Annotated in this window: 46 protein-coding genes (2 of these 46 running past the window's edge); 30 read left to right on the top strand and 16 right to left on the bottom strand. The window is 43.4% G+C overall.

From position 1 onward, the window contains the following. A protein-coding gene (locus ACYUCY_RS12915) for a hypothetical protein (RefSeq protein ID WP_460226920.1) crosses the window boundary here: on the top strand, positions 1–516 show its 3' portion. It extends 450 nt beyond the left edge of the window; only the last 516 of its 966 coding nucleotides appear in the window; its start codon lies beyond the left edge, outside the window; the stop codon is at positions 514–516. 213 nt (positions 517–729) lie between these two features. On the opposite strand, the gene ACYUCY_RS12910 is transcribed toward ACYUCY_RS12915, so the two are convergent. Together ACYUCY_RS12910 and dctP are read right to left on the bottom strand one after the other, a co-directional pair. Further along, positions 730–3,402, bottom strand: a complete 2,673-nt coding sequence (locus ACYUCY_RS12910) for a TonB-dependent receptor plug domain-containing protein (RefSeq protein ID WP_460226919.1) — start codon at positions 3,400–3,402, stop codon at positions 730–732. A gap of 655 nt (positions 3,403–4,057) precedes the next feature. Further along, the gene (gene dctP / locus ACYUCY_RS12905; protein WP_460226918.1) at positions 4,058–5,176 is read right to left on the bottom strand and encodes a TRAP transporter substrate-binding protein DctP; all 1,119 of its coding nucleotides are present in this window, start codon (positions 5,174–5,176) and stop codon (positions 4,058–4,060) included. A 209-nt stretch (positions 5,177–5,385) separates the two neighbouring features. On the opposite strand from dctP, the gene ACYUCY_RS12900 reads away from it, so the two are divergent. Next, a complete protein-coding gene (locus ACYUCY_RS12900) occupies positions 5,386–6,606 on the top strand; it encodes a CaiB/BaiF CoA transferase family protein (RefSeq protein ID WP_460226917.1) in 1,221 nt (406 codons plus the stop codon). A 41-nt stretch (positions 6,607–6,647) separates the two neighbouring features. On the opposite strand, the gene ACYUCY_RS12895 is transcribed toward ACYUCY_RS12900, so the two are convergent. Beyond that, entirely contained in the window at positions 6,648–7,850 is a 1,203-nt protein-coding gene (locus tag ACYUCY_RS12895) for a CaiB/BaiF CoA transferase family protein (protein WP_460226916.1), read from the bottom strand. Between the two features lie 281 nt (positions 7,851–8,131). On the opposite strand from ACYUCY_RS12895, the gene ACYUCY_RS12890 reads away from it, so the two are divergent. The 7 genes from ACYUCY_RS12890 (at position 8,132) to ACYUCY_RS12860 (ending at position 18,261) form a co-directional block, all read left to right on the top strand. Then, the gene (locus ACYUCY_RS12890; RefSeq protein ID WP_460226915.1) at positions 8,132–8,575 is read left to right on the top strand and encodes a TRAP transporter small permease; all 444 of its coding nucleotides are present in this window, start codon (positions 8,132–8,134) and stop codon (positions 8,573–8,575) included. A gap of 5 nt (positions 8,576–8,580) precedes the next feature. Further along, positions 8,581–9,888, top strand: a complete 1,308-nt coding sequence (locus ACYUCY_RS12885; RefSeq protein WP_460226914.1) for a TRAP transporter large permease — start codon at positions 8,581–8,583, stop codon at positions 9,886–9,888. Between the two features lie 96 nt (positions 9,889–9,984). Next, positions 9,985–11,133 carry a 2-hydroxyacyl-CoA dehydratase subunit D gene (locus tag ACYUCY_RS12880; protein WP_460226913.1) on the top strand — a complete coding sequence of 383 codons (1,149 nt, stop codon included), beginning with the start codon at positions 9,985–9,987 and terminating at the stop codon, positions 11,131–11,133. Beyond that, positions 11,130–12,365: a CaiB/BaiF CoA transferase family protein gene (locus ACYUCY_RS12875; RefSeq protein ID WP_460226912.1), complete on the top strand. Its 1,236-nt coding sequence runs from the start codon at positions 11,130–11,132 to the stop codon at positions 12,363–12,365. The genes ACYUCY_RS12880 and ACYUCY_RS12875 overlap by 4 nt, the downstream gene beginning before the upstream one ends. Further along, on the top strand, positions 12,365–13,615 hold the full coding sequence (locus tag ACYUCY_RS12870) for a CaiB/BaiF CoA transferase family protein (protein ID WP_460226911.1): 1,251 nt from the start codon (positions 12,365–12,367) through the stop codon (positions 13,613–13,615). Before ACYUCY_RS12875 ends, ACYUCY_RS12870 begins: the two co-directional genes overlap by 1 nt. A 124-nt stretch (positions 13,616–13,739) precedes the next feature. Further along, complete coding sequence (locus ACYUCY_RS12865) at positions 13,740–15,044, top strand: 2-hydroxyacyl-CoA dehydratase subunit D (protein WP_460226910.1); 1,305 nt, start codon at positions 13,740–13,742, stop codon at positions 15,042–15,044. 349 nt (positions 15,045–15,393) lie between these two features. Then, positions 15,394–18,261: a PAS domain S-box protein gene (locus ACYUCY_RS12860; RefSeq protein WP_460226909.1), complete on the top strand. Its 2,868-nt coding sequence runs from the start codon at positions 15,394–15,396 to the stop codon at positions 18,259–18,261. Positions 18,262–18,280: 19 nt separating this feature from the next. Here the strand turns inward: ACYUCY_RS12860 and selB are convergent, their stop codons facing one another. From selB to mnmH, 6 genes are all read right to left on the bottom strand, one after another. Next, positions 18,281–20,317 (bottom strand): selenocysteine-specific translation elongation factor, encoded by a 2,037-nt coding sequence (selB, locus tag ACYUCY_RS12855; protein WP_460226908.1) that lies wholly within the window; start codon positions 20,315–20,317, stop codon positions 18,281–18,283. 68 nt (positions 20,318–20,385) lie between these two features. Continuing rightward, on the bottom strand, positions 20,386–21,798 hold the full coding sequence (gene selA / locus ACYUCY_RS12850; RefSeq protein ID WP_460226907.1) for an L-seryl-tRNA(Sec) selenium transferase: 1,413 nt from the start codon (positions 21,796–21,798) through the stop codon (positions 20,386–20,388). 22 nt (positions 21,799–21,820) lie between these two features. Continuing rightward, positions 21,821–23,257: a PhnE/PtxC family ABC transporter permease gene (locus tag ACYUCY_RS12845; RefSeq protein WP_460226906.1), complete on the bottom strand. Its 1,437-nt coding sequence runs from the start codon at positions 23,255–23,257 to the stop codon at positions 21,821–21,823. 62 nt (positions 23,258–23,319) lie between these two features. After that, the gene (locus ACYUCY_RS12840; RefSeq protein WP_460226905.1) at positions 23,320–24,027 is read right to left on the bottom strand and encodes an ATP-binding cassette domain-containing protein; all 708 of its coding nucleotides are present in this window, start codon (positions 24,025–24,027) and stop codon (positions 23,320–23,322) included. After that, entirely contained in the window at positions 24,027–24,917 is an 891-nt protein-coding gene (locus ACYUCY_RS12835) for a putative selenate ABC transporter substrate-binding protein (protein WP_460226904.1), read from the bottom strand. The genes ACYUCY_RS12840 and ACYUCY_RS12835 overlap by 1 nt, the downstream gene beginning before the upstream one ends. A gap of 57 nt (positions 24,918–24,974) precedes the next feature. Next, positions 24,975–26,111 carry a tRNA 2-selenouridine(34) synthase MnmH gene (mnmH, locus tag ACYUCY_RS12830; RefSeq protein WP_460226903.1) on the bottom strand — a complete coding sequence of 379 codons (1,137 nt, stop codon included), beginning with the start codon at positions 26,109–26,111 and terminating at the stop codon, positions 24,975–24,977. Positions 26,112–26,600: 489 nt separating this feature from the next. On the opposite strand from mnmH, the gene ACYUCY_RS12825 reads away from it, so the two are divergent. Continuing rightward, positions 26,601–27,707 carry a redoxin domain-containing protein gene (locus ACYUCY_RS12825; RefSeq protein ID WP_460227081.1) on the top strand — a complete coding sequence of 369 codons (1,107 nt, stop codon included), beginning with the start codon at positions 26,601–26,603 and terminating at the stop codon, positions 27,705–27,707. A 68-nt stretch (positions 27,708–27,775) separates the two neighbouring features. On the opposite strand, the gene ACYUCY_RS12820 is transcribed toward ACYUCY_RS12825, so the two are convergent. The 4 genes from ACYUCY_RS12820 to nirB all read right to left on the bottom strand — a co-directional run bounded on the left by ACYUCY_RS12820 (position 27,776) and on the right by nirB (position 34,213). Further along, positions 27,776–29,512 (bottom strand): protein kinase domain-containing protein, encoded by a 1,737-nt coding sequence (locus ACYUCY_RS12820; RefSeq protein ID WP_460226902.1) that lies wholly within the window; start codon positions 29,510–29,512, stop codon positions 27,776–27,778. Positions 29,513–29,743: 231 nt separating this feature from the next. Then, positions 29,744–31,210 (bottom strand): NarK family nitrate/nitrite MFS transporter, encoded by a 1,467-nt coding sequence (locus ACYUCY_RS12815; RefSeq protein ID WP_460226901.1) that lies wholly within the window; start codon positions 31,208–31,210, stop codon positions 29,744–29,746. A gap of 133 nt (positions 31,211–31,343) precedes the next feature. After that, entirely contained in the window at positions 31,344–31,679 is a 336-nt protein-coding gene (gene nirD, locus ACYUCY_RS12810) for a nitrite reductase small subunit NirD (RefSeq protein WP_460226900.1), read from the bottom strand. 2 nt (positions 31,680–31,681) lie between these two features. After that, positions 31,682–34,213 carry a nitrite reductase large subunit NirB gene (gene nirB / locus ACYUCY_RS12805; protein WP_460226899.1) on the bottom strand — a complete coding sequence of 844 codons (2,532 nt, stop codon included), beginning with the start codon at positions 34,211–34,213 and terminating at the stop codon, positions 31,682–31,684. A gap of 535 nt (positions 34,214–34,748) precedes the next feature. Between nirB and moaA the strand changes: the two genes are divergently transcribed. The 5 genes from moaA (at position 34,749) to ACYUCY_RS12780 (ending at position 38,451) form a co-directional block, all read left to right on the top strand. Next, on the top strand, positions 34,749–35,735 hold the full coding sequence (gene moaA / locus ACYUCY_RS12800; RefSeq protein ID WP_460226898.1) for a GTP 3',8-cyclase MoaA: 987 nt from the start codon (positions 34,749–34,751) through the stop codon (positions 35,733–35,735). A gap of 39 nt (positions 35,736–35,774) precedes the next feature. Continuing rightward, positions 35,775–36,287 (top strand): molybdopterin-guanine dinucleotide biosynthesis protein B, encoded by a 513-nt coding sequence (gene mobB / locus ACYUCY_RS12795; RefSeq protein WP_460226897.1) that lies wholly within the window; start codon positions 35,775–35,777, stop codon positions 36,285–36,287. Between the two features lie 96 nt (positions 36,288–36,383). Beyond that, complete coding sequence (gene moaB / locus ACYUCY_RS12790) at positions 36,384–36,881, top strand: molybdenum cofactor biosynthesis protein B (RefSeq protein WP_460226896.1); 498 nt, start codon at positions 36,384–36,386, stop codon at positions 36,879–36,881. A 14-nt stretch (positions 36,882–36,895) separates the two neighbouring features. After that, the gene (locus tag ACYUCY_RS12785) at positions 36,896–38,101 is read left to right on the top strand and encodes a molybdopterin molybdotransferase MoeA (protein WP_460226895.1); all 1,206 of its coding nucleotides are present in this window, start codon (positions 36,896–36,898) and stop codon (positions 38,099–38,101) included. 38 nt (positions 38,102–38,139) lie between these two features. Further along, positions 38,140–38,451, top strand: a complete 312-nt coding sequence (locus tag ACYUCY_RS12780) for a DUF1244 domain-containing protein (RefSeq protein WP_460226894.1) — start codon at positions 38,140–38,142, stop codon at positions 38,449–38,451. Between the two features lie 26 nt (positions 38,452–38,477). On the opposite strand, the gene ACYUCY_RS12775 is transcribed toward ACYUCY_RS12780, so the two are convergent. Beyond that, positions 38,478–38,921 (bottom strand): VOC family protein, encoded by a 444-nt coding sequence (locus ACYUCY_RS12775; protein WP_460226893.1) that lies wholly within the window; start codon positions 38,919–38,921, stop codon positions 38,478–38,480. A gap of 263 nt (positions 38,922–39,184) precedes the next feature. On the opposite strand from ACYUCY_RS12775, the gene ACYUCY_RS12770 reads away from it, so the two are divergent. The 6 genes from ACYUCY_RS12770 (at position 39,185) to ACYUCY_RS12745 (ending at position 46,486) form a co-directional block, all read left to right on the top strand. Further along, entirely contained in the window at positions 39,185–41,551 is a 2,367-nt protein-coding gene (locus tag ACYUCY_RS12770) for a membrane-bound PQQ-dependent dehydrogenase, glucose/quinate/shikimate family (RefSeq protein WP_460226892.1), read from the top strand. A 727-nt stretch (positions 41,552–42,278) separates the two neighbouring features. Next, complete coding sequence (locus ACYUCY_RS12765; protein ID WP_460226891.1) at positions 42,279–42,602, top strand: hypothetical protein; 324 nt, start codon at positions 42,279–42,281, stop codon at positions 42,600–42,602. A gap of 334 nt (positions 42,603–42,936) precedes the next feature. Then, on the top strand, positions 42,937–43,449 hold the full coding sequence (locus ACYUCY_RS12760; protein WP_460226890.1) for a hypothetical protein: 513 nt from the start codon (positions 42,937–42,939) through the stop codon (positions 43,447–43,449). 450 nt (positions 43,450–43,899) lie between these two features. Further along, positions 43,900–45,327 carry a hypothetical protein gene (locus ACYUCY_RS12755; RefSeq protein ID WP_460226889.1) on the top strand — a complete coding sequence of 476 codons (1,428 nt, stop codon included), beginning with the start codon at positions 43,900–43,902 and terminating at the stop codon, positions 45,325–45,327. A gap of 70 nt (positions 45,328–45,397) precedes the next feature. Beyond that, positions 45,398–46,015, top strand: coding sequence for a glutathione S-transferase family protein (locus ACYUCY_RS12750; RefSeq protein ID WP_460226888.1), 618 nt, complete (start codon positions 45,398–45,400; stop codon positions 46,013–46,015). 30 nt (positions 46,016–46,045) lie between these two features. After that, complete coding sequence (locus ACYUCY_RS12745; RefSeq protein ID WP_460226887.1) at positions 46,046–46,486, top strand: VOC family protein; 441 nt, start codon at positions 46,046–46,048, stop codon at positions 46,484–46,486. Positions 46,487–46,510: 24 nt separating this feature from the next. Here the strand turns inward: ACYUCY_RS12745 and ACYUCY_RS12740 are convergent, their stop codons facing one another. Next, on the bottom strand, positions 46,511–47,170 hold the full coding sequence (locus ACYUCY_RS12740) for a pyridoxamine 5'-phosphate oxidase family protein (RefSeq protein WP_460226886.1): 660 nt from the start codon (positions 47,168–47,170) through the stop codon (positions 46,511–46,513). 136 nt (positions 47,171–47,306) lie between these two features. On the opposite strand from ACYUCY_RS12740, the gene pdxR reads away from it, so the two are divergent. Next, complete coding sequence (pdxR, locus tag ACYUCY_RS12735; RefSeq protein WP_460226885.1) at positions 47,307–48,770, top strand: MocR-like pyridoxine biosynthesis transcription factor PdxR; 1,464 nt, start codon at positions 47,307–47,309, stop codon at positions 48,768–48,770. A gap of 19 nt (positions 48,771–48,789) precedes the next feature. Here the strand turns inward: pdxR and rimO are convergent, their stop codons facing one another. Next, positions 48,790–50,124, bottom strand: coding sequence for a 30S ribosomal protein S12 methylthiotransferase RimO (gene rimO / locus ACYUCY_RS12730; protein WP_460226884.1), 1,335 nt, complete (start codon positions 50,122–50,124; stop codon positions 48,790–48,792). A 345-nt stretch (positions 50,125–50,469) separates the two neighbouring features. On the opposite strand from rimO, the gene ACYUCY_RS12725 reads away from it, so the two are divergent. The 8 genes from ACYUCY_RS12725 to ACYUCY_RS12690 all read left to right on the top strand — a co-directional run. Beyond that, positions 50,470–51,360: an FAD binding domain-containing protein gene (locus ACYUCY_RS12725; protein WP_460226883.1), complete on the top strand. Its 891-nt coding sequence runs from the start codon at positions 50,470–50,472 to the stop codon at positions 51,358–51,360. Further along, positions 51,353–51,898, top strand: a complete 546-nt coding sequence (locus ACYUCY_RS12720; protein ID WP_460226882.1) for a (2Fe-2S)-binding protein — start codon at positions 51,353–51,355, stop codon at positions 51,896–51,898. The genes ACYUCY_RS12725 and ACYUCY_RS12720 overlap by 8 nt, the downstream gene beginning before the upstream one ends. Next, entirely contained in the window at positions 51,888–54,164 is a 2,277-nt protein-coding gene (locus ACYUCY_RS12715) for a xanthine dehydrogenase family protein molybdopterin-binding subunit (protein ID WP_460226881.1), read from the top strand. Before ACYUCY_RS12720 ends, ACYUCY_RS12715 begins: the two co-directional genes overlap by 11 nt. Positions 54,165–54,197: 33 nt before the next feature. Further along, on the top strand, positions 54,198–54,464 hold the full coding sequence (locus ACYUCY_RS12710) for a MoaD/ThiS family protein (RefSeq protein ID WP_460226880.1): 267 nt from the start codon (positions 54,198–54,200) through the stop codon (positions 54,462–54,464). A 493-nt stretch (positions 54,465–54,957) separates the two neighbouring features. Continuing rightward, a complete protein-coding gene (locus ACYUCY_RS12705; RefSeq protein WP_460226879.1) occupies positions 54,958–56,604 on the top strand; it encodes a hypothetical protein in 1,647 nt (548 codons plus the stop codon). Then, entirely contained in the window at positions 56,604–56,840 is a 237-nt protein-coding gene (locus tag ACYUCY_RS12700) for a hypothetical protein (RefSeq protein ID WP_460226878.1), read from the top strand. Before ACYUCY_RS12705 ends, ACYUCY_RS12700 begins: the two co-directional genes overlap by 1 nt. Continuing rightward, positions 56,833–57,219 (top strand): SseB family protein, encoded by a 387-nt coding sequence (locus ACYUCY_RS12695; RefSeq protein ID WP_460226877.1) that lies wholly within the window; start codon positions 56,833–56,835, stop codon positions 57,217–57,219. The genes ACYUCY_RS12700 and ACYUCY_RS12695 overlap by 8 nt, the downstream gene beginning before the upstream one ends. Before the next feature lie 180 nt (positions 57,220–57,399). Next, a protein-coding gene (locus ACYUCY_RS12690; protein ID WP_460226876.1) for a hypothetical protein crosses the window boundary here: on the top strand, positions 57,400–57,671 show its 5' portion. Its footprint extends 154 nt past the window's final position; the window shows 272 of its 426 coding nt (coding positions 1–272); it begins with the start codon at positions 57,400–57,402; its stop codon lies off the right edge, out of view.

Below are 57,671 nucleotides of genomic sequence, written 5' to 3'. Positions count from 1 at the left end.
GATGAGCCTCATCCGCTTCGCGACACGTCAGCAAACTCCGCCACTTTTATTTCAGTACGCTATCCAGATCAACTCAAATTTCCCGCGACGGAATGGCATTTTGATAACGAAGCATTTTTTATCGACGACGGCAGCCTGTATTTTCTCAGCAAACATCGCAAAGGCCCTTACTCATTCACAATGGCCGCGGGTACGAAACTTTACCGGCTAGACAGCCTACATACTGACAAACAAAACACGCTGACATTAGTTGGCACACACTCGGAAATAACTGCCGCAACTGGTGCGGATATTTCTCCGAACGGCCGCAAACTCGCCATACTTACCTACACCAAAGTTTGGATATTCGAGAAACCCACAGATAATAAAAACTGGTTAGAAGGAAAAATGGGAGCAGTGGCTACATCTCTCAATCAAGCGGAAGCAATTACTTGGATTGACGACGACACGCTTTTGATTACCAATGAGCAACGACAAGTATTTGAATTAAATATCAGCGAATTGATTTTGAAATGAGAAATTTGAACATAGCAAGATACTAAATTATAGATAATATTCTTCATCATCCGCTATAAAATTGCCGTCCTTGGCATCGAACATCCACTCTAACTGGCAAAGAACACTATTAAAAAAACCACGCATCAAGATATAAATTTCGGTACGAAGATTTTTAAAACGAACCAATAAATTTAAAAAAATAAATTTAAAAATTTGATAGTAACTTACTTATTAAAAATGTTTGCGCAATGACAAGGAATAAACTCTACCCACCGGACTCGCTGCGGTTGGATCATACCCCCCACCTCCGTTGACTCCCGGTGCGATGTTGACATAAGGAGGTTCCTCATCCAATAAATTACTAATATCGAAACCAATCAGCATTCCATCTAAGATGCCATCGCCCTCCCCAAGAGTCATTGAGGTGCTTAAATCAAAGGTATTAAACGCGCTAACGGTTTCTGGGTTGGTGATGCGATCATTTTCGTAACTGTTAACGTGGTTCCAAATCAGACGACTATTAAATTGATTGTATTGCCAAGCGATACTCGATCTGGCTTTAAAGGTAAGCGGATTAAAAATAGTATTTTTCCTATCTTCGGCAGCACCCGTTGGGGATAACGCAACATCGTAGGTATCGATATACATTCCACTAGTATTAAGTGTTAGATCACCCATATCACCCAAAGGCAAAACATAATTAACCGTGAAATCAAAACCGCTTGTTTGCGACACACCGAGATTATTGGTACGTCCGTCAACAAATAATCCGACAGGTACCGGCGGCACACCACGTGCGTAACCAAAACCTTGGCTCAACAAATCTTGCACACGAGCATCGGCGGCGGCATCACGCAATATTATTCCAGTGCCGATAAATTCTTGCTCCAAACTCAACACAGACAAGTCAGCTAAATACGTTTCAATCTGGCCTTCATATTCAACATCAAAATAAGTCAGGTTAATGGCCAAACCGGGAACAGCGCTAGGAGTAAAATCGAAACCCACTGACCAGGTTGTCGCTTCTTCTGGAGTGAGGGCCAAGTTGCCACCCGACAAAGCGACACCTTGTATTACTGCGCCTCCTTGGGTGGGATCCGAATATGGCTGAACAAATAAAGCCGAAGAATTTCCATAGAGCTGAGAAAACAATGGAGCCCGGAACGATGTTCCGTAACTTGCACGAACTCGCCAATCTTCAGTAGGAGACCAGTTCACTCCATATTTTGGGTTGTTGGTTGAACCAACGTCACTGTAATCATCCGTACGCGCAGCGATAGTTAATTCCAAACTCGAAATTCCTGTTACTGCATTGTCATTGCCAACAACTGGAATCAACACTTCTGCGTAATAAGAATTAATATCTCTCTCAAATACTCTCACCGTATTGGGAGCGGTTGGACCACCTCGACGCAAGCCCGGTTCATTCGTTTGCTCTTGCCGCTCATAACCAACCGCGAGTTTTACGGCACCACCCGGTAATTCAAACAAATCTCCATCGGCGCGCAACTCATATGCCAGCAATTCGTTACTGGTATCCGCAATAAAAATGGAATCACTAATCGCACTTAATACCGCAGGATTAGTTCGATCCAATCCAAATGGATCAAATGCGGTATTGGGATCATTACTTGCTAATGCGACAGACAAACCGCTCGCTGGACCGCGCGAATCCAGTCCCCGTGAAGAGTCAGATATTTCTCGCAGATCCCCGTAAGTCACTAAACCTTCCAAGCGCCAATCAGCAGGCAGGCTATATTTAAATCCCGTGGTTAATTCCCAATTACGTTGGTAACCCACTTGATCATCACTAGGAATGTCATTCATGAAATTATAATGAACAGTTACATTCGACGGCGCGGTACCCGATGGATCAACAAAGAATGCATTGGTGTTTGGAACGACTAAACTTCCTGTCGCATCGGCGGCTTGTCGAACGAAATCACGATTGGAATAAAATCCGTCGACATAAAATTCCAAATTTTCCGTTGCATCAAAGGTTGTTGTAAACGCAAGATTGTCATATTCCTGCTGCGGTAATAGATCTTGATTTTTTAAGGTATCGCAGCGATTTTCTGTACCCGCGACCAAAGTACCTGCGTTTGCGGCAGTAACACCGCCAGCAGGGATTGCATAAGTCTGGCCGGCCACTTCGATAGTTCCCGGAGCACAGCGATTCACTCGGTAATCAGCATTTGATTGCAAAGCAGTAAAAAAATCTCTATCACTGCCGTTCAGGTTATCCCTCTGGCCTTTTTCCAAAGCGACAAAAACTGATGCGCTGTCCCAAGTTTTTCCAAACGAAGCGCCAACTTTATATTCACCATAATCGCTACCCGCACCTGCTCTTGCAATGACATCAACACCATCGACTTTTCGTCGAGTGATCATATTGACCACTCCAGCAATTGCATCAGAACCATAAATTGCAGACGCGCCATCGGCAACAACTTCGACTCGCTCTAGAGCTAAGGACGGTATGATGGATGGATCGATAGAGCGCGCATTACTATTTACTCGATGCCCATCAACCATCACTAAGGTTGCATAGGGCCCGATGCCACGCAGATTGACCGAGTTCGCCCAAACAATATTTCCGTTACCACCAGACTGCCCTCGCGAACCTTCAGAGATACCTAAATCAAAAACTTGCGGAAGCTCTTTCAGCATTTCGTCAACAGAAATTGCTGTCGAGTTATTTATATGTTCTCGATCAAGGCTAATAACGGGAGAACCGACCGGTGCGACAGCACCACGCATACGTGAACCAGTCACTAATATTTCTTCAAGACCGAGGGATTCATTCGTTTGTGCAAAAACTGGAGTAGGCACCAGAATAGCCCCACCGCTCATTGCGGCCGCTATCGCTAATCCAAGCGTTGAAGTAATTTGACGTTTTTTCATAAATCCCTCTTTAGTTATTTTTGTTTTACAAGGCCAGTGTCTGTAGATGCAAATCATTAACTCATTAGAAATCGTTCATAGCGATGAAGTTGCATTGAAGCCCGATAACGGTTGCGATGTATTTATTTGACGATCAGTTTTTGTTATTAAATTAAAAGCTCATTGGCTTTTCTTAGTGCTTTTGACTAGCAAACCTCTTGAACCTTGGTAAGGCCAAACTTCAGAAGCTGCTCGGCTTTGGACAAAGTGAAAGCACTCATTAGCAAAATAATGTGCAAGCTTAATTATTGTTTGTGTTACAAACTATTTGCTTTGCGAATTATTACTCCGAAAAGACATCGAAATCAAGCTAATTAACTAAAGTTTTAATAAATAGTTGGTATCAAGGTATGTAATCTTTATTCCCAGTTGTAAATCATTCGGATAATAGAGGACAAAGACTAAAGCTACGTGGGACTTATAGTGAAAGTAGAAAACTTAATTTATGTAATAGTGGTATTTTTAAGAATAAAACCCGTCTCGCACCATTACAAAAACATAACACTCATAACCTGGCGGCTATGAGTGCGGGACGAGGGATACATGAACGGATATTGAATGTGTGTAAAAAACAAGAAAACCAAAAAACATTTATCAATTACCATACATAACAACTCTATCGGCAACCGGTGGTTTCACCAGAATTAATCTGACCAATGAGTGTATTAACATAATTGTAAATAGCGGGACCATCAATGCCATACCTTTCCAAGCGTTTCGAATCTCGCAGTGCAATATCCGCATACACTTTTTCAAACTCAGCTTGCTGCTCAGGTGCTATCTCGATAAATTCCACGCCCTCTTCTTCACCATATTTAATCGCTGCATCGTTTCCAAGAACAATATAGTGAGCAATTCTATCTTCCCAATAGCGGGCACTTTCTAACATCAATAGTTTTAGATCGTCAGGCAATTGCTCATAGCTTTTATTGGAAATTGCCCGTGAAGGATAACCACCCCGGTGCATTGCTAAGCGATTCAGGTATTGTCCGATCTCAGCGAAATGCATTGATCGTAAAGTATCTTCCGGAGTCAGCACGCCATCGATAATACCTTTCGCAAACGCCGGATAAACATCACCCATCGGCATTAATACGGGATCACCACCCAAGGCGTAAACCACAGGAACCAACGCGGTAGGAGCACGCAAACGTAAACCGGCAATGTCTTCTAAGGTGTTTATCGGCCGATCTTTGGTCAGGATAAAAGACGGGGTTCCGCCCTGCACGACCAGCACTTTTAAACCTTTTAATTCTTTTTCAAAAATGGGAAATTCTTTTAACAAACAATGGAACACTTCAATTTGTGTTTCAATCGAATCACTACCTGCATAAAAGCCAGTTTGGGTACGAGTCGCATGCATGCCCGCTCGCATATAGATTGGCGTGATCATCGCTAAGTCAGTGACACCATGGCGTAATTCAACGACGTTTTGCTCGCTAGAGATTAAGGTCCCAGACCAAAATGATTTTATTCTAATTCGCCCATTACTTTTCTCTTCGATATAAGTCATCCAATCTTTGTCGGCCTGACTAAACGTGTGATTGGGACTCAAAGCTGAGCCATAACTCAAGAGGTAAACTTTTTTGTCGCCATCCTGAATAATCTCAAGCGCCGATATCGAACTCGACAAAAAATAAAGCAAGCAGATCATAAAGAATTTTATATTTATTAAGACCCGGCTTCGCGCGACCAAAAAATTTAGCGTAATTTGAATAGCAGTAGAGTTGTTCATAGATTTTTATTCAGACTAATTATTGTTTTAGTTTATATGGGTCTAGCGTATTTATAGGGGCCCTAGGCCGAGCCGACCAAGGAAGCAAAGACTACCACGCTTGATAAAGAGATAATAGTTTGCCTAGCAAACTATTTTTCCCTACACTAGACTCCACTGTAAATCTGAGAATCTAAGTATTCCACGTTATTAATCAATAAGTTATCGCTATGTATTCACCTTTGTCCGGTTTTACTGTCATCGATTTTAGCCATGTTATGGCTGGGCCTTTTTGCACCCATACTCTGCACACCCTCGGCGCAAGGGTGATAAAAATCGAGCGCATCGGCGAAGGCGATGTGATGCGTCACTATGATGTACGACCTGAGTACACTTCAAAAGCCCCGCCATTTATTGCCGTCAACGCAGGAAAAGAATCACTAGCTTTGGATTTAAAGTCTGCGCAAGCAAAAAAAATAATCCGCGATTTAGTGTCTACTGGCGACGTCGTTGTGGAAAATTTTCGCCCCGGTGTGTTGGAACGCTTAGGTTTGGGTTACCAGGAATGTAAGCAGTGGAACGAAAACATTGTTTACTGTTCTGTTTCCGGATTCGGCCAGCAAGGCCCGCTAAAAAATAATCCGGCTTACGATCACATTGTACAAGCCATGGCCGGCGTCATGTCTCTCACCGGTGAACCAAACAGCAAGCACCTCAAGGTTGGCTTTCCGGTCTTGGATACATTCGCAGGTTATACGGCGGCAATGGCGGTAATGTCTGCGCTTTTACAACGAGAACGGTTTGGCGGCGGGCAATACATTGACGTCGCGATGCTTGATGCCTCGTTAAATTTAATGATCTCGATGGCGGCGCCCTTTTTGATTGCCGGAGACATCCCCAAAAAAGTTGGCAATCGTGGCTTTAACATGAGCCCAACATCTGACACGTTTAGAGCGAAAGATGGTGAAATTTCTATTGGTGCCAATACTCAAAAGCAATATGAAGCGATGTGCCAAGTGATGGAACGTGATGATTTAATTCACGATGAACGTTTTGCCTTACGCGAAGGCAGAATGAAAAATGAAGCTGCTTTGCAAGAAGAGATCGAAAAAACTACCCAATTAAAATCCGCCTACGAATGGGAATCGGCTTTTAACAAAGTAGGCGTACCTAGTGCAGCGATTCGAACAATTCCTGAAATAATTCAGCACGAACATTTAGACGGACGAGGGCTTAAGATCCCTATTCAAAGCGAATCGCAAATAGCCAAGGGGGAAAATTCTGGCTTCACATTAGGGCCCGGCTTTGTCTTAAACCAATCTCAATTGAAAAACATGGGACATGCCCCCGCGCTAGGCGAACATTCTATTTCGATCTTACGTGAGTTAGGGTATCCGCAATCAGACATTGATGATTTATGCAGAGACAAAGTTATTCAAGCTAGCGAATAATTTTCTCATTATAAAAAATAAAATTTATTGGATATTTAACATCACGTTTTCACAATTTCGGCAGCACTTGCGATAATCAAGGGCTCGATCTCGTCATCACTAAATCCAAACTCCTTTAGAATCTCCAGAGTATCCTGTCCCGGCAGATGGGGCAGATCTCTAACTGACCCTGGCGTCGCAGACAATTTAACGGCCGGACCTATTTGAGTTACCGCGTGATCATCCCCATCATTCATTTCAAACACCGTTCCTCGTGCCCGCGCATGCCGATCTTGCAAGGCTTCCGCAATAGTGTAAACCGGCGCGACCTGGGTTCCCGCCTGCCGTAATATTTCGAACCACTGATCCCGTGTTTTTTGCGAAAATACTTGTCTTAGTTCTTCATCCAAGTAAGCAAGCTTTTCTTTATCGAACTGAAGGGGAAGCAAGTCACTGCGCTCGATAGCGTGACAAAATTTTTCCCAATATCTCGGTTCTAAATCGGTGGTGCAAATATATTTATTGTCTAGCGTTAGCCAATACCCCACATTCCCCCCACGCCAACTAAGCGGTGGCTCATTCTCGCTAACGAGAAACCGTTGCGCAACAGAGGTCATTAAATTCAGCGCGCAATCTGACATCGCTACGTCAACAAGCTGGCCTTCACCGGTTTTATTACGCGCTTGCAAGGCCAATAAAATACCAATGACCGCTTGCATGCCAGTACTTAAATCTCCGACCGGCAGCCCCGCAATATGGGGCCTATCGCCATCACCAAAACGAGGTAAGGCGCCGGCCAATGCCATTGCAATCGGTTCATGACCCGGTAAGTCTTGATACGGGCCCGACAATCCGCCGAGAGTGACACTGCAATAAATTAATTTGGGATTTATAATCCTTAACTCGTCATAACCTAATCCCATCGCCTCCATTACACCTGCGCGATAATCATGAAGTAAAACGTCACAATTTTTTATCATTCGCTTTACTGCCTTACGTGAGTTTTCATCACGCAAATTCAATATTACTGAACGCTTATTTCTCGACAGTAACTCACGTTTTTTTACTTTCCGTTTTTCTTCTGGCGTAAGATTATCCAGGCCAAAAGCCTTTTCTTGCTTAGCGACCTCATTTGCTTGCTCTACACGAATCACGCGAGCGCCAAAATCTGCCAGCATCATCGAACAATAAGGGGCAGGTAGGAATCGTGAAAAATCTAAAACTGTAATATCGTCTAGCGCTTGCTCGACCATTTTTTTATTCACCGTCATTAGTAGCCAGAAACTCATGGCAAAAGTTAGTTGCGAAAACGTTACTCTTATTCCGCCTGTTGGTCATTTTCTTCGAGCAGGTTTTCCGTTCACGTATGGCTGAAGCAGAACACGCTAAATGATTGACTTCGTCCCTGTATAGTCGCTACACTCCATAAATTAGTTTGTGATGCAAACTATATCAGAAATACATAAATAATAACCAGCGGCGCTCTAAGCAAACCCAAAATTAAAGGTATCGCGGCTTGATAAAGCTATTTCATCGACGAGGATTTATGGCAGTCATCCGTTTTTTTGGGGCCTGCGCGTTATTTGGGACCATGATCCTGATTTCAATTAGCGTCCTCGGCAGACACCTCAACACTCCCTTGCCTGGCAGTGTAGAAATAGTTGAAGTACTAATTCTTATCGTCGCTTCGACGGGTATTCTTTTCGCAACCACCGAAAAAAGCCACGCCTCCGCGAAAATATTTATCGACAGATTGGGCCCAAAAACAAAAATAGTTGCTGAAAAATTCGGAATATTATTAGGTGTTTGCATTTGTCTTGTCATTTGTCTGAGTAACATTTGGTTGCTTTTTGATGTATGGCAGACACACGAAGCGAGCCACTTACTCGGAATACCTATCGTGCCATTTAGACTATTTTTTATATTCACCAGCGCCTGCACAACCGTCGTATTGGCCTGGCAATTTTTTACTAACAATAAGAATAATTAACTTCTATGTTTAGTCCCGAAACTATTGGCATCATCGGATTTATCTTATTGCTTGCACTACTTGCAAGCGGTATGCCTATTGGCTTTGCTTTGGGTTTTGTTGGTTTTTCCGGCATGGTACTTTTGTTATCACTGGAAGCGGCAACAATCAAAGTGGGCGTTATTAGTTTTCAAATGATTTCACACTATGAATTGGGCGTACTGCCGTTATTTTTATTAATGGCACACGTCTGTTTTTCATCGGGCGCAAGCCGAGATTTTTTTGATGCCGCCGCGCGTTTTTGGGGGCATCGTCGTGGTGGTTTAGCAATGGCTTCCGTCGGCGGCTGTGCTGGATTCGGCGCGGTCAGTGGCTCAAGTTTAGCGACCGCAGCAACCATGGGTTTAGTCGCAATTCCGGAAATGCGTAAACATAATTATTCGCCCAAACTTGCTGCCGGTTGCGTCGCGGCTGGTGGTACCGTTGGTAGTTTAATTCCTCCGAGCGGCATGCTCATTGTCTACGGGATTTTAACTGAGCAATCTATCGGTAAACTCTTTGCGGCAGGTGTTATCCCTGGTGTTCTTCAAACCGTATTTTATCTAATCACCATCGTCATTATCTGTAACATCCGTCCAGAACTCGGCCCAGCTATTGCGAAGGCTTCTTGGCGTGAACGAATTGAAGCGATCAAAAAAACCGGCGACATTTTTATACTCATAGTATTCGTTATAGGCGGCTTGTTAATTGGTTGGTTTACGCCAACAGAATCCGGCGCTGTCGGTGCGACCGGCGCGGTACTCTTGGGTATTGTTCGTAAGCGCTTAAGCTTCCCCGCATTTCAATCCGCCATCATTGAAACACTAAAAACTGCCGGCATGCTCTATGTAATCATTATCGGCGCGTTTGTTTTTAGTACATTTATTGCCGCGTCTGGGTTAGCGGGAAGCATTTCCGACTTAGTCTTAGGCGGTGGAGATCAACCATCGCAATTACGCATTATTCTCGGCGTGATGTTAGTTTATTTTATTCTCGGAATGTTTTTGGATGGCATGGCGATGATGGCCTTAACCATTCCGGTGTTCTTTCCGATTATTCAAGCGGCGGGCATCAATGGAATTTGGTTTGGTATTTTACTGGTTCGCGCTATTGAGATTGCCCTTATCACCCCGCCGGTGGGGATGAATGTTTTCGTTATCCATGGCATCAGTAAAGACATTCCTTTAAAAACCATTTTTGCCGGTGTTATACCTTTTCTGATAGCCGACTTTTTACATTTAGCACTATTGATCGCATTACCCATTGTTGTACTTGTACTGCCTAATCTTATGTAGCGCTTCTTGTGTACTGAGCAAATCGTATTTCGTTAGCGAATCCCAAAAGATCTTACAACAAACCTGTTTTAGATTTAAAAACTAAGGCCCGGAAAAATGAACGACACTTTACTCGAGCCCATTCAAAGTATTATCAACGACAGACGCTCACAGGCTCGGAAATGGAAATCTAAAGGCGGCAAAGTAGTTGGCTATTTGTCGAATAATATTCCTCTAGAGTTAATTGAAGCGGCAGGCATGATGCCCTTCCATTTAAATGGAGACCCAAAGCAAAGTACAGAACATGCGGACGAGTTCATGGAGCCGGCTTTCGACCCCATTACCCGAGTTATTTTTGACTCTTTACTAAAAGGCGATTTCGACTTTGTCGATTTAATCCTTCTACCTCGCTCTAACGACGCTCAGCAACGCCTGTATTATTATATTTGCGAAATTCAACGAAAACATCCTCACTACAAACTACCGCCCGTTTTCCTTGTTGATTTGCTGAGTTCTCCTCGGGCGACAACTGAAAAACATAACCTTTTAAAGTTCAAAGAATTTCTGACTTTTCTGGAATCATTTACCGAGTCGGTAATTGATGAACAAAAAATAAGTGCTGCGATAAAGTCTTACAACCTGGTTCGTAATCAATTGCGAGAATTTAACCACTATCGTGCTGATCCAAATTCAGCCCTATCCAGTTTAGATGCCTATCACGTCTATAGCGCCACCCAATGTTTAACTGTTGAAGATCTCACGCAAGCATTAACCAAAATTCTCGCCACCCTAGAAGAAAAACTAAAACTGAAAACCAGAGATGACTTGGAAGTTGGTCCAAAAAAACGTTTTATACTTGCAGGAAATGGCGTCGATCATCCAGATCTTCACCGTTTTCTCGATAGTTTAGGCGCAGCGGTTGCTGGCGATTATCACAGCTACGGCAATCACTTCTTGGTTACCCAGATTAACGAAGAAATAGATCCGCTTGAAGCAATCACTCAGCATTATTACCATGATACAAAAAGTTCTCGCAGCTTTAATTTCGATCCGGAAGAGATTGTGCGATTCGCCAAGCAACAGAACGCCTCAGGTATTCTCTTTCATTATTTAAAGAAAGAGGAAGCGATAACTTGGCTCTATCCCAAACAACAGTTAGCGGCAAAAGAACATGGCCTAAAGGTCGTGATGCTACCCGAGCAGGATTACGAAACCAAAACCGATGTTATGCAACCATTACTCCAAGACTTTATTGATTCATTATGAATAGTTCAAATACTACACCAGGGATGTTAAGCGGCTATCGTGTGTTAGATCTTAGCGATCATCGCGGATTTTCCTGCGCTAAATTTCTAGCCTCAATGGGCGCGGAAGTCATAAAGATCGACCCACCAAAAATAAAAGATGCGCCAGATGAGACCAAGACAGAAAAAACCAAGAATCAGCTTTGGCGATTAAGAAACTTAGGCAAAAAAAGTATTACCCTCGATCTAGACTCTGATACTGGCATTGAGATTTTTAAGGATTTAGTGGCGAAGAGCGATTTTATTATTGAAACATTCCAGCCCGGAACACTCGCCGACAAAAACATTGGCTATGAACAACTAAAAGCCATTAATGAAAAAATTATTCTTGTTTCAATCACGCCCTTCGGTCAAACCGGACCTTACAAAGATTATAAAGGTGGAGAGTTAATATCATCCGCTATGGGCGGCACCTTGGATACTTGCGGTTATCCAGATGATACTCCCGTACTCGAAGCCTTAGACGCCTGTAGTTTTCATGCCGCAGCAGCTGCTGGTTTCGGCGCAATGCTCGCTCATCGAGAACGTGGAATCTCAGGTCTTGGACAACACGTCGATTGCTCTATTCAAGAAGTAGCAGCTAGCCGCAACACTAACAACTTAATTGCTTACCAATTTGACAAAAGAAAATTAGATCGTTCAGGCAACAAAGTTCGCTTTGGTCTCGCGAATGTTCGCGTCGTCTGGGAGCTCGCGGATGGCTATTGTTTCCACAGTATTATGACCGGAAAATTTGGCGCCCCTGCAAACTCAGCGTTATCCAAATGGATGAGCGACGAAGGTTTCGAAAACCCGATGGCAAATGTTGATTGGGAAAAATATGATCGCAGCGCACTCGACGCTGATACCCGCTTAAGCTGGGAAGCCGCGATTCACACGTTTTTTATCTCTAAAACGAAACAGGATATTGCCAACGAAGGTAAGGAACGAGGAATACGAGCAACAATTGCCAATGCTCCCAACGATGTGATTAACGATCAACATTTAGTATCGCGAGGATTTTTTCAAGATCTTGATCTCACCGAAAACAAAACGCTTCAATACCCTGATTATTTTCTTCGCTTCAGCGAAGGTCAATATCGCATTCCAAAACTACTGCCGCTCCCCGGAAAAGATAATCAAAACGTATTTGAAGATATTTTGAAACTGGATGAAAAACACATCAACACTCATGCTAAAAAAGGAGTGTTCTAATGAAAGATGAGAACAACACTCTTTCATTGCCTTTGGAGGGCGTAAACATTCTCGATTTTTCCTGGGCATTGGTTGGCTCTTTAACGACGAAACTTTTAGCGGATCACGGCGCACAAGTAGTCAAAGTCGAATCATCACTTCGTCCTTGCCTAAGCCGAATCGATAATCAAGTGAGCGCTTCTACCCGCGGTAACTTCGATGACAAACCTTGGTTCAGCCACTTTAACTCGTCAAAGCTAAGTTTACGTCTAAACATGAAGCATGCTCGTGTTCGTGAAGTGATCGATCCCTTATTGGAGTGGGCTGACGTCGTAGTAGAAAACTTTTCTCCAGGAACAATGGAAAAATTACATCTCGATTACGACACGATTCGCCAACAACACCCCGATATCATTATGGTAAGTGGTAGTGTCTTTGGACAAACCGGACCCTACGCAAAAAATTGGGGCGTCGATGGAACTGGCGCCGCACTCTCGGGACGCATGTACATGACGGGCTGGCCCGATCGCGATCCTGTTACCCCGTCGGTTCCCTATGGTGATGTCATACTCCCCCACTTTATGGGCGCGGCGGTTTCTGCAGCCTTGGACTACAAACGTCGAACCGGCAAAGGTCAATACATCGACGCGAGCATGTATGAAGTCTGCGCTCAACAAATGGCGGACTCTTTTGTCGAAGCGCAATTGCAAGACGAAGAGATCGTTCGACGAGGTAATCATTCTCCAGACATGTTATTTCAAGCGGTACTTCCCTGCGACGGTGAAAACCTGGTTGATAGTACGCAGCAGCGCTGGATAGGAATTTCTATTGAGAACAAAGAAGAGTGGCAAGCCTTATTAAATCTGCTACCCAAATCAGATTGGCCAAGCGCAGAAGATCTCGAAGGATTTTCTGAAAATGAAATGGAATTACTTGAGAAGAAATTTTCTGCATGGACCAAAAGCCAAAAAGATTATGACCTCATGACAACATTGCAAAACCACGGCATCGCCGCCGGTGTCGTTCAAGATATCGCCGACACCTTCTTGCGTGACCCTCAGCTTAAGCATAGAAATTATTTAACTGAACTTAAGCACCCCCTTCTTGGTAGTTTCGGATATCAGACGCCACCGTTTTCGTTATCAAGAACGCCTGCAAAGGTAAAACTTGCACCAAATCTCGGCGAGCATACACAGTTTGTTTGCCAAGACATTCTTGGCTTTTCTAACGAGGTGTTCTCAGAACTAGGGCAAGCTGAATTATTTGTATAAATAATTCGTGACCACGATACAGATTTTTATTCAGTGAAAATTTCATTAACGAATCTTTGATCAAAAGCAACATCGCAAAGAATATTTTCACTGAACAATACCGGTTTTATTTTTGGAGTTTACAATGTCAGAGTCTTTGGAAAAAACTAAAAACTCATCACTTCGCAGTCGAAAAGACTTGCAATGTACTGCAGACGCGCAGGCATTCCAGAAAGCGTTTGGGTTAGATCTAAAGCGCCGAGTTGTCGAAGAAGGCGAACCTTTTGCCATTGTACAAGCCGATACTCCCCATGAAATTTTTCACGCAATGGATATCCCCATCGTTACCAATCAATGGTGGTCGGCTTATATTTCTGCGAAACGCTTATCCTCCCACTATGTCGACGTACTCAAAGAAGCGGGTTATCCACAAAATAGTTGTAAATATTGCTCACTCGGTTTGGGTTGCACCCTCGACAATAATCCTGAAACTGCGCCTTGGGGTGGCCTGCCGACACCTACCGTTCTTGTTGCCCGTATGACTTGTGACTGTATTCAACAAGTTTTCACCCTATGGGGCGAAGCACTGAACGCACCTTTTTACCCGTTAGAAGCGCCAGGTTGGACCAACAAAATAGCAAACTGGTGGGAACAAGCCCCACAAAATTGGGAAAAGGTTTATCAAGGCGACCGTCTCGATTTAATGGTAGAAGAGATGCAGGGCTTAATTACATTATTGGAAGAAAAAACGGATCGGCGCTTCGACGAGAAAAAATTTATTGCATTAATGGAACGCATAAACGAACAAGAAGAAGTGTTAGGTGAATGTGCGAGTCTTGCCGTTGAAACGGTTCCCTGCCCCGTCACTATCGTCGACCAAATGCCGAACACTATGATTCCACAATGGCATCGCGGATCTGAATGGGCTTTGTCTCACGTAAAAAAATTCAGAGACGAATTAAAAGAGCGCGTCGACAACGGCGTTTCTGCCTGTAAGGACGAAAAAATTCGCATGATGTGGATTGGCGCGGGGCTTTGGCATGACTCAAGTTTTTATCAAGATTTAGAGGAGCGCTTTGGCGCAGTGTTTGTTTGGTCGATGTATTTGCCCTTCGCAAATTATGCCTATCCGCGTTACAACCTAAGTGAACCAATTCGAGCCTTAGCCAGTCGTATCGCCGGCATGAATGAAGTGTTGCATTTACCGCCTTGGATGAACGAGTGGATGTCGCATGAAGCTAAGCGAGCGAAAATTGATGCAGTGATGATGTTAATGCCTGAAGGTGCGCGACTCTCTCAAAGTGGCTCCTTATTTACCAAGAAAGCCTTTGAAGCTGCCGGAATTCCAGTAATTGATATTTGGGCAGACATGGTGGATGCAAGCCAATGGGATAGAGAAAAAATGCTGGAGTATGTAAGCGATCAGCTAGGGAAATCGTTTCCTAGCTAATTGGAAGCCTTAGCTATTCGCAATAGTGTATCGAGAGACGTCAACGCTCTTAAAATAAACCTTCAAATAAATCTTTTTAAGAAGCCCCCCCGTTATAATAAATAGGTATCAGACCTGCCTCAAAAACCTCCAAGGCATTGATTTAATTCCTTTTAATTTCAGCACTACGGCAGGCTTTATTAGGCTCAAAAAAATATCCCACCTCAAACTTCCAAGTAATCAGTTCGCAAGACCGCTCTTCACGAATTCGCCCCAAACTTGCCAGCACCGCCTATTCTTCTATGCTCTAAAGACCACCGCTTAGTTCTAATTAGCAAATTTTTGCTTACATCTATCCAGGATACCTCTGATGGACAAACCTGCCATACCTGAAAACGAAAGCGAGAGACTCAATGATTTGCTCAGCCTTTGTTTATTAGATACGCCTCGCGAAGAGCGTTTCGATCGATTAACACGCATGGCACAAAAATTCTTTTCTGTAGATTTCTGTTTAGTTTCATTGGTCGACGAACACAGACAATGGTTTAAATCGAATCAGGGCCTTGACGCAACCGAAACACCGCGAGATATATCATTTTGTGGTCATGCGATACTCTCCTCGCCACCTCTCATTGTTGAAGATACACTGCTTGATGCTCGATTTTCTGACAATCCATTAGTGACCGGGCCACCGAATATACGATTTTATGCAGGAGTACCATTAGTTGGTGCTAATAATTTTCGTATCGGGACTCTCTGTATTATCGATTCAAAACCAAAAAAATTAACCAATGAAGAAATTAGTACTCTTGTCGATATTTCATTGTTGATTCAAAGTGAAATTCTTTCCGCGGCGACCGAAAACCTGCTCCAAAAATTTAGAGAAGGAGATTCAAAACTTCTTGCAATCATAAATAATGTTGTCGACGGGATTATCACTATCAGTGAAAAAGGTATCGTAGAAACACTTAACCCCGCAGCGCTGGATCTGTTTGGATACTCTAAAGAAGAGGTTATCGGCAATAATGTCAAGATGTTAATGCCGAGTCCTTACCGAGATAACCATGACGATTATCTAAAGAATTATTTAAATACCGGTACTGCCAAAATCATCGGTATTGGTAGAGAAGTAACCGGAAAGAAGAAAGATGGAAGTACATTTCCTATGGAGCTTGCAGTTAGCGAAATGATTCTTAATGGCCAACGTGGATTCACCGGTATCGTTCGTGATATTAGTCATCGTAAATCACAAGAAGAATTGCAAGCTCGATATGCGGCAATCGTAAAGACCTCTAATGATGCAATCATTAGCAATACCCCGGACGGTTTACTAACCAGCTGGAACCTATCCGCGACGAAAATGTTTGGTTACGGTGCCGATGAAGTTATTGGCAAGGACAACGCGATACTCATTCCTACAACACTCCTCGCCGAGCAAAAAGAAATCTACTCACAATTGAACTCTGGAAATGCAATCGAAAATATTGAGACTCAGAGAAAAACCAAACAAGGTAACATTCTAGATGTGTCCATTTCCTTCTCTCCAATAAAAAATGAAAAAGGAGAGATCACAGAAATTTCTTCGATATTCCGTGATATAACAGAACAAAAAAAGTCAACAAAAGAGCTACTGCTAGCGAAAGAAGCTGCTGAACAAGCAAGTAATTCTAAAACTCAGTTCGTCGCAAACATGAGCCATGAAATCAGAACACCACTCAACGCTATCCTGGGAATGTCGCGTTTGATCTCGAATACCAATCTCTCGATAGAGCAAAGCAACTACTTAGAAATGATCGAATCTTCCAGTAAGTCTCTGCTAGGAGTCATCAACGACATACTTGATTTTTCAAAAGTAGAAGCGGGACGAATGGAGTTATCTAACAACGACTTTTACCTGTCGGATTTAATGCGCAGCATTGCAAATGTTATGTCAATTAACGCTGGTGATAAAAATCTTGAGCTTGTTATCGATATCGATCAGGAAACACCTTCTTGCTTCAGAGCAGATATCCAGAAAATTCAACAGATATTAATAAACCTAGTAAGTAACTCGATAAAGTTTACCGAACAAGGAGAGATCGTGGTTTCGATTAGCTCTCAAGATCTCTCGAATGACGTTTATCGTTTAAAATTCATCGTAGCGGACACAGGTATTGGAATGAGCGAAGAACAACAAAATAATTTGTTCTCTGCGTTCACCCAAGCTGACACCTCGATCACTCGGCGATATGGCGGAACTGGCTTGGGCTTAGCCATCACCAAAAAGTTCGTTGAGTTAATGAACGGAACAATTCAAATTTCGAGCTCCTTGGGGCAAGGCACCAAAGTGGAATTTGAGATAGAACTTGAAAAGGGTACGGCGAAAGATAAGGACCCCTTATTTAAGAAAACTGGCGAACAAAAACAAAACTTAGTAAATCTACATATTTTACTTATCGATGACAACGAATCTAGTCAGCGTGCAATTTCTCAAACGATCGAATCACTGGGATGGACTGTTGACGCACTTAATTCTGGAAAAGAAGTGCACACATGGCTAAAAAAGAAACTAGCGCTTGGCATTCAATATAATCTCGTGCTTATCGACACTACACTACCGGACGAGAACCCAAGCGAAGTGGCTAATACAATCGAATCTGATTTTCTGAACTACGCATTACCCTGCGCGTTTATGGGCAATGCCTTTGGCCACGACCAGATCCAGCGACTTACGCTACCTACCACGCGAAAAAACATTTTAATAAAACCTATCACCTCCTCAAGTTTATTTGATTACGTCTCTGATACTCTGCATCAGACACCGAGCGCGCACAGTGAGCAATTAGAAACAACCAACATTAATGACCTTAAGGGTGTTCATATTCTGCTTGTCGAAGACAACGCGATGAATCAAGTCGTGGCCCAGTGTATGCTCGAAGACAGCGGTGCGACTCTGGACATTGCCAGCAACGGTGAAGAAGCTATCAAAATGTTAGGGGCCAGAGATCGCGAGTACGATATCGTTCTAATGGACATTCAAATGCCGGTAATGGACGGCTTTACCGCAACAAAAATTATTCGAAATGAACTAAAGTTACAACTTCCTGTCCTGGCACTAAGCGCGGGGGTTTTAAACTCTGAACGTGAAAGCTGTACGAACGCTGGAATGAACGATTTTGTTGCGAAGCCAATCGACCCCGAAATTCTTTTCACAACGATAGACCGGCATCTATCATCACCAATGCCTACGCGTGTCTAAAAATCAGCAAAGAAATAAATCATACAGGAATACTAAATACATCCTCCTTGATTTGCCGAACTATGCGGCGATCGCCATTTCTCAAGGTAAATCCTTGGCGGTCAAAAAATTCCAATAATTGGATGCAAAGATTACGACCTATCCCTGACTCATCTCTGAATTGAATAACGGTAAAACCTTTGTTTTTCTGTTCATCGGCAAGTTTTTCAACAATGCCAGCAATCTCCAAAATAGTCGTTAACAAATAAAAGCGATTCTTAAACACTTGAACCAAGTAACCGCGTTCACATAACTCTTTTAAACGTGTATCCAATACTTTTTGATCGTACTTCAAGATATCAACTAGCTCGCCGGTACGCGGCGCTGTTATGCCGGCTTCAGACAAAATAACCTGAAGCTTTTTAAATAAAATTACGTCATCTCTATCGAGTTGAGCCTGATGTCCGTTGATATGGATTAGCGTACCTGTTTTTGCAACCAAACCAACTTCGCACAGCTTTTTTAAAAGCACCCTAAAAAAATTATAAGTACCGGAATACCCGCTATTTTTCATCAGGTTAAACTCGCTCATCCCCTGACGATCCGGACATTGTGTGTGGAACTGTTGCAACGTCGAGGTTATCTGCTCTTTAAACGCTCGAAAATATTTTAAATGAAGGAGAATTTTGGAAAAATGACCTGAGCCTTTTAATAGGATAGATCTGGGTTCAATGCTGTCTTCAGTAGAAATAATTTCTTTAATCGATTCGCGGTTCTCATCAATAACACCCTCAATTGCATTCTCATTATCTATATACAGGTTTTTTGACGCCGCGAACATTGAGTAATTTACCCCTTGTTCTTGAGACTCCAGCAAAGCAGGTAATGAGCTTTGAAATGGAAGATCATAATCATGTAAGTATTGATAATAGACCCCGTCTAGCTTCCGTCGCGTAGGGGGAAATATATCGACAACCTTCCCTCCACCGATTGTTTCGGAAGCACTCGCATCTCTCAAAATAAAGCGATCTCCACTTAAACAATAGAGAGGGTTTTGTAATTTAACATTCACCCAGACTTCCGAATCTTTATCTAGCGACATATCCTCGAAATTGAGAACTCTGATCTTAGCTAGACGACGAGAAGAGAAATGATGTAAATGTAACTCAACGGTGCTTTTTATTTGTTCCGCTTTAACATTGGTAAGCTTAATCTTTGCGTCAAATGATTGAACCGGCAATAAAAGTTCTTCCGCTAGTAGCCAATCGCCTCGGTGGACTAAGTTATGTGAAATTGAGATGTTTAATGCAAGACGCTGTCCTTTTAGGCCTTTTTTTATTGAATTTTGGTGGACGCGAATATCACGGATCCGTGCGATGTTTGCACTCGCAGAGTGGCGAAAGCTATCGTCTAAGCTTACGATTCCGGCGACAACTGTCCCGGTAACAACCGTTCCTATCCCCTTTACACTAAAAACACGATCGATAGAAAATCGAAATTTTTCTCTACTAGCATCATCAATCTGGACATTGTTGCGCCCCTCCAAAGCGGGAGTATTGAAACTGGGCTGAGCGGAATAATAGAGTGCACGTTCTTGTAAAAAGCTGAGCAACTCTGGAATACCTTCTCCACTTATATTTGAAAGTGGAAAAATGGGAGAATTAGCGAGAACGGTACTTGCTAGTAATTCGTCTACCTCCTTCTTAACTTCTTCAACTCGCGCTGGCTCAACAGAATCAATCTTGCTCAGAGCCACCGCCCCTGCTGACACGCCCAGCAAATCTAAAATAGACAAATGTTCCCGTGTTTGAGGCATGACGCCATCGTCAACAGCAATAACCAATAAAGCAAAATCAACGGCAGCGACACCCGCCAACATGTTGTTAATAAAATCACTGTGGCCCGGAACATCGACAAAGCCGATAATGTGATCTTGAAAATGATAGTAAGCAAAACCGAGATTAATGCTTAATCCCCTCGTTTTTTCTTCCGCGAGGTTATCGGTCTCCATGCCTGTGATACGTTTTACCAGGGAGGATTTTCCGTGATCGACATGACCAGCCGTTGCAATAATCATCGAATGTTATTTCAACATAGCCTTAATTAAATACTGACTCTTAAACATTAACGCCCTCACTTTCAAATCTAAATATCAACATTTAAATAGTTCAATTGATTAATAAATTCTTCGGTCTCTTCGAGGCACCTCAAATCAAATAGTAATTTTCCATCATTGACGCGCCCAACAACAGGTTTGGGTAACTGCCTAAAAGCCAAAGCGATTTGATTGAGCCGACGATCAGTTTTACCTTTAACCGGCTTTGCTTCAATACAAATTGCAACGCTGTCGAGCACTTCAACTGGTAACGCACCGCTGCCTATTTGGCTTTGGCAAGACTGGGTACTAATCGTAGCGATAGCTTCTAGTTGCGATGTCATCGGTACAAGAATTTTATTTGCCACGAGGTTAATGTCATCTAAAGTACGCGACAGTAACCGTAAGCTGGGTAAGCGCTCGACAAGCTGTTTAGGTGAAGCATAGAGTTTTAACACTTCGTCAATGGCTGCAATAGTAATTTTGTCGACTCGCAACGCACGCTTTAACGGATTCTTTTTAATCAAATCAATGTATTTCTTTCGACCCACTATGAACCCTGCTTGCGGGCCACCCATCAACTTGTCGCCACTAAAAGTTACAACATCCACACCCACATCGATCATGTCTCGCACCAACGGTTCTTTGGGTAAACCGAATTCTCCTAGTTCAACCAAACTGCCACTCCCGAGATCAGATACTAGAGGTACGCCTTTTTCTGTGCATAGTTTCGCTAGCTCGGATTCTGAAACTGATTTTGTAAACCCTTGGATTTGATAATTTGACGAATGTACTTTAAGAACTAAGGCGGTGTTTTCATCAATGGATTTTTCGTAATCACTTAGATGTGTGCGATTCGTTGTCCCTACTTCCTGAATAAGACAACCCGCGCTAGAAATTATTTCTGGCACACGAAATGAACCACCAATTTCTACCAACTCACCACGGGAAACTGGAACATTTTTATTGATCGCCAAGGTATTAAGCGTAATTAACACCGCCGCCGCATTGTTGTTTACGACTGTCGCTGCTTCAGCTCCAGTCAGTTCACATAAACGTTTCTCGATATGATCATCACGATCACCACGCTTGCCGCTTTTTAAATCGAATTCTAAATTACAGGCTTGAGTTGCAATTGCCATCGCATCGATAACTTGCTGCGGAAGTACTGATCTACCCAAATTGGTGTGAATAACTGTTCCGGTTAAATTGAATACTGGAACCAGCGAAGATTTCATTGATTGTTCAAGCTGCTCTTCAACACGCTCGACTAATGAATCGATGGACAGATCAATCTCTGAATCGGCATGCAGATTTGAGCGAATTGTTGAGAACAGGTCACGAATCGTGTTTCGCACTAAGACATGACCATAAATTCGGCTCAAGCGAGCGAGTTTTTCAGATTGTAATAACAGATCTACCGAGGGGATTTTGGAAAAAAGATGAGCTTTTGATTCAGACATAAAAATAATTCCGAAGGAACCTTTAAATACTTTCTGGACCGGTTCGCAGGTGTTGACTCGTGCGAAGAAAATGCGCCAACTGATCTGCAGCCATATTTAATATCGCCGCGATGAGTATTAGCGCCAGCGCGCGATCAAAATAGAGTGATTCAAAGGCTGAGTCTATAAAAAATCCCAACGTCGGTATACCAAGAATACCCAGCATTGCAGTTTCTCGCATAATAATTTCCCAACGATAAAACAAATAAGCAAGAAATCGCCGATACAATCTCGGCACTACTTCGTAAAAATATAAGTTAAAACCTTTCGGTGCATCGTCTCGCAGGGTGATGGTTTCAGATTCGCGCCCTAACAAATGCGCTATTATCGCGCCATTGTGAACGCTAAGCGCTATTATTGCAGGCAGCATCGACGGCCCCAACACCAACAATGCCACAAAATTCAGCAAATATTCTGGCAACGTTCGAAAGGTGACTAAGACGCCATCGCCAAGATATCTCCTCCAGCCGGAAAAAAATACCGGTGAATTTAGAGGCAACGATGTTAGCGCAATAAGACCCGTAATAACCAACGCAATTTGAGCGACGATAATCGTATTAATTAAGCCTGGGAACGCTTGAGAAGCCCAAAGCCTCTGCAACCATTCCCAAAATGATAAGGTTCCCAAGCCACGCAAAGGACTCGGAACGAGATCACGACTAAAAAATTGCCACGCCAAATTCCAATCAATTGTAGAGATAGGTGGAATCCACACAAAGGCCAGAACCACATAAAATGGCACCAATTTTTTGATTAACCACCAACGCAAGGTAAACACAATAAAAATCAGGGTATAAATAAGTGCCGACGCGTCGCTATAATTCCCCTGTTTTAAGGCGGTATCTAAATGAAAGCCAATTGTAGGAAGACCAATAAAACCCAATACAATACTGGAGCGAATCCCGCATTCTAAGCGATATTTGGTATAAGCAAGCATTGCTGGCAACGCTAAAGGTAAGACCGAATAAAAAAACTGCGTCAGCGTCAGTGTCTTATTCGCTGTGAGTGCATCGCGCGGAGCGGCATCCGTTTCCTCGTACTGTTCGCCATAAATTTTTGCTAGCGTTCCGGTATAAGGGATTGCTATTGCTAGCAATCCTGTCAACGACGACAAACCAAAAATTTGTATCAATAATAAGGCCCAAAATAACTCATGTACCGAGCGTAAAAATGCGCAAAGTAAACGAACTAATCGAAATCGATATACCAATGAGAATAAAAAACCGAATAGTGCTCCAGCACTAACACCTTGAAGTGCAAATGCCAGTGTGTTTGCTAATCCTTTCAGTAACCCTGTCCAAGACCATACCGATGGATGAAGCATTCCATGCCCCATTGCGGAGAGTTCAGCCCATGGTGTTAGTGTTGTAATAGAAAGGTCTGCGAAACTGAGACAAATGATCGCTATAATTGCGAACACAAAACTTATTCGACGTAAACCTGTTGCTGAAGATTTAACTTGTCGAAAGTTGAAGGACAGCATTATTTTTGATAAAGCCGTTTGAGTAATTCGTCATCGAGTTCAGGGCTGGGGCAATCAAATAAGATCGCGTTATTTGCCAAACCAATAACTCGATCGCAAGAGATCTTCGCTTGCTGAACATCATGTAAAGCGATAATCATCGTTTCATGACGTAAGCTTAGCAAGTTCAAAACACTCGCACCTTGACTCTCGTCTAAAGCCGATACGGGTTCGTCCGCAACAAGTATTTTTTTATTTTGGAATAGCGCTCGCGCCACCGCTACTCGTTGTTTTTGGCCACCGGAAAGCTGATCTACTGATTGCCAGAGTTGCTCTTCAAGCTGCAAAGGAGATATCAATTTAAGGATTTCTTTTTTTGCACGCGGGTTTGGATAAATTAAATTCAGCAAATTCGCAGCAAAGCCGAATCTTTCTAAACCGCCACTGTACACATTGTTATAAACACTCAGGGTGGGAACTAATCCATTTATTTGCGGGCACCAGGCAATTTCTTTTGGCAGGAGTGATCTTAAATGTTTTAACAATGTCGATTTGCCAACGCCAGACTTACCAAGGATCGCTATTTTTTCTCCCGACGACACAGTTAAAGAAATGTTATTCAGTACGCGAAGACCTTGATACTCCAGATCACACTCAACAAGCTCAATGAGCTTGTTGGTGCTCTGTTGGTTTTTTTCTTTGTCTTTTTGTGCCAGCCCCGCTTGCATTAATAGTCTGCCATTAAATCCAATGCTTTTGCCGTATCTTCAATAGGCTGGTAAAAACTATTATCGGCGGGCACAAATGAACTACGCGGAAATGCGTCCAAAAGGCTTTTGTCTTTCATTGACAGTAGTGCTTCGGTTAATTTTTTGGTAAAACCTTCGCCGAAGGTTTCATCTACATCACCTCTAACACTCCACTGATAGTCAGGATAGGTCGGCGTAGTCCAAATGACGTTGACAGTATCCTTGTCTATTTTGCCCTCCTTTAAAGCTTGATCCCAAACACTGTAATTTAATGCGCCTACCTGAAAGGCACCTGCAGATACAAGCGCCAAGGTTCGGCTGTGATCACCACTAAACCCAACACGGGTAAAGACTTGCTCCGGTGCTTTATTAAATGCCTTGCGAATATAAAACTCTGGCATTAACCGCCCCGACGTTGACCCCTTCGAACCAAATGTAAATGACTTCCCCTGAATTGATTGAGGAAATTCTTCACTAGCAGAAACCTCTGCGCTTTTATGGGCAATAAAATAGGTTTTAAATAACTGATCTTCATAGCCTTGAGCAATTGCTTTACTATCCGGCACCAGCGCTCTCGCTTGTACGCCGGACAAACCACCGAACCAAGCGAGCTGTACCTGATTGTTTCGAAAAGCGGTAATTGCGGCAGGATAATTTTTTACCGGAATATATTTAACCTCAATACCAAGCTCCGCCGCCAAATAAGCGGCAACCTTTCCAAAGCGCTCTTGTAATCGAGATTCATCTTGATCAGGAATTGCTGTAAAAATAAATGTTGCAGTTGATCGTTCTTCGCCTGCCGCGAACGTCGAAACGCTACACAGAGTAAAAGAGACGAGCAGCGCTGCTAAAGCAGTCAATAACCGCACGGTTGTTCTCCTTAGAAATAAATTAAAAAAATGGTTAGGGTTCCTAGATAATCGTTTTTAATGAATGTAATTATTATTAGAATTTTCTAGCGCATTTTCAGAAATCCATTCCATAACAGAACTCTGATCTCCTTCAAATACCACACGACCAGCCCGCTGTTTACGCTGATAGTCGTACATTGGATCATAATACTCTTCGAGCAACAAGCGGATAGCACTTCGAAATTTGTCTGCTGAAATAAGGCTACCGAACTGACTGAGGGCCTCGTCGAAGAGCTGAGAGATAACATAATACCTTTCGCTGCCTAAGCGCTTTTTGATTCTCGAAATACTACCTAGCAATTGTTCTCGAAACTGCTTAAAACCCTCTTCTTCTCCGTAGGCCTTCAAGTATTGGGGATATGCGTCTTCAACATAATCTTTAAAAGCTATTTCAACCCTTTTTTCCAGTGCGCAAAGGACGACAATTAAATTAGACGATTGCATCCGCAATCGAAAACAATCAGGAATTGCAACACGCCCAATCAAGCGGCCTTCGTCTTCAACAAATAATGGCGTTTCGGCCTTAAGTTTTATATTTTTTTCAGTGTGCTTTAAAACAGCTATCGACAATGCGTTTTCAAAAGAAATCTGTGTTGGCTGTGGCACTAGTGTCCGCCCAAATACAGAGCCACGATGATTGGCCATCCCTTCTAAATCCAAGGCCTGAGACAATTTTTTTACTAGTATTGTTTTTCCACTACAGGTCGAACCACTAATTAACATTAAAGGTAGGGTAGCACTACGTTTTTCTAATTCTGCCAGTAAAAAATTCCTAAGTTTTTTAAAACCGCCTTCAACTAAAGGATAATCACCACCCGCCTCGCGAATTAGTTGCTGGCTAAGTTGCGAGCGTTTACCCCCTCTCGCGCAGTGAAGATAACCTTGTGGATTTTGCTCTATGTATTTCAGCCAATCCCTTTGTCGCTGTGATTTCACTTCAGGACTCGCTAAACGCCAGCCAAGTTCAATGGCCGCATCTTGTCCATTTTTTTTGTATTCAGTACCAACCTCTGCCCGTTGATCATCATCTAACAAGGGAATATTGGTACTGGTTGGAAATGCACCTTTGACGAATTCAACGGGGGCTCTTACATCAAGTAAAGGGCTGTCATTGAGAAAAATATCGAGGTAATTGGAACTATCAGGCTTCATTCATACAATTCCGGAATTACACACTAAAAAATATTGTCATTGGCGAAATCAAATCCAGGTTCTATCGATTATTAAAAAGGAGACCACGCGAAGGCCGAGTAAAAACCTACTTTCTCAATGGATCTGGGCTAGCAAAAAACAAGGCAGCTCACCTTACAATACTTTCTAGGTGGACACCAGAATAGAGCTTTTATGGGCCTAACGGCACGAATACCGTTTATTTCATTGACCTTTACCCTCGACGTTCCCTACAATCACTCGAGCTAAAAAGTACCTTGCCGGGTAGACAAATCAATCGAGATTGCAGCATATAATTTTTACTTGGGACTTGTTGATCGAGTAACTAAGACTAGTATTCGATTTTAGTTTTTTTCGATCGGTTGTAGATACCTACTGTGGGCTCTTAGAAAGTCAATTTTTCAACAAGAAGTGGAGCAAGCTATGATAAAAAAACGGCATTTGCTGCGCCTTTCCGGCGGACTCTTTGCAATGTGTATTGCAGGTGTCTGTTTCGCCGAAGGTGCTACGGTATTGTATAAGGACCGTGTCGTCCAGATACAGAATACCCTCGCAGACCCAACCGACCTTTGGGTGCAACCAGAAGACCTGACTCGCATCAATGATTTTGTCCTCAAACCAGAAGGGGCTTGTCTCGAAGAGATTTGTATCCCGTTGCGACAAGATCAAGACAACGAGATTGTAATTACTCGCTCCGAACAGCAGTGGTTTAATGTCACTGAATTCGCGAACAAGCTAGAACAGAGCTATGTTGCAGATTATGAATCCAGTACGTGGAGTTTCGGCGAAATGCCAATCCATCGCAGTGATTTCCTGGATAGCGCAAAAGCACCAGACTTTGAACTAAAAGACCGCGATGGAAATATCGTCAAGCTTTCCGACTTCCGAGGTAAAAAAGTTTTTCTCGGAACTTGGGCATCTTGGTGAGGTTGTCGTCTTGACGTGCCCGTGTGGCAGTCCATATACGATGAACTAAAAGATCAAAATTTCGAAATTATTTTTGTCGCACAAGATACCGGTGGTGAAGCTGCGGCCGGAAAGTTTTATGATGATGCAAAAGTAACGTATACCGCTCTTATTGACGAGAAACATGTTATCAGTTCTTTATACAATTTCGTCAACGTTCCATCCGGCGCCTGGATAGATGAAGAAGGTAAGGTAGTACGAATCAACGAAGGAACCTACGCGAAGAGGCATGGCGCTTTTGGTACCGACGACTACGTACCCGCATTACGTGATTGGGTTGCCAATGGCAAAGACAGTCAGTACGTCTGGGATGAAGACAAAGTCGCTTCGAAAATCAAATCACGATCTAGCGAACAAGAACGCGCTGATCCGGCTTTTAAGTTAGGAATTTATTTTCATATCAATGAGAATAAAGAAAAAGCTGAGCAGTATTGGAAAATGGCACAACAACTTGATCCAGATAATATTAATTATTTTCGTCAAGATCTGTCATTCTCTGAAGAGGGTTCATCTGGTGCGAGTTTCCGCCAAAAAGTACAAGAGCTTCGCGGTAGAGGGAAAGACTATTACGAATCTCTTGAACTAGAAACAAAAGAAGAGGAAAACAATTAATTTTTTGTCGTTAAGCTCATCGAAAAGGCGTTCTTAAGAACGCCTTTTTTATTTGTTGTTTTCTTGCATCACATTTTCACAATTAGAAAAATATTACTAACAAGTAAAACCAAGGCTAAAAGCTGCCAAAATCGCACCGGATTTCGTTCAATAAGTGGGGCCTTTTTATTTTTTTCTATTAAAGAGGTGTTGGGCGTTGATAGGTCTTGTAAAAATTCCGAATACGCCGGATAACGATTTCGAGGGTCTGGCTCAACGGATTTTTTTAAGCTTTGATCCATCCACTCGGGTATATCGTTTCTGAATTTTCGAGATGATTGATAGCGCCAGTTGTGATAATGCGTCGCCTGCTTTTGCACCAGACTCTCTTTAAAGGGTAGTTCTCCGGTTAGCATTTCATAAACCATAACACCCAAGGAAAACATATCAGCTACGCGGTAATCTCCACTTTCCAACATATACTCAGGCGCCGAATAATTAACCGACCCGACGGGAACCTCATCCTGAGATGGGGTTTTAATCTCTTCCAAGCCCGCAACCAGTACTGTACCAAAGTCGATTATTTTCACCTGTCCGGATTCATCAAGCATAATGTTTTCAGGTTTTATGTCTCGATGAACGATCTCCATTCGTTGAAAAACCCGAAGCGCTGAAACTATTCGTTTCACCAAATCCCGAACGGTATCAAGTGACGGATGCGGATTGTCAAACATCCACTGCCGTAAAGTCTTGCCCTGTATATGTTCGCAAAGGTGATACAAAAATGGGCTACCCTCTGGTCGAGAATAAATTTTCATAACATTCGGGCTATCAATTCGCCGCCCTACCCATTGCTCACGAATAAAGCCCTCCAAGTACTGAGTATCCTCAGAAAAATTTTCAGACGGTGCTTTTAAAATATAACGCTTTTTATTGACGCGATTCTGCACCAAATAAATATGGCTTCGTGTTCCGCTATAGATCACATCAATGACTTCAAAACCGTCAATGGACATACCCACGTCCATAACTGGCGGTATCTTTAACGCAGTTAATTGGCGATGTACTTCGTCTACCTCCTCCTTTGGAAGAGAGTTGATTTTAGTAAACAAACAACTAAGATTATCTTCGCTGCCATTTTCGAGCGCCTTCATAACTAGCTTTTTGGCAAGCTCTTCAAGACTTTCTTGTGAAGAGACAATATCATTTTGAAAATCTAGATAATTAAGGTGTTCGTGCACGCCGTCCGTTGTTAACACATAAATATCACCCAGCTTCAAATCTTTCTGCTGATAATCGACTTCTAGGCGGCTATCCATCCCTAAAGCGCGCGTCAGGAATACTTTACTACCCAAATTTTTATGACTGTGATCCCTGGTCAATTGCTCTAGTCGTCCATCACGCAAACGATATATACGACTATCGCCAACATGAAAAATATGAGCCGTAGTTGACTTAAAAACGGCAGAAGAAAATGTGCTTATCAGACCATTGTGAGGCAAAGATGTACGTTGCCCGTAATGAAAAAGCCAGGAATTCATTGAGGAAAGAACACGAGCCGCAGCGGTTTTTACCGGCCAAGTATCTGGAGTACTGTAATAGTCATCAATAAACTGGGTAACACTGGTTTGACTCGCGTGTTGTGCATTTTCACTACAACTCACACCATCGGCGACGCAGGCAACGGCGCCTTTTATTTTTCGAACATTGAGTGAGTTAGGTTTGTATGCAGCGAAGGCATCTTCATTAGACGATTTAATCCCTTGCGTCGAATAACCCCCAAACTCCACATCAAGATTCGTTGTATCGTCTGCACCATCTGCCATTAAGCAACCCAAACGTTAAGAAATTAAAAGGGAAAAAATTTTATATTTGGAAAAACGCTAAGACTCACCTGTTTCATAGTAGACGTTAAAAACAAATATTTTCCCCAATAAAATATAAGCAACGGAAGCTCCAAGATAAGCCGGAGGCTTTTTCAGTAGCAAGGAAGCGCCCCACGAAAATATACCCTTATGTTGTGCCTCCTTACCTTTCGCTTCTTATCTTGAGTTTCTTTAAGTAACGTTGATTAACTCTACTGAACCGTCTTCCCTAACTTCCGCCATTTGCCCTTTCGGCTCTTCCATAAACAGCAGAGTAACGAAACCAAGCACAGCGGTACCAGCGATAACAAAGAAAAAAGTTTGGTAATCAACGAAAGATAAAACGGTTAGATAAACAACCGCACCAACATTTCCGTATGCTCCTGTCATACCAGCGATCTGCCCCGTTAAGCGACGCTTGATGAGTGGTACAACAGCAAACACTGCGCCTTCTCCAGACTGCACAAAGAATGAACATGCCATGGCGGCAATCACCGCTGCCCACACTGCCCACTCAGAATCCACTAAGCCCATTGCGAAGTAACCAACCGCCAGGCCGGCCGTCAAAATTAACAAGGTTGACTTGCGACCAAATTTATCACTGATAAAACCACCGGCTGGTCTCGACATTAAATTCATAAACGCGTACGCCGAAGCCACCATACCAGCAACAACCGGACTCAAATCAAACGTTTCCGCAAAAAATAACGGCAACATAGAAATCACCGCCAACTCAGAACCGAATGTTGCAAAATATAAAATATTTAGAACAGCAACCTGCTTAAACTTGTAGCGATGTAATTCGGGAACTGGTTTTTCAAAAATATTTTTATTCACTTTCCACACATGAGAAAAATCGTAAGCAAACAAAACAATCAAACCGATATAAATAGAATTTACCGCTAAGCCGCTCAAGATGTCTGCGCCTTGCGGAGACAATTTCCACGCCAATAAGGCCAATGCAGCATACATAGGGATCTTCATAACAAGTAACATGAAGAAATCACCTTTGCTCGTCACCTCCATCGCACCAGTGCTTTTGGGTTTAAAGTAGGTAGAGCCCTTTGGAGTATCAGTAACATTCATATAATAAATAAAAGAGAAAACCAAACTCATTACACCGGTAACTGCAATCGCATAGCGCCATCCTTCATCGCCACCAAACCACAACGCGATGGTTGGCAGAGTAAAAGCCGCCGCCGCCGATCCAAAGTTGCCCCAACCACCATAAATACCTTCAGCCGTACCGAGTTCGTTGGCAGGAAACCATTCCGATACCATACGAATACCAATAACAAAACCGGCACCGATAAAACCCAGTAAAAATCTCGCAAGCGCTAATTGCACGTAGCTGTCCGCCATTGCGAACATAAAACACGGAACCGAGCAAACAAATAGTAAAGCGGAATAAACAATCCTCGGTCCGTATTTGTCAGTTAACATACCAATTACTATTCGTGCAGGAATGGTAAGTGCGACGTTGAGAATCAATAAGGTTTTAATATCGTCAGAACTGATACCTAAAGTTTGAGCAATAACCTGCATCATCGGTGCGTGATTAAACCAAACGAAAAAGGTAATAAAAAACGCAAACCAAGAAAGATGTAGTATTTTCATTTTTCCAGTGAAGGAAAATATATTTAGCTTTTCCGCAGACATGGGAACCCCTTTAGCAATTAATAATGACTAAATTACTTTTAATTAAATTAATAATGCTCAAAAAATGTAAAAGAAAAAAAAGGGTGGCAAGCCACCCAAAGAGCTTAGAGAGCAACTGAGAAATTGAGATGAATTAAGGCGATAGCTGTACCTCGCCATCATGAACACGAACCTGATAGGTTGCCACCGAACAATCCTCTTCCAAACATTGTCCCGTTTCCAAACAAAAATGTTGTTTATAGAGTGGCGAAGCAACAACAATTTTTTCTCCAATTGAACCCAGTATGCCACGAGATAGGACATTGGCTTTTCCAATCGGGTCATAGTTATCGATCGCAAACAATCCATTGCTTACGCGGTCTTTAAAAATTGCAACTTGCTTGTCATTCAGCAAAGCACAAATCCCAGTATCCGGTGTTATATCGCTTTCTTTGCAAATACTCACCCAAGATAAATCACTACTACTCATGCTTAACCCACCGCCTCTAAAATTTTAATGCGCTCTTCTTCTGTCGCAGGTCTTTTTTGACCGCGCTCGTTCATATATACCAAATTATTATCTTCCTGATCTGCATTAATAAAATGTTGGAAACGCTTTAGTTTTTCAGGGCTTTCAATTGTCGTTTTCCATTCACACTGATAGGTATCAATCACCCTCGCCATATCGGCTTCTAGCTCTGAGGCAATACCTAACTTGTCTTCAATAACAACTTGTTTCAAATAATCTAAGCCACCTTCTAGATTTTCTAACCATACCGAAGTGCGCTGTAGACGATCTGCGGTACGAACATAAAACATTAAAAATCGATCTATGTACTTAATCATTGTTTCAGTATCTAGATCGGTCGCAAATAAATCTGCATGACGGGGACGCATCCCACCATTACCACATAGATATAAATTCCAACCTTTTTCAGTGGCTATAACACCAACGTCTTTGCTCTGAGCTTCCGCGCATTCGCGGGTACACCCTGAGACACCCATCTTTAATTTATGCGGCGAACGTAAACCGCGATAACGTTCTTCTAAATTAACCGCCGCACCAACGCTGTCTTGAACGCCGTAACGACACCAGGTACTGCCGACGCAGGACTTTACGGTACGCAATGCTTTACCGTAGGCATGTCCGGTTTCAAATCCGGCATCCACTAATTTTTTCCAAATTTTTGGCAACTCATGCATTTGCGCACCGAACAAATCGATACGTTGCCCACCGGTCACCTTGGTATAAAGATTGAATTCTTTTGCCACTTCGCCAAGAACAATTAATTTGTCAGGCGTTATTTCCCCACCCGGTACCCGAGGAACCACTGAATAAGTACCGTCTTTTTGCATATTGGCTAGAAAAATATCGTTGGTATCTTGTAGGCCTGCGTGCTCGTCTTTGAGAACGTACTCATTCCAAAATGAAGCTAGAATAGAGCCCACTGCAGGTTTACATATTTCACAGCCACGTCCTTTGCCGTGACTTTCTAATAATTCTGGAAAAGATTTAATCTTTTTAATGCGAACGATATCCGCAAGCTCTTGTCGTGAATGCGGAAAGTGTTCACAGATATCGTTTGAAACCTCGACTCCCAATTTCAGTAATTCGCCGTCAAGTACTTGCTTAACCAAGGCCGTACAACCACCACAACTAGTTGAGGCTAAAGTCTCGGCCTTGATATCACCCATAGTGACGGCGCCATTTTGTACGGCGCAACAAATATCACCTTTAGAGACATCGTTACAGGAACAAATCTGTGCAGTATCAGGAAGAGAATCAACACCCATTGTCGGCGCTGCACCATCAAGGCTTGGTAAAATAAATGCCTCTGGATTTTCGGGCAACTCAATACCGTTTAAGACCAACTGTAATAAATTTCCGTAAGCCTCGGCATCACCCACTAATACGGCACCCAATAAAAGTTTCTTATCTGCAGAAACGATCATGCGCTTATACACTTGACCCACTTCGTCGTGGTAAATGTATGATTGGCATCCTGGCGTTTTTGCATGAGCATCACCAATACTCGCCACATCAACGCCTAACAATTTAAGCTTGGTGCTCATGTCTGCGCCGGTAAACACTTCGTCGCCACCACAAATATGAGAAGCGGCAACTTTCGCCATTTGATAACCCGGTGCTACCAAACCGTATATTCTTCCGCCCCACAAGGCGCACTCACCAACCGCATAAATATTTTCGTCGGAGGTTTGGCAATTGTTGTTAACAACTATCCCACCTCGCTCACCGATCTCAATATCAAAGTCTCTTGCCAATTGATCATCAGGACGAATACCTGCGGAAAACAAAATCATATCGGTTTCTAAAAAAGAACCGTCGGAGAAATTCATCCGATAGCGACATTCTTCACCGGCAACAATTTCTTGGGTATTTTTTTCGGTATGCACTTCAACATCGAGGGCTTCAATTTTTGAACGTAGTAGATGACCGCCGCCCTCATCAAGCTGTACCGCCATCAATCGCGGAGCAAATTCAACGACATGGGTTTTTAATCCGAGATGCTTTAAAGCGTTAGCCGCTTCTAATCCCAACAAACCACCACCAACTACAACGCCAACCTTGCTTTCTTTCGCGGAAGCAGTGATCGCTTCAAGATCCTCAATGGTTCTATAGACCAAACAATGATCTTGATCTTTACCAGGAATGGGAGGAACAAAGGGAAATGAGCCTGTCGCCAATACCAAACGATCATAGGATTCACTACGACCTGATTGTGTGGTGACTACTTTTTTTGCTTTATCAATAGCGACAACCTTATCGTCCAATACAAATTGCACACCATTGTCGTTATAAAAATTCTCATCAGTTAAGGCGAGGTCCGCAGCGCTTGCACCGCTAAAATAACTACTTAACTGTACTCGGTCGTACGCTAGTCTCGGCTCACCAGAAAACACTAATAACTCATAGTCTTCTTTCTTAGGCGATTGAACCAAACTTTCGACAAATTTGTGGCCAACCATGCCGTTGCCCACTACTAAAATTCGTTCTTTACTCATGAACTAAAAACCTCAAATACTAAGCTCTTAAATGTTTTAAGCTGTTGGCGTAAACCGCCGTTTTGACAGCAAGCGTGCAAACCACGACTTAATATCAACCCAACAGACTGCAGACCCACCTTCCAGATCTACTCTCTCTATATTTTCTAAATTAGACTGAAATATTTATAGCTATCCACTTAGCAAGGATGATGCCACAAGCATGCACCAGAATATTCTCTTTTATTTTCAATAAGATACAAGGTTTCACCACGATTTTGGGGCACTTTTGGTGCGCATGCTACATTGCATGACGCACTGTTGTGCGGCTGCTGTGCCTAAGCCTGGTGCAAAAAAACGTATCCGCGCAATTATCCCTATATAAGTGCTTTCGAGCCGACAGTACCTTTTCGCAAGCTTTCATTGGTACAATGGCCGACATCTCGTCACCAGGAACTCTTCAAAGAATCCGCTGACTCAGTATGGCCATGGTGGCCTGTATGCTAAGAACCATGTCCGTATTTTCCTAAAACCAAAGACTAACGGCGCTCATTTCATGCCCCTAATTGATCCTTTCCAACGCGTCGTCGACTATCTGCGTATTTCAGTAACGGATCGCTGTGATTTTCGCTGCGTTTATTGCATGACGGAAGAAATGAGCTTTCTCCCTCGCTCACAATTGCTGACTTTGGAAGAATTAGCAGAAGTCGCAACAGCTTTTGTTGAACTCGGCGCAAAAAAAATTCGCATTACTGGCGGCGAGCCCTTAGTACGTCGCAATGTCATTTCTTTATTTGACCAAATCGGCAAACTCAAAGAGTTGGAAGAATTAACACTCACTACGAATGGTTCGCAATTGGTTTCCAAAGCGCAGGAGTTACGCGACGCCGGTGTTAAGCGAATTAATATCAGCCTAGATAGCCTGCAAGAAGATCGTTTTCGCGCACTTACTCGCGTTGGTGATCTAAAACAAGTACTCGCTGGCATTGAAGCGGCAAAGAGAGCTAGCTTTGAAAAAATAAAATTAAATAGCGTCATTTTGAAAAATAGAAATGCAGATGAAGTTGTTGACCTAGTTCGCTTTGCAGTCGATAACGAACTAGATATTAGCTTTATTGAAGAGATGCCCCTCGGCGCTATTACCGATCACATTCGTGGCGAAGAGTTTTGTAGCAGCCAGGATTTACGTAATTTAATTAGTCAAGAATTTCAAATAGAACAATTAAACGATTCTACCGGCGGCCCTTCTAAATATTGGCAAATTAAAAACACCCATTCGCGAGCTGGTTTTATTTCACCCCATAGCGAAAATTTTTGCGCAACCTGCAATCGAGTGAGACTAACTGCAGAAGGTCGCCTGTTACTTTGCCTAGGCAACGAACATTCCGTTGATTTAAGGGCAGTTATACGTGCTAATCCTGGTGACCGCGAAAAACTCAAACAAGCCATCGTCGATGCAATAAAAATCAAACCCGAACGGCATTATTTTACTCATGATGATGAACCACAGATTGTTCGCATGATGAATACAACGGGCGGTTAATTACAAAGAGAATAAACGAAGAATGGTACGAAAAGTTTAATGAAAGTATTTGGCATTATTGGCTGGAAGAATAGTGGCAAAACCACACTCATCAGTAAAATAATTAGCGAGTTATCCGAAAGAAACCTTAGTGTAGCGACCATTAAGCACGCGCATCATGAGTTCGACATCGACCATCCCGGCAAAGACAGCTTTCAGCATCGTCAAGCTGGCGCGAACCAAGTATTGGTGGCCTCGCACAGGCGCTGGGCTTTAATGCATGAAATCGAGGACAACGAAAAAGAACCCTCTCTGGCATGCTTACTGTCAAAACTCGACCCCGTTGATATCGTTATCGTCGAGGGATTTAAATTATCAGATCATCCTAAACTTGTGGTTGTACGCCAGCAAAATAATCTCGAACCTTTACCCGACCAAGCACAACCTATCGTTGCAATAGCGACCGATGCTCAAATTAATAAGCAAGATTACAACTGTAATGGGCCGGTGTTTTCTTTGGGAGATGTTTCTAGCATTTGCGATTTCATTTTAGATAACGCTCGGCACGAGTAATTTAAACGCGAGTAAGGTCAACAAGAGCAATTTAAAAAACCAAGACAAAGCCTTTAAGCGATATTCCATTAATTCTTATTTACACTAGGTCACAACATGAATCCCACCTCTCTAAATCTTGCGGTGCTAACGGTATCTGATACACGCACTTTCGAGAATGATACCTCTGGTGAGCTACTTAAGACCGAATTGCTTAAGCGAGGGCACACACTAGCTGCCCATGAGATTGTAAAAGATGATATTTATCAAATTCGATTCAAAGTATCGCAATGGATAGCCGATGAAAACGTGCAAGGGGTATTGATTACCGGCGGTACTGGATTTGCAAAAAGAGACAGTACGCCAGAAGCAGTTAGTGTTTTGTTCGACAAAACCGTCGAAGGTTTTGGCGAATTATTTCGTCAACTTTCCTATCAAGAGATTGGTAACTCCACCATTCAATCTCGAGCACTTGCAGGTTTAGCCAATAAGACAATTATTTTTTGCCTACCCGGGTCTACAAATGCTTGCCGCCTAGCCTGGGAAAAGATACTTGCCGATCAACTCACAAGCACTCACAAACCTTGCAATTTTGTCGAACTTTTAAGGTCTTAAAAAATTTAGTGTCAATGATCACAATAGACGAAGCACTCCAATTACTTTTCGAACAGGCGAAGCCTATTACGGAAAGTGAAACAATTTCCTTAATGGAAGCGCGTCACCGCGTTCTTTCGCAAGCGCAGAAAGCGTTGGTCGATGTTCCAAATGCAGACGCTAGTGCAATGGATGGTTACGCGATCCGCGGAGAAGATCTACAAGCACAAACTGAATTCGTCATCAGCCAACGCATTCCCGCCGGACACCCGCCGCAAGCACTTCAACCAAAAACTGCAGCTCGAATTTTCACTGGCAGTGAAATACCGCCAGGTGCAGATACCGTCGTTATCCAAGAAAACTGCGTGGCCGAGGGTGACAAAGTAAAAATTATTCAGCCGCCGGCTATAGGTGCCAATGTTCGTCGCCGCGGCCAAGATATTAAATGTCAGACTGAAATGTTTGCACCTGGGCATCTATTGCTTCCACAAGACCTTGGCATGCTTGCCTCCGTGGGCATTGCGACGATTCCGGTAATACGAAAAATAAAAGTGGCCATATTATCAACGGGTGATGAGTTAGTTGAACCTGGGAGCGTTTTGGGTCCAGGGAAAATCTTCAACTCTAACCGTTTCGCTTTAAAAGGACTGCTAGACAGTATTAATGCTGACGTCATTGACTGCGGTAACATTTGCGATGATTTACAGGGAACTGAAGAAGCGCTTCGCAAAGCAAGTGAACTTGCAGACGTGGTGATTACAACCGGCGGCGTCTCTGTCGGTGAAGAGGATCACGTTAAGGATGCTGTCAGCAATCTTGGCCAGTTAAATTTATGGAAGCTTAAAATCAAACCGGGCAAACCTCTCGCTTTCGGTCAGCTACAATGCAGTAACAAAACGGCGGCTTTCTTCGGCTTACCTGGAAACCCCGTTGCGGTTTTCGTCACTTTTCTGATACTTGTGCGCCCATTTTTATTGCTCTGCCAAGGCCGAACTCAAGCATCTGCGAAGCTTGAAACACAACGCCTTCCCACAAACTTTTCCATCACCAGCACACATTCAAGACAAGAATACATCCGCGTACGGATCGACAACGGAAAGCTATCCTTATTTCGCAGCCAAGATTCCGGCGTACTTTCGTCAACAAGTTGGGCGAATGCTTTGGCGGTAATTCCTGCGGATACGATAGTGAATGACGGCGATTTACTTGAAACTATTTCTTACGACCAATTTGGGCTGTAAGCTTATCAATTATAAATATCGAAATTCGAGGTAAAAAAATGAAAGATATTGACGCTCAAACACAAACAGAACTAGAAGCTGCAACGTTTAGACGGTTATTAGAACACTTAGACAGTAGGAAGGATGTGCAAAACATCGAGCTGATGACACTTGCTGGATTTTGCCGGAACTGTTTAAGTAAATGGTTTCGCGCGGCGGCGGAAGAAAAAAATATAGATATCGATTATGAAAGCGCTCGCGAGATGGTCTACGGTATGCCCTACCCCGAGTGGAAGAAAAAATACCAAACCGAAGCGACTCCTGAGCAAATGGAAAAATTTGAACAACACCAAAAAGAAGAACACTCTTAACTTATCACCGAGGATAGTTTACGTTTTTATTTATTTCTAAAGAGCTCTTCTGCGATATTCTTAAAAGCTTTAAACTCCAAGGCGTTTCCACTTGGATCTAGAAAAAACATCGTTGCTTGCTCACCAACTTCGCCCTCAAAACGAATCATCGGTTCGAGGACGAATTGAATTTTTTTGGCAATCAGTTTGTCTCTTAATTTTTTCCATTCAGCTATTTCCAAGACAATACCAAAATGCGGAACAGGCACACCGTGCCCATCGACATGGCTAATATCGTTCCGCACATTCTTGCCTGGTGATTTATGGCAAACTAATTGGTGGCCAAAAAAATTATAGTCTACCCAGGAGTCACTACTTCTCCCTTCCTCACTTTCTAACACAGAACCATAAAATTCCTTCGCAGCTTCTAAATCATGTACCGGTATTGCCAGATGGAAAGGACTTAATGTGTTTTCAACCAACTCGTTCATAGCTTTACTAGTCTCGTAAAAATCTGATCATTTTATTCTGCCGCAGCAATTAGGCTTAATCCTTCTTTACGCCAAAGATCGCAAAGTTTTTTGTTATCACCACCACTTATTTATAAATACAAATAACCTTTACGGATTCTACGCAACTCAAGTATCGAATACTATATTTCCGTCGTTAAGCCGGTAAAGCTTTTGAGAGCAACTAAAATCTAGCGTATAGTCCCGCAAGGCCTATCAACTGAATAATAAAAAAGGCAATTCTCATGAGCCAAAGTGAAAAACACTCATCCATGTTAGCTTTTCCGATACTGCTTCTTGCAATTGCGTTCGTATTTATTTGCGCTGGTATTTATCTCATTTATCTAGGCGGGTCTTTTTATTATTTACTGGCCGGCGTTATTCTAATTGCCAGTGCAGTTCAACTTCGAAAAGGAAAACGCTTAGGTTCGTGGCTTTATGGCGGTTTAATCCTACTCAGTTTGTTGTGGGGAGTTTGGGAAGTCGGCTTGGATTTATGGGCTCTTCTGCCACGAGTAGCAACATTTTCGGTGATCGGACTTTGGTTACTCACACCGTCAGTTCGCCGCAAGCTACACGCTCCGAATCCCGCTCCACCAATATTAACCAGCACCGGAACCTGGGCGGTAGCCGGAATATTTGTCGTCGTCATTGCTGGCGGAATTATTAAAGCTAACGATTATCAACTCTCGTCAATATCACCGACTCCAAGCACTGCAACCGTCGTCAATGAACGTACGGATTGGCCAAGCTACGGGAACACCGATGGTGGTACGCGTTATTCGCCAATCGAGCAAATTAATACAGAAAATGTTTCGAATTTAGAAGTTGCTTGGACTTATCGTACGAAAGTGGGCGGTGTTTTCAAAGCAACCCCAACGCAAGTTGGCGATAAATTATTTATGTGTGGTGGCGGCAATATTGTCATCGCTCTCGATGCCGAAAGCGGCGAGCTTCGCTGGCAATACGACCCAAAGATAAGTCCAGACCAATTACTCGCAGTTCGGTACTTTACAACCACTTGCCGAGGCGTTTCTTATTTCGAAGCACCTGATGATTATTCCGGGGAATGCCCTACGCGTATTTTGACCGCAACAACTGACGCACGATTGATTGCGGTTGATGCTGATACGGGCGCGCTTTGCACAAACTTTGGTAGCAATGGTGAAGTTGATTTATCAAAAAATATGGGAACGAAACCCCCTATTTACTATTTCGTCACCTCCCCTCCAGCAATTGTTAACGGCAATGCAGTCGTGGGTGGTTGGGTTCTGGATAATCGCGAAGTAAAAGAACCCTCCGGCGTTGTCCGAGCGTTTGATGCCTTAACTGGCAAATTTTCTTGGGCTTGGGATATGGGCAGACCAGGTATAAATACCGAACCGCAAAATGGCGAAACCTATACAAATGGAACACCAAATGTTTGGACGCTTTTCAGTGTCGATAAAGAACGCGGAATTGTTTATGCGCCTACCGGAAACGAAACACCGGATTATTTTGGCGGTTTGCGATTAGATGTTTCGGAAAAATATGCCAGCTCAGTCGTCGCTTTAGACGGCAATAACGGATCAGTACTCTGGTCTTTTCAAACCGTCCACCACGATATTTGGGATTATGACGTTCCCTCACAACCGGTGTTAATTGATTTGCCTGAAGACGACGGCAGCGTAACGCCTGCATTAATCCAAGCCACCAAGCGAGGAGAAATTTTCCTACTGAATCGCGTCACCGGTGAACCCATCTCGGAGGTCGAAGAGCGAGCCGTACCGCAAGATGGTGGTGTTCCTGAGGATTGGCTCGCCCCAACACAACCATTTTCAGTGGGCATGCCACACTTTCGTGACGACTTAACTGAAGCAGACATGTGGGGTGTTACTCCCTTCGATCAACTGTGGTGTCGCATTGCCTTTCGACAAGCACGCTACGATGGACACTTCACACCAACAGGCACCGAATTATCCATTCAGTTTCCCGGCAACGCAGGCGGCTTCAATTGGGGAAGTGTTTCTGTTGACGAAGAAAATAAATTACTCGTAGCCAGCCCAATGATTATGGCAAATCGTGTGCGCTTAATTCCTCGTGCGGAAATGGACGCAGGTGCTCGTGGCTCCGCACAACTCGGCACTCCATACGGCGCCACAACATCGCAGTTTATGTCACCTTTGCAGGTGCCCTGTGCAAAACCACCCTACGGCGTAATGGCTGTTATCGACTTAAAAACGCGTAAGACCGTATGGAAACGCCCTCTCGGCACGGCTAATGATAGTGGTCCTCTGGGTATTAAATCCGGCTTACCTATTACCGTCGGAACACCAATTAGTGCAGGAACAATGGTAACCAAAGGTGGACTGATTTTCATTGGTGGAACTTTAGATCGGCGCTTAAGAGCGATTGACATCAACTCAGGAAAAGAACTTTGGAAAACAAAACTTCCGACAACCGCGCAAGCAACACCTATGAGCTATCTTTCGCCGGAATCAAAACAACAAACCATTGTTATCACCACACCGGTCTATGGTCGAAGTAGCGCTGGCGGACCCAGTACCTTACTCCCAGAGGATGAAGATCCTGAAGGTGGATATGTCATTGCTTATCGACTAAAACAACAATAAGTTCGACAACTGGCATAGACAGACAATAACGATTCACGTCGATGACTTTTACAATGACCTTCGAGCAATGACTTGTAGCACGATCTCCCGCAGCACACTCACCTGCAACCAAGTGAGTGTGTCGGGCCTTGTCATTACAAATTCGTATGAAATTAATTTTTTAATACCTTTTCTAAACACACTCTAAAGATCGAAAAACCAAACGGTCGCCCCTCACTTTTCTTTTTGCTCTATTTTGTTAAATAGCCCTAGCCAGTCACCTTTCTTATTGCCGCGTTTATCAGTCCACGAAAAATAAATTCAATATTAAAATTAAATAAAAATCCCAACCTAGCGACACATCAAAACCACGATTCTCTTTCTTTTATGCTAAAAACTTTGCGAACCACCTATTATTATCATCATTTCTATTAGTGTTTATTCAAATTTTCATAGCAAGTTTAGTTTTTCCAACAACAAGGACATAAAGACGTCTTTTAAATTTGGGCTTTACACGCCGCGCATAATTGTTAGAACAAATCAAGCTACGGGTTCACGTTGACAGATCACATACGTCTTATAAACTCGGTGATAAGAAAAGCCGTTTTCCAAAAATAAAGTCACAAGCAATTTTTTATTTTGTGCTAAAGAACGATTGTTTGGATTGGATATCTACTTTTTGAAACGACTTATTTGAATATCCTTAAACGATACTCAAACTCAACGATCTTTTACCAGGGGCAACAAGATGAAAAAGAAACTAATTCTCGCAATAGGAGCAAGCTTCTTATTAAGCGCCAGCAACAGTTTTTCTGATTCACGCAAAGAAGCCACGACAATTGAAAAGATATCGACAAACTCATCCGGAAAAATTTACATCAGCCTCGATAGACGAGTAAATAATGCTTGTGGAGATTCCGATACTTTTCTTTTACCCAATGGCGAAGGAAAAATATATTACCGCGCTTTATCTGCATATACGAAAGGCGAGAAAATAAGCATCCGCGGTACCGGTACCTGCTCCGGAGAACATGAGTTTATTCGCTCAATTACACGCGCTATTGAGACCTAAACCTCAGCATATAATGCGCACTGCTTTTTAGTTGCTCTTGATAAAAAGTAGTGCTCTAACTTCCATAAGTTTCATTCTTCCCGATCAATTGAACCGGCGCACTCCCTATTTGTATTTATTCTCGGATACGGTACTCAGCTACCAACCAAATTCTGCTACCTAAATGTCGATCAAGAAAACGTAACAATCCCATTATAAATCTTCCTATCTAAAGTCCGCAGACAGATTTAAGCAATCCAATTGATCGAGATCATCATTCCAAACTTCAAGTCTTAGACAATGCTAAAGGAAGCTTAGTAAAGGCTCCCTATACCTTTGATGCGAGGAAGACAAAATGAGCAAACACGGTTTTCGAACAGTCGTTCAGTTAATTTTAATAGTTGGTATTTGCGGAATTTTTACGAGTGCCTGTGAAAAAAAGGAGTCCGCGCAAGCTAAATTGCCCTTGAGTCTCAATGACGTCATGGTCGCTTTAGTGAATCAAGCTGCCGATCCTCTTTGGGTTGCTGCGTGGCAAAATCCACAGACTGAGAAAGAATGGCGCAATCTAGAATATCTAGCCGCTCAATTGGAGCTCGGCGGTAAACTGCTGGAAATTCCAGGCACGGGACCTTTAGATGAAACCTGGACCTCAGACCCGCGCTGGTCGGAGTTTGCCAAACAATTGGTGAGCGCTGGAGAAGAAGCTTCTGCCGCAGTCCAGTCTCGCGATATTGAAGCGATCAGCATCGCGGGTGATCACATTGTAGAAGTCTGTGAAGCTTGCCATATCGTATTTAAGCCAGGTCTACCAACGGGTGGTAAATTCGGCGAATTGTCACCAACACCCTCCGATCCCAATCGTTAAACCTAGGGACCAGGCTTCCTACCTGGTCCCTTTCCCTACCCTTCGTTCCCTCAGCAGTCGTCCTAAGAAGACATCCATTCAACACTTCCCGCCCTTACGGAAGTGTGAAGGAACTATTGCACTATACGGTCACAACTCATTGATATATTTTCAATCTCCACACTAAACGACAACGGCCGGCCCTGAATTTTTGTGGTAAGATCTGCCAAATTTGGGTCAAAATCAAATCGATAGCAACAATAAGCAAACGCATCAGAAAATGATTGGATTGCTATCTGGTACCATTTTAAAAATAAAAATGCTATTGGGTTTTCAACAAATATACCGACCTAAAAGTGCGTAAAAATCTGTCAAAAATAATTCGGCAATCAGGTCGATAGCACTAATGGCAAAATAAAATAAATAGAAACGCAGTAATCACATTCATATAACTAATAAGAGAGACCGACTATGTCATCGAATCGTGCAACTGGGGGAATCCAGCCGGGTATTAAGTGGGGACCGTTTGTAATACGTATTCCCTTTGTTCATACGAAACTATCAATGCCAGATTTATTACAAGGCTTTGCGATTTCCGGCGCAACTGGCCTCGCTCTTGTACCGATCATGACCAGTTTTGGTTTGTCATTTGATGAAGCCGTTACTATGGCGATGTTCCATAGTCTTTTGATTTGTAGCTCATTTTTATTTCTTGGCGATCCCTATGCCCCAGGCTGGCTCACCCCAGCTATTCCCTTTGTGCTGACTTTCGTGGGCGGCGTGACAGCTGGCTCTGATGACCCTAATTTAATATGGCAATCGATGAGTGCCCTCGCTATCGATTTTGCAGCAATATTAATAATTCTTGGCGTTACTGGGCTCGGTGCGAAGCTTGTAAAAATAGTCCCGAATGTATTTAAAGGTGGGATTATCTTGGGTGCTGCTATTGCCGCCTTTATGAGAGTTACAAAACCGGGCGATAGCGCAAACGTATTTGAGGGTGCTGCTATTGCTGGCACCTTGGGCGTAGCGATTTGTATGATCTTTGCGTTTTCGAAACCCCTGCAGGAGCGACTAGGAGATTTCAAATGGTTGGCTCGGCTTGCGAGCTTAGGTTTATTACCGGGTTTTGTCATTGCTGGCGTTGTCGGTTACTTCACGGGTGAATTTGAATTCGAAATTACTCCTGGAATTTTGGATTTAAGCGCAACTATTCCAAGCCTGTGGGAAAAAACCTCACCATTTTCAATCGGCTTCCCTTCTATTTCACTTTTCATTCAAGCCTTACCGTTAGCGTTCATAACCTACATATTATTTTTCGGTGACGTCGTTACCGGTGATGAAATGATAGAGCATGCGCAAGAAGCTCGTCCCGATGAAACGCTCGAAATTAACAACAGTCGTGCTCATATGGCGACAGGTATTCGCAACATCATTATGTCAATCATCGCCCCCTTCTATCCTACCCAGGGCGTACTGTGGACAGGAATCCAGGTCATTTTGTTAAAAAAATGGGCTATGGGTCGCGACAAAATGGACTCGTTTTTCGATGGCATGAGTAGTTTTTATGTGTTCGGTTTACCTATTCTTTATATCGTTTTGCCCTTGGTGACTTTGTTAGAGCCACTGTTGCCATTGGCTTTAGCCGTCACTTTAATTCTTACCGGTTTCGCTTGCGCAACCTTAGCGCTGTCTTTAGTAAAAGATGCAACAGAACGCGGTGCCATGGTAATAACAGCTATGGCCTTTAGCTTATTCCCACCATTCCAAGGTTTGTTGATTGGCGCGGTTTCAATTATCGTTCTTTGTGGCCCGCGCGTATTTATCCCCGGCCATGCTGAAGACGACTTTGGCCCTGTTCACGAACATGCAAAACCCCAAACTGATTCCAACAAATAATTTTCCGGTTTAAGTTCAAAAGCACATCGTTCGTTGTCGATCGATGTGCTTTTTTATTTGGGAGATCATAATGCAACTCATTACCTTTCCATTAGCACCGAATGGTAAACGTGTGGAAATGTTTATCGCCGAAAAGGCAAACGCTAGGATCGAAACCACTAATATTGGTATGGATAAAGCGAGTTTAGAAAAAATTAAACACCTGAACCCGCTGAAACAAGTACCTATTCTGGAACTTGAAGACGGTAAAGCACTCTGCGAATCAACCGCTATATGCCGATATATAGAGTCTCAGTTCCCTGATAATAATTTACTAGGCAATTCAGCCTTTGAAGAAGCTACTATTGAAATGTGGCAACGCCGTATGGAGCTTGGATTTTTTATTCCGATTGTCGAGTTCGGTCATCATACCCATCCATTTTTTAAAGACAGTATTAAACAAATCCCTGAGTTTGGGCCTTTCCACAAAAATAAAGTTTTAGCTACCATTGAATTATTGAATGACGTTCTTGCTAAACAGCATTATATCGCTGGTGATCGTTTTACGATTGCGGATATAACGGCGTACTGTGGTTTGCAACTCGCGGCAATTTTCGAAATGATTACCCTCGAAGATTCTCCTTTTAAACAATGGTCTAAGCTGATTGATCAGAGACAAAGCGCTAAGTATGCACAATACGCGATGTAGTTGATCCACTAAAAATTTTCGGAGTTTAGAATGAAATACTTACACACGATGGTTCGCGTATCCGATTTAGATGCCTCGCTCAATTTTTATTGCAACTTACTCGGCTTAGTTGAAGTAAGTCGTCGCGAATCTGAACAAGGTCGCTTTACCTTGATTTTTTTAACGAGCCCCGATGACAAACAGCGCTTCGAAAACGAAGGCGCTCCTGCGATTGAATTGACTTACAACTGGGATAGCGAAAACTACGAAGGCGGCAGAAATTTTGGTCATCTCGCTTTCGCAGTCGATAATATTTATGAGCTCTGCGAGAAATTACAAAACCAGGGCGTGACAATTAATCGTCCTCCCCGCTGTGGCCGCATGGCTTTTGTTAGATCGCCGGACAATATTTCCATTGAACTACTGCAAAAAGGTAAAGCACTCGAACCCGCCGAACCCTGGCTTTCAATGGAAAACACAGGAACTTGGTAAAAACGCTTTATACTTAATCCCGTTTTATACTGTGAATTTAAATTTTTCGCAAAATTGAATAACGTGGTCAGGCACCTGCACATCTTTTTTCAAACGTGGGCAGGGATGTACGTTTTCAATAACCGACTTTATTTCTAACACCCCCGCCCAAGTATCTAACTCATAATCCTTTTCGTTATCGGCTGGCGGACCGCCGCGAATCTTTGCAGAAGCTTCGTCGATCTCCAATTTTAGAACCAGGGTTGCTTCAAGTTCTTTTTCTAAGTGGTCGCGAATATACGTCGAGCGTCCCGGAACATAATGTTCAATCAGCGCATCTAAAATTTTCGGTTTATCTTGTCCTTTCACTGCTTCTGCTTTCGCGAAAAAAACGACGGAGCGATAGTTAACCGAATGATGAAATGCAGAACGGCCTAGTACCATACCGTCAACAATGGTCACTTCCACACAAGCAGTTTGCCCACTGAGTAACACTGTCATCATTTGATTTTTGATATTCCCATGAATATAAATTGAATTTTCTATTCGCACATAAGCAGTTGGGATAATTCTCGCTTCATCATTTACAGTAAAGCCAACGTGACACAAGAAACTCGCGTCTAAAATTTTGTAAATGCTTTCTTCGTCATAACTCGCGCGTTTTGCACCGCGAATCACGGTAGATTTTTCTGTATTTGTTCCCATCGCAGCGGACATCCTCATTAAACTCTAAAGCTAAATTGAAGGTTCATTGTGCTAAGGATATTGGTACTTTATAAGATCCAATTTTTACTATAATCTTAGTGCCAATTTTTAATGCTAATTTTATGTTCTTAACTCTATGTCTTTAACTCTAGCCTCCAACGGTTCCGGCCCGCTCTACCGACAAGTGTTTGAAACCCTCCGTCACGCAATTACATCCGGCGCCTACAAATCGGAACAGCGCTTACCGGCCACTCGCGAACTAAGCGCGGAGTTAGGCGTATCCCGCAACACAGTCAACACCGCGTATGACATGTTACAAGCTGAGGGTTACCTTGAATCTCGGCCCAATAGCGGATACTACGTAACGGCACGAATACCCGCCGATAGCTTTGAAATACTTGCAAAAAGACCACGCCGGCACCCGTCCGTGATACCTCAGCTTTCTAATCGTGGTAAAGCACTGGCGCGTCCATCTCGTCCTGTCGCTAAAAACCCAAATCCATCTTTTGTTCCAGGTTTACCCGACCTCGGTGTGTTTCCCTACTCACAGTGGCAACAATGCTTACAGAAAACCAATCTCAAATTGACACCGGGACTCATGAGCTACCAAGATCAAGGCGGATTGTTAGAATTTAAAACTGCACTACGTGATTACTTGGAGTTATCGCGTGCGGTAAAATGCAATCCAGAACAAATCATCGTTGTAAACGGCAGCCAAGCCGGCTTGGATTTGATGGCGAGGCTGTTGGTTGAAGACGACGAATATATTGCGATGGAAGAGCCCGGTTATCTTGGCGCCAATGACGGCTTTCTCGCGGCGAACGCAAAAATTTTATCCATTCCTGTGGATAAAGAAGGACTCGAAGTTGAACGACTTGATGCCCTCAACAAAAAACAACAGTCTGCGGTGAAATTAATTTACACCACACCCTCTTATCAGTTTCCACTCGGTGTAACCATGAGTTTGCAAAGACGCTTAGCCTTGCTTGAATGGGCGAACACAAACAACGCTTTTATTATCGAAGATGATTACGACAGCGAATTTCGATATCACGATCGCCCGCTATCGTCTTTACAAGGTTTGGATTCACAAGGGCGTGTTTTATATATGGGAACTCTTTCTAAGGTCATGTTTCCAGGACTGCGCATAGGCTATTTAGTGGTACCAGAAAATTTGTCTTCCGCTTTCGCCAGCGCATTGCGAAAAACCGGCCAAGACGCGCCCTTGCTTTTGCAAGCAGCGATGACACAGTTTATCGAGAAAGGATTTTTTAGTTCTCATATCAGAAAAATGCGCAAGCTCTATGGACGTAAGCAAGCGCTGCTGCTTGAGTTAGCGGAACACCATCTTCATGAATGGTTATCAATTCCAGCAACCTCGGCGGGGATGCAGTTTCCCGCTTTTTTTCGAAAAAAAATTAATGAAAAAAAGTTGTTAGAAGCGACTCAGCAACGAAAGCTGAATATTACATCGCTTAATCGATATTTTGCAGGCAGGAATACCGCGCCGGGACTTTATCTTGGCTATGCGGGTGTACCTATCGAGGATTTAAAAAAGGGCGTCCTTTTGCTCAAAGACGCGTTTAGAAGCGTAGACTGAAGGTTATTTGCAACCTTTGTTATTCGTCTACAACTTGCCCCCACAAATCATACTCGTCGGCGTGTTCAATTTTAACCGGGACAATATCACCAGGGTTTAACGCAAACTCATCATTCAAGTAAACTGCGCCATCAATTTCTGGTGCATCGGCATAGCTTCGACCAATCGCACCTTGCTCGTCGACTTCATCGATCAAGACATCGAGTGTCTTGCCAATTTTGGTTTGCAATCGTGCAGCGGAAATTATTTGTTGTTTTTCCATAAACCTTTCCCAACGTTCTTGCTGCACTTCTTCGGGAACAGGGTTAGGCAAGTTATTCGCGATAGCACCTTCAACCGGCGAGTATTTAAAACAACCGACCCTATCCAATTGCGCTTCATCTAACCAATCCATCAACATCTGAAAATCCTCTTCTGTTTCTCCAGGAAAGCCAACAATAAATGTTGAACGCAAGGTAATGTCAGGGCAAATTTCTCGCCAAGATTTAATTCTCCCTAACACTTTTTCTTGGTGTGCAGGACGCTTCATGTTTTTAAGTACGCTTGGGCTCGCATGCTGAAAAGGAATATCGAGGTAAGGTAGAATTTTTTTGTCCGCCATTAAAGGAATAATTTCATCAACATGAGGGTAAGGATAAACGTAGTGCAAACGCACCCAAACTCCGAGTTCCGACATCGCTTCACACATTTCTTTCATCCGTGACTTAACCGGCCGCCCTTGCCAAAATCCAGTTCGGTATTTTATATCCACGCCGTAAGCCGAAGTATCTTGTGAGACCACTAATAATTCTTTGGTTCCCGCCTTCACCAAACGTTCAGCTTCATCCAACACGCTACCCACCGGACGACTGACCAAATTGCCGCGCATTGAAGGAATAATGCAAAAGGTACAGCGATGATTACAGCCTTCAGAAATTTTTAAGTAAGCATAATGTCGTGGTGTCAGCTTAATGCCCTGAGGCGGAACGAGATCAACGAAAGGATTATGTTTATCAGCAACAGGGGGAGGCACAAATTCATGCACAGCACCCACAACCTGCTCGTACTGTTGGGGCCCAGTTACCGCTAATACGGAGGGGTGAGTCTCACGAATAACACCTTCTTCTTTACCTAAACAGCCCGTCACGATGACCTTGCCATTTTCATTAATCGCTTCACCAATAGCATCCAAAGACTCTTGTTTAGCGCTATCAATAAACCCACAGGTATTTACTACGACAACATCCGCGCCCTGGTAACTTGGCGACACCTCGTACCCTTCCATTTTCAACTGAGTAAGAATGCGCTCAGAATCCACCAGGGCTTTCGGACATCCGAGGCTAACAAAACCGACTGTTGGGCTCTTGGTACTCATACGCTACTTCTCAGAAAAATGCTTATGGAATGTGATGATCACTCTATATGCACAAGGCTCGTTCGCTGGGAATGAGCCTGATGGGCTAAGGATGATAAAGGGCCGCAATTCTATCGACTTAAGATTCAATTTGCAGCCGTTTATTGTTTGCGCAGCTCACAATTAAATTTCTCAGGGCGTTAGGCATATCAGGTGATTCCGCGTTATATTACGGGCTTGCCAAAGAAGCCAAGCGCTTTAATCTAATAAATAAGCTGTTGTTATAAATCGTATAAATAGCCTGAATTGGCTCCGTCGATAGATTCAAAATTTTGATCCGTATATTAATTCGCAAGGAAATACGCTATGCGCTATGAGGCTCCAAGCTCAATCGCTGATGTCATCAGTTGTCTCTCCCAAAACCAAAACGCCTATGTACTCGCCGGCGGTACCGATCTACTTGTGCAGTTGCGAGCGGGCATCAAAAAACCCGATGTCATTGTGGACATCAAACATCTTTCGGAAACTCGCAGTATTCATTTTCAAAACGACGAGCTCATTGTTGGCGCGGCCGTTGCGGGCGCGGAGTTTAATGAACATCAACAAGCCAAAACCCTATGGCCTGGCGTCGCCGAGGCCTTTGACCTAATCGGCTCTACCCAGGTACAAGGTCGCGCAACGCTGGCGGGAAATCTATGCAATAGCTCACCGGCAGCGGATTCGGTCCCCGCAATGATTGCAGCTGGCGCCATCGCACGAATTGTTGGACCGAATGGCGAACGTGAATTAGCCGTAGAAAAAGTAAATACCGGACCAGGAAAAAATTGTTTAAGCCCGGGCGAATTTATTGTCAGTTTTCGTTTTCCTAAGCGACCTGAAAATTCCGGCGACGCCTACTTACGTTTAATTCCGCGAACTGAAATGGACATTGCGGTAGTTGGTGTCGGCATTAATATAACCTTAGATAGCGCCGATGCGAAAAACGTTAAATGTATTGCAGCGCGAGTTTCTCTCGGAGCCGTAGCCCCCACTGCCCTACTCGTCGAAGCAGCCGCCGACGCGTTAATCGGCACATCCTTAGATGACAAAGCCTTGGATGCGCTAGCAAGCGCAGCGAGCGCAGCTTGCAAGCCAATAGACGACAAACGGGGAACGATTGTTTACCGCACTAAAATTGCTGGTGTTCTTGCTCGACGCGTTGCTTTAATCGCCCGCGACCGCGCCTTGGGATTAGATTCAGGAGTTAACCATGTCTAGTAACGAAATTAATCAACAGAATAGCGTTCAACACTATAAGCCTTCTTCAAAGCAACATGTTTCAACGAGCATCAATGGTGAAGAAGTGGAGTTTTTATGTGAAGTGCAGGACACCTGTTTAGATGTGTTGAGAAATAAATTAAATCTTACTGGTAGCAAAGAAGGTTGCGCTTCGGGTGATTGTGGCGCGTGCAGCATTATGCTCGACAATCGTTTGGTCTGTTCCTGTTTAGTTCTCGGCGTTGAACTTGAAGGTAAACAAGTTCAAACCATTGAAGGTATGGCTAGCCCCGACAAGCTCCACCCTTTACAACAAAAATTTTTGGAAAATGCCTCGCTACAATGTGGTATCTGTACACCAGGATTTTTAATTGCAGCGAAAGCTTTGTTGGAAAAAAATAACAATCCGACAGAAACCGAAGTGCGTTATTGGTTAGCGGGCAATTTATGTCGCTGCACCGGCTACGACAAAATTATTCGCGCCGTCATGGAAACTGCGGAAGACATGAGAAATTTGGAGGCATCTAATGGGAAGTGAAGCACAAGAATTTAAGTGGATTGGTAAGCGCACCATTCGACCTGATGGTGTTGAAAAAGTTACCGGACGCGCAAGTTTTGGTGCGGACTTTACCTTACCGGGAACGCTCGTCGGCAAAATCTTACGCAGCCCTCACGCTCATGCAAAAATAATTTCAATCAACACTGAAAAAGCCCTTGCCTTATCCGGCGTAAAAGCAATTGTAAGCGCAGACGATTTGGCAGATATTCCGGACGACGAAGCCATGCACAATGGTGAGCCGCCAAACTTTCAAGATTTGTCTGCGAATATTCTTGCGCGCGGAAAAGTACTCTACGATGGTCACGCCGTTGCCGCCGTTGCTGCCACGTCAGACCTTATCGCCGATGAAGCACTCGCATTAATCGATGTTGAATACGAAGTTTTACCTCATGTCATTGATGTTGTTGAAGCGATGCAAGATGGCGCGCCGATATTGCATGAATCAATCAAGAGCGATGGCAAACCTTCGAACATTGCCAAAAAAGTTCGTCAAGGTGACGGCGACGTAGAAAAAGGTTTTGCTGAAGCTGACGAAATAGTTGAGCACACTTTTACCACTGCTGCTGTTCACCAAGGTTATATCGAACCCCACGCCGCACTCGCGACAATTGGCGCCGACGGACAAGCGCAAGTATGGTGTAGTAGCCAAGGCCAATTTATGGTTCGCGCCTACTGCGCAAAATTATTAGCGATTGATATTGCCCAAGTGCGAGTGACGCAACTGGAAATCGGCGGTGGCTTCGGTGGCAAGACGACAATTTATCTTGAGCCTATCGCATTATTGCTCGCCAAAAAAAGTGGCCGACCAGTAAAAATAACGATGACGCGGGAAGATGTTTTTCGCGCAACAGGACCGACGTCAGGTTCGTCAATTCGTTTAAAAGTCGGTGTAACAAAAGACGGCAAACTCACTGCCGCCGAAGGTGAACTCGCTTATCAAGCCGGTGCGTTTCCCGGCTCCCCCGTTATGCTTGGCTGCATGACCGCCTTCGCTTGTTACGATTTATTAAATGTAAATTTAATAGGCTATGACGTTGTTGTTAATCGACCAAAATCGGCGGCCTATCGCGCACCCGGCGCACCAATGATAGCCTTCGCCGTTGAAAGTATTTTAGATATGTTGGCGAAAAAAATTGGTCTCGACCCAATAGAGTTTCGCTTAAGAAACGCAGCCAAAAAAGATACCAAAACGGTTTACGGCCCTAAGTTTCGTGACATTGGTTTTATTGAAACTTTAGAGGCCGCTAAAAACCATCCGCACTATTCTGCACCTTTAAAAGAAAATCAAGGCCGCGGCGTCGCCAGCGGATTTTGGTTTAATATTGGCGGGCCGACAAGTGCCGCAATTAATATTAACGAAGACGGTACTGCCTCAATCATCTCTGGCAATCCAGATATCGGTGGCTCGCGCGCATCGCTGGCAATGATGACCGCAGAAGTTCTTGGCATTGATGTTGAAAAAGTAAGGCCCATCATCGCAGACACTAGCGGCATTGGTTACAGTTTGCATACCGGGGGCAGTCGAGTTACTTATTCGGTCGGCATGGCTCTTGTCGACGCCGCCAACAATATTATTGATGATTTAAAAAAGCGCGCAGCAAAATTATGGAACATCGAAGCAGAATTGGTTCGCTGGGAAAATGGTGCCGCAATTGGGCCGCGTAACGAATCAATTAGCGTCGGTGGCCAAGAAGAAGCTGAACTTTCCCAAAGCATCAGTTTAAAAGCATTAGCGGAATCCGCTGCTAAAACCGGCGGGCCGATAAGTAGTTCGGTGAGTTTAACTGCGAACGGTGCCGGACCTGGCTTCGGTACCCATATTTGCGATGTTGAAGTTGATAAAGAAACAGGGAAAGTTTCAGTGATTCGATACACTGCGATTCAAGATGTTGGTCGTGCAATTCACCCCAGTTATGTTGAAGGTCAATTACAAGGCGGGGTTGCGCAAGGAATTGGTTGGGCTTTAAATGAAGAATATATTTACAGTGATAAAGGACAATTACTCAACCCTGGATTTTTAGATTATCGCATGCCGGTCGCTTCCGACTTGCCCATGATAGATACCGTGCTTGTCGAGATTCCTAACGAGCGGCATCCCTTTGGTGTTCGCGGTGTTGGTGAAGTACCCATCGTTCCTGTGATGGCAGCGGTTGCGAATGCAATTGATAATGCGATCGATGTTCGCCCCTTGGATCTTCCCATGTCGCCACCGCGTATGTTGGAAGTCATTGAGAAAAATCTCTAAATTTATTTAAAAAAAGTTTTCTAATATACCTTTATGGCAAAAGTAGTCTTCAATCATTTTCTTGCCCGTTTAATATCTTCAAAAGAATTAAATGTGCAAGAAAATGATGTACTCGATGTTGATGGCAAAAATGTTCGTGAAATTAGCGTAACACTTTGCCGACAGTTCCCAAGTTTGGCGGGAAAACTCGACAGCGGAGTTGCCGTTGCGATCGATGGCGAAATTTTCTCTGAAGCCTGGTTCGAAGAATTAAATGAAAATAGTGAAGTATATTTTTTGCCCGCCATTGAAGGCGGCTAATTTTTAACCCTTCACGAAACAGATATCTTTTTTGTGCGTATTGCAAACAATTCAGTCGTTCTCTTAACTTACTTTCTCACACTTCATACTTATCGCTGCCACGCTTTCTTCAATAATTAGAAAAGAGGCGCGAAAACCGCGACGAAGATCACTCTCTTAGTTAAGTAATTTTGTTACTCTCCTTTACATTCTCGCGGTTTATTTTATTGGCAAGCTAATGTCGACGAGCTGGTAAGAAACGACGCGTGAATTCGGTATTTTCGCCGTGACCAGTTTCTAGCGCCAACTTTTAATCAAAGATGGCGCTAAAAATCGTTTAGCGACTTTGTCGTTAAACTATTCAAGGATGGGTTGTAATACCCGACGCGGATAACATCCCGTCATAACAGAGCAACAAGGATGTGCACATGTCATTGGCTTCTCGACTGCTTAACCTTTCCAAAAAATCTCACATCCTCCCCGATATTTTTGCCTTACAAGGTAATAAATAATTATGGGGAGCAGCATTATCAATGTGCCCATCACCATCAAAGATCGGATGGTGGGCTTCGTTATGAACGCTCGTATTTGGTTGTTTGCCGATCACATTTACAATCCCTCATACTGGCTGATTCTCAAACGTGAAGGCTTTAGCGGAAACATCAATTTCAATAGTGTGGAGTTGAGTTATGAATTGGTTCAATTTGATCGTGATGCCCTAACCGAAATTTATCGCATCCATCACGGAGAATTCCCAAACCCTGGGATTGGCTCTCAACTTCTCCCTGAAGTAGAACATCTTATTCTTTCGGGAAGAGTCAAAGTTTTCGTCCTCGAATTAGATCTACTGACTCGCGTAGGCGACCCCTACGATCCTCTAATGAATGAGTCGCAAGGCTTTTATGATTCCGGTGAGCCAGTCCTTGCAACTCGAAATCAACTGGCTGAGGAGCTTGGCAGGGTTATCGGCACCCGCTGGTTAGGAAAAGATAGTGCTGATCAACTGCATTGGGATCGATCAGTCATTATTCGTGAAATGGTTGAGCGCTATGACGAAGGCGTCGCTGTCGTTGACACCGTCATAGACGTTATCGTTGGCCTCTGGGAAATCGGCGTCTTTGCAGTAAAGTTGGTCGGCAGTATTGTCGAATTCCAACTCGATATAGTTGGCAAAGCAGTTACTGGTGACTTCGAGGGCATCAAAGATCAACTTCTGCAACTGGGTATCGACACGGTTAATTCAGTTCAAGACGCTATCACCAAAGCAAAACAAGGTTACGACATTCTTCAGCGTTTAAATAAAGATCCGCAATCCCAAGCCCTACTCTACGACTTTTTCGACAGCCTTTACCAAAGTATTCATTACCGAGATACTCGAACCATAGGCATTCGAATCATTAGCGCAGTGGGAATTGAAGTACTCATCGCCCTCGCCACCGCGGGTGCTGGCAATGTTGCTAGAGTAGCCGCGTCAAGCGCCGCAAAAACAGTGAATGCCGCGCGTGGAAGCGCTGCCGTCGCGAGAAACATAGGGCCTTTTACCGCAAAATCCATCGACCTAATGGGCGATCTCGCAAAGTTACTAAAAAGTAATACGAAAATCCCCGACGAACATTTAGACTTACCGCCGGTTGAGCCAATGAAGATTCCCGAGTCGGGGAAGTTGGGGGTTGAGCCGAGACGTGAATTGGAAGATCTACCGGAGAAAGACAGTAGCGATTACGGAGTAGCATTTTTTGGCGAGGACAACTTGAATTATTATACTCGTGAAAACGCGACTATCGGAAGACAAGAAAGCCCCTTCTTTTTAATGCCTATTGAAGACTCAACGGCGGTAAAAAACTCGGCGGATGCAGCTCTATATACAGGGAGAGCGCCGTCAGCAGAAGCAGCTTATTTAAACGATGGCGACATCTATGGAATAAGCTTCCCAATAGATACTAAATCACTGTTAAAACCAACGGCTGAGGATGCAGGTTACTGGCCTCACTTTCTGGAAGGCGGACACACTGCCGTTAAAACAGGTGACGGGGTGAATGCCGGGTACTTAGTGAACCCCACTAGAGAATTTGTAATTCCCGGTGGAGAAGCGGTACCTACAGGTTCAGTGTTGTTTAAACTTGGTCCCAATGGCGAATGGTCGCCAATTAGGAAATTCTAATGAAAAGAAACCAATGGGAGTTAAAAGGATGTGGAGTTTGCCGCGCTCTTTGGGAGTCAGGACAGCGGCCAAGCGAGCTGGCAGTCAATCTTGAATTACATTCACGTCTTCACAAATGTTCAGCTTGCGGGGCATACTGGGAGCAATTAGAACGATACGCTGATGTAATTGAAGAAGAACAAGCAAAAAGAATGTACCCAAACGCATTCGATAACGCAGGCCTCCAAGATGAATGAAAAATTTTTCCCAGAAAACAAAATTGAAGAACTGCTCGTAAAAACGCAAGAAAAAAAAATAGATTTTAAGTATTTCATCAAACAGTTTTTAGAATCAGAGATCATCATGCCTAGTGCAACCGAAGTGATGCCTGACGGCACCGGTGTAACTCCGTTGCTGTTCGATAAAAATTCCACAACGATGATTGGTATTTTTACTTCGTTTTCCCGTGCAACTTTGTATAAAGATAAAGCTCAATATTGCCTATCCCTAAAAGGAATCGAATTAGTTAAAAGAATCCCTAAAGGAAATGGTGTAGTTATTAATCCTGGATTCTCTAGTGGCTTTGATATATCACCAAGAGGAATTCTGGAAATTGCTAAAGATTTTTCTACTTAGCTTTTGAGTATTTTCTTTGCTTTAATACTTAAAACATGTATTTATATAAAATTTAAACCTACCCTTTCTAAACTATCAAAATATATTAAAGACAATAATGATTTACGGATTTAGCGGCCTTCACCTGAAATAAGCAACGCTCAAAAACTCAGTGATCAGTTAAACAACTAAAAGGACTTTATGAAGATTTATTTTGTACGACACGGACTTGTAAACTACGACACGCAACAATTATCTTCTGAAGGAAAAGAGTTCGCAGCCAAGCTTGCGATTTTAATTCGGGAAGACGTCGATTACATCGCCTGCGATAAAGAACAACGCTGTAAAGATACAATTCAATCATTTTCTATAAGAAAAGGCATTAGGCCAAATTATTTCGACAAATCTGAATTTACCACCAAGAAGCCTTTAGCCGCTTGCCCTGAGCAGGGTGTATCAGTAATTTGTTATCG

Source organism: Aurantivibrio infirmus (assembly GCF_054767315.1).
Note: the sequence above shows the minus strand (reverse complement) of the source record. Positions and strands in the feature narration are given on the sequence as shown.

Bases quoted from the DNA above. Each gene is read 5' to 3' on its own strand.
- ACYUCY_RS12740 (WP_460226886.1), bottom strand. From the start codon at position 47,170: ATGGGAACAAATACAGAAAAATCTACCGTGATTCGCGGTGCAAAACGC.
- ACYUCY_RS12820 (WP_460226902.1), bottom strand. From the start codon at position 29,512: ATGGCAGATGGTGCAGACGATACAACGAATCTTGATGTGGAGTTTGGG.
- ACYUCY_RS12890 (WP_460226915.1), top strand. From the start codon at position 8,132: ATGGCAGTCATCCGTTTTTTTGGGGCCTGCGCGTTATTTGGGACCATG.
- dctP (WP_460226918.1), bottom strand. From the start codon at position 5,176: ATGAACAACTCTACTGCTATTCAAATTACGCTAAATTTTTTGGTCGCG.
- ACYUCY_RS12875 (WP_460226912.1), top strand. From the start codon at position 11,130: ATGAATAGTTCAAATACTACACCAGGGATGTTAAGCGGCTATCGTGTG.
- mobB (WP_460226897.1), top strand. From the start codon at position 35,775: ATGAAAGTATTTGGCATTATTGGCTGGAAGAATAGTGGCAAAACCACA.
- ACYUCY_RS12725 (WP_460226883.1), top strand. From the start codon at position 50,470: ATGCGCTATGAGGCTCCAAGCTCAATCGCTGATGTCATCAGTTGTCTC.
- ACYUCY_RS12780 (WP_460226894.1), top strand. From the start codon at position 38,140: ATGAAAGATATTGACGCTCAAACACAAACAGAACTAGAAGCTGCAACG.
- mnmH (WP_460226903.1), bottom strand. From the start codon at position 26,111: ATGAAGCCTGATAGTTCCAATTACCTCGATATTTTTCTCAATGACAGC.
- nirD (WP_460226900.1), bottom strand. From the start codon at position 31,679: ATGAGTAGTAGTGATTTATCTTGGGTGAGTATTTGCAAAGAAAGCGAT.
- ACYUCY_RS12710 (WP_460226880.1), top strand. From the start codon at position 54,198: ATGGCAAAAGTAGTCTTCAATCATTTTCTTGCCCGTTTAATATCTTCA.
- ACYUCY_RS12860 (WP_460226909.1), top strand. From the start codon at position 15,394: ATGGACAAACCTGCCATACCTGAAAACGAAAGCGAGAGACTCAATGAT.
- ACYUCY_RS12750 (WP_460226888.1), top strand. From the start codon at position 45,398: ATGCAACTCATTACCTTTCCATTAGCACCGAATGGTAAACGTGTGGAA.
- ACYUCY_RS12715 (WP_460226881.1), top strand. From the start codon at position 51,888: ATGGGAAGTGAAGCACAAGAATTTAAGTGGATTGGTAAGCGCACCATT.
- ACYUCY_RS12760 (WP_460226890.1), top strand. From the start codon at position 42,937: ATGAGCAAACACGGTTTTCGAACAGTCGTTCAGTTAATTTTAATAGTT.
- ACYUCY_RS12775 (WP_460226893.1), bottom strand. From the start codon at position 38,921: ATGAACGAGTTGGTTGAAAACACATTAAGTCCTTTCCATCTGGCAATA.
- ACYUCY_RS12770 (WP_460226892.1), top strand. From the start codon at position 39,185: ATGAGCCAAAGTGAAAAACACTCATCCATGTTAGCTTTTCCGATACTG.
- moaB (WP_460226896.1), top strand. From the start codon at position 36,384: ATGAATCCCACCTCTCTAAATCTTGCGGTGCTAACGGTATCTGATACA.
- ACYUCY_RS12870 (WP_460226911.1), top strand. From the start codon at position 12,365: ATGAAAGATGAGAACAACACTCTTTCATTGCCTTTGGAGGGCGTAAAC.
- ACYUCY_RS12815 (WP_460226901.1), bottom strand. From the start codon at position 31,210: ATGTCTGCGGAAAAGCTAAATATATTTTCCTTCACTGGAAAAATGAAA.
- selA (WP_460226907.1), bottom strand. From the start codon at position 21,798: ATGTCTGAATCAAAAGCTCATCTTTTTTCCAAAATCCCCTCGGTAGAT.
- ACYUCY_RS12900 (WP_460226917.1), top strand. From the start codon at position 5,386: ATGTATTCACCTTTGTCCGGTTTTACTGTCATCGATTTTAGCCATGTT.
- ACYUCY_RS12695 (WP_460226877.1), top strand. From the start codon at position 56,833: ATGAATGAAAAATTTTTCCCAGAAAACAAAATTGAAGAACTGCTCGTA.
- pdxR (WP_460226885.1), top strand. From the start codon at position 47,307: ATGTCTTTAACTCTAGCCTCCAACGGTTCCGGCCCGCTCTACCGACAA.
- moaA (WP_460226898.1), top strand. From the start codon at position 34,749: ATGCCCCTAATTGATCCTTTCCAACGCGTCGTCGACTATCTGCGTATT.
- ACYUCY_RS12785 (WP_460226895.1), top strand. From the start codon at position 36,896: ATGATCACAATAGACGAAGCACTCCAATTACTTTTCGAACAGGCGAAG.
- ACYUCY_RS12840 (WP_460226905.1), bottom strand. From the start codon at position 24,027: ATGCAAGCGGGGCTGGCACAAAAAGACAAAGAAAAAAACCAACAGAGC.
- ACYUCY_RS12865 (WP_460226910.1), top strand. From the start codon at position 13,740: ATGTCAGAGTCTTTGGAAAAAACTAAAAACTCATCACTTCGCAGTCGA.
- ACYUCY_RS12885 (WP_460226914.1), top strand. From the start codon at position 8,581: ATGTTTAGTCCCGAAACTATTGGCATCATCGGATTTATCTTATTGCTT.
- ACYUCY_RS12745 (WP_460226887.1), top strand. From the start codon at position 46,046: ATGAAATACTTACACACGATGGTTCGCGTATCCGATTTAGATGCCTCG.
- nirB (WP_460226899.1), bottom strand. From the start codon at position 34,213: ATGAGTAAAGAACGAATTTTAGTAGTGGGCAACGGCATGGTTGGCCAC.
- rimO (WP_460226884.1), bottom strand. From the start codon at position 50,124: ATGAGTACCAAGAGCCCAACAGTCGGTTTTGTTAGCCTCGGATGTCCG.
- ACYUCY_RS12700 (WP_460226878.1), top strand. From the start codon at position 56,604: ATGAAAAGAAACCAATGGGAGTTAAAAGGATGTGGAGTTTGCCGCGCT.
- ACYUCY_RS12720 (WP_460226882.1), top strand. From the start codon at position 51,353: ATGTCTAGTAACGAAATTAATCAACAGAATAGCGTTCAACACTATAAG.
- ACYUCY_RS12705 (WP_460226879.1), top strand. From the start codon at position 54,958: ATGGGGAGCAGCATTATCAATGTGCCCATCACCATCAAAGATCGGATG.
- ACYUCY_RS12910 (WP_460226919.1), bottom strand. From the start codon at position 3,402: ATGAAAAAACGTCAAATTACTTCAACGCTTGGATTAGCGATAGCGGCC.
- selB (WP_460226908.1), bottom strand. From the start codon at position 20,317: ATGATTATTGCAACGGCTGGTCATGTCGATCACGGAAAATCCTCCCTG.
- ACYUCY_RS12765 (WP_460226891.1), top strand. From the start codon at position 42,279: ATGAAAAAGAAACTAATTCTCGCAATAGGAGCAAGCTTCTTATTAAGC.
- ACYUCY_RS12755 (WP_460226889.1), top strand. From the start codon at position 43,900: ATGTCATCGAATCGTGCAACTGGGGGAATCCAGCCGGGTATTAAGTGG.
- ACYUCY_RS12880 (WP_460226913.1), top strand. From the start codon at position 9,985: ATGAACGACACTTTACTCGAGCCCATTCAAAGTATTATCAACGACAGA.